Here is a 56709-nt window from a genome sequence, read left to right on the forward strand (position 1 = left end):
ATCAAATTGTCGGCCTTCACTATGGGTGCCATGTTTGCAGGCTTCGGCGGCGCGTTTTTCGCAGCACGCCAGGGCCTGGTCAATCCCGAATCCTTTACCTTCATTGAATCCGCACTGATTCTGGCCATCGTGGTATTGGGTGGCATGGGGTCTCAGCTTGGCGTGATCCTGGCTGCCATACTGCTTACTGTTGTACCCGAAATCGCCCGCGAGTTCGCCGAATACCGCATGCTGATTTTTGGCCTGGTGATGGTTGCGATGATGGTGTGGCGCCCCCAAGGCCTGTTACCAGTAAAACGCCCGCAAGTGGAACTAGAATCATGAGTGAATCTTTATTGCAGGTCAGCGGGCTGACCATGCGGTTTGGTGGCCTGCTGGCTGTCGACCAAATTGATTTTGACGTTCGCAAGAACGAAGTCTTTGCCATCATCGGCCCAAACGGCGCCGGCAAGACCACGGTTTTTAATTGTGTGGGCGGTTTCTACAAACCCACCACCGGACGCATTACCATGGACAGCAAGCCCATCACCGGCCTGCCCAGCCATAAGGTGGCGCGTCACGGCCTGGTGCGCACATTCCAAAATGTGCGTCTATTTAAAAACCTGACAGTCCTCGAAAATCTTTTGGTGGCCCAGCACACGCTGATGCAAACCGGTTTACTGCAAGGTTTGTTCAAGCTGCCATCCTTTCGCCACTCAGAGTCTGAGGCCAAGCAGCGGGCGGTTCAGTGGCTGGATTTCATGAATATTCGCGAGTATGCCAACCGCGAAGCAGGCAACCTGGCCTACGGCCACCAGCGCCGCCTCGAGATTGCCCGCTGCATGATCACGCAACCGCGATTGCTGATGCTCGACGAGCCCGCAGCCGGCCTGAATCCTCAAGAAAAACACGATCTCTCCCTCCTGATCGACCAGTTGCGCCGCGAATACGGTGTCGCTGTGTTGCTCATCGAGCATGACATGAGCCTGATCATGGGCGTCTCAGATCGCATTCTGGTCATGGAGCACGGCAAACCCATCATTACCGGCCTGCCCGAGGAGGTCCGCACGGATCCCCGTGTCATCAAAGCTTATTTGGGGGAATAACCGTGCTCAAACTAGAAAACGTCAGTACGTTTTACGGCGCCATTCAGGCACTCAACGAAGTCTCTGTTGAAGTCAACCAGGGTGAGATCGTTACCCTGATTGGTGCCAATGGCGCCGGTAAAACCACCTTGCTCATGACGGTCTGCGGTAATCCCCGTGCACGCTCTGGGCGCATCACCTTCGAGGGCGAGGACATCACCGAACAGCCCACTCATACAGTGATGCAACGAGGAATCGCCATTTCACCAGAGGGTCGTCGGGTATTTCCCGACCTCACCGTGGCCGAGAATCTGAACATGGGCGCATTTTTTCTCAATAAGTCCCAAACCGAAGAAAGCATGGAGCACGTCTTCGATCTGTTTCCACGCCTTAAAGAACGGGCCAACCAACGGGCAGGCACGATGTCCGGAGGCGAGCAGCAAATGCTGGCCATCGGCAGGGCGCTGATGACACGTCCCAAGCTCTTGTTGCTTGACGAACCCACACTGGGCTTAGCTCCGCTGATCATTGCGCAGATCTTCGACATCATCCGCACCATCCGGGAAGAGGGTGTCACGGTGTTTTTGGTTGAGCAAAATGCCAATAAGGCACTGCAGGTGGCCGACCGCGGTTACGTACTGGAAACCGGTAAAGTGGTGCTGGCTGATACCGGCGCAAATCTGCTCAGCAATGACGAAGTACGCAAGGCCTATCTGGGCGCGTAATCGGCCAGTAAGCCAATAGAACAAGGCCAGTGCCGGCGCTGTAAGGAGATCACAGCAAACCGGCACTGGCCTTGTTTTTACAGCAGCCTTACCACCAATGATTATTGCAGGCTGCCTTAGATAAGGCCTTGTGCCTTCAGAGCTGCTTGCACGCCGGGATCTGCCTGCATGCGTTGCTGAAACTTGCGAAGATTTTCCATGTCGGGCAAAGCAAGTTGCTTGGCATCAGCCCACATCAGCAAGACAAACAGATAGGGATCCGCCACAGAGCGCTGCTCACCCAACCATTCGCGGCCCTTCAGGCGCTGATTGGCGAGGGCAAACATACCCTTGAGCTTTTCGACGGCCTTGCTGGCAAGCACCTTGCCAATGGCCTCGTCGCCACCGCTAAAGTACGGTGCCCCAAAGACCAGGGCAAACGTGCGGTGCATGTCCGAATTGCAAAAGCTGAGCCAACGTCGTGCTTCAGCACGTGTACGCGGGGTGTCGCCCAGCAAATTGGCCTCAGGATTCAGTTCAGCCAGGTAATCGAGAATCGCCGCACTTTGAGTCAGTACGAAGTCGCCATCCACCAGAGTAGGCACTGCGCCAGCCGGATTGAGCTTGAGGTATGCGGGCTCTTTGGTTTGCTCACGGGTCAGGCGCTCGGTTTCGTAGGGTTTGCCAATCCACTCGAGTGCGATATGGGTAGCCAGCGGGCAGGCCCCAGGAAAGTAATAAAGCTTCATGAAGTTTCTTCCATCAGTGTGAAATCCACCTGCTGTTATACCACCGCAAAAGAGACAGGGCTGTCCGTGGCCATACACGCTCAGGGTCGACTTCCCGCCACAACGGCACTAAACCCTGACGGGCTTGGCTTAGAGTAGACTAGAGACTCATTGACGCTTTGACTGAGAAGAAAGGCCCGTCCATGGACCCACTGCACATCGTATTTCTGGATAGAGGCACTGTCCCGGCATCCATTGATATCCCTGCACCAGCTGTGCCCCACGAATGGGTTTCTTATACAAAGACATCCCCCGACGAAGTCGTCGAGCGTATTCGTACTGCAGATATCGTTGTCACCAACAAAGTGGTGCTCAATGCCAGCATACTGCAGCAGGCCCCGCAACTTAAAATGATTGCCCTTACGGCCACCGGCACCGACAACATCGACCTCGATGCCTGCAATCACCGGAGCATCATTGTCTCCAACGTGCGCGAGTACGCCGTGCACTCCGTGCCCGAGCACGTCTTTGCACTGATGCTGGCCCTCAGGCGCAATCTGTTGGCATACCATCAATCGGTGGGGCGGGGACGCTGGCAGGAAAGCAACCAGTTTTGCTATTTTGATTATCCGATCCAGGATCTTGCCGGTGCAACACTGGGCATCATTGGCCGAGGAGCCCTCGGAGAAGCCGTGGCTGAAATCGCCCGCGCCTTTGATATGAGAGTGCAATTTGCAGCCCGCCGGGATACCGATGCCCCTGCTGAAGACTACACATCATTCAGCCATGTTTTGCGCACCAGTGATGTCATCAGCCTGCATTGTCCGCTCAATGCCCAAACACGCAACATGATCTCGGCAGACGAGTTCTCGCTGATGGAGCGCAAGCCCCTGCTCATCAACACAGCCCGAGGCGGATTGGTGGACGAGGTCGCCCTGGGACGCGCGCTCGAAACCGGACAGATCAGCGGCGCAGGGTTTGATGTTGCCACGCAGGAACCCCCGGCACCCGATCACCCTTTATTAAAACTGCTGCGATTTCCAAATTTCATCCTGACTCCGCACGTGGCCTGGGCCAGCCAGGAAGCCATCCACGGGATGGCCAAACAGGTTTGCAACAACATCGAGGCCTTTTGCAATGGTTCGCCCCGCAATGTGGTAGCTGGATTCAGTGGCTAAGAAAACCGTGGCAACACCATGTGCATCATGCAGGCCCCAAATTAATCCCCATGTCTAAGCCCTTGAAAATCGCCATCAATGGCTATGGCCGTATTGGCCGTTGCGTTTTACGCGCCCTGATCGAATCCGGACATTACGGCGCTGTGCAGGTGGTGGCCATCAACGAGCCCGCTGATCTGCAGTCGATGGCTTATCTGACGCAGTTTGATTCCACCCATGGCGTTTTCCCAGGCGAAGTCAGCGTCACTTCATCGGGATTGCGAGTTGCCGGCCAGGACATTGCCGTTTTTCATGCCAACACGCCGGCAGACGTCCCTTGGGCCTCGCTGGGCCTGGATCTGGTACTTGAATGCTCGGGTGCCTATGGCAGCCGGGACGCGCTCAATGCCTTTCTTGACGCGGGATGCCCCCGCTTGCTGGTGTCCAACCCAGGTCACAGCGCAGGAGACGTCGATTGCACGATTGTGCATGGCACCAATGATCTCGAACTACGGGCCTCACACCGGATCGTATCTGCAGCATCCTGCACCACCAACAGCGTTGTTCCCATTCTTGATCTGCTGGATCGCCATCTAGGGGTGGAAAGCGCATTTCTGACCACCTTGCATTCGGTGATGAACGACCAGCCCATGATCGACGGCTATCACCATTCTGATTTGAGGCGTACCCGATCGGCCATACAATCGATTGTGCCGGTAACTACCGGCCTAGCCCAAGGTGTAGAACGCCTTTTGCCCCAACTTGCCGGACGCATCCAAGCCAAGGCCGTCAGGATGCCCATTCTTAACGTATCCGCAATCGACCTCACTGCCAATCTGGCACACGCCACAACGGTGGAAAATCTCAATGCGCTGATACAGGACGCCGTGTTGGCACATCCCAGGCTGCTAGCCTGGACCCAACAACCTCATGCGTCCATCGACTTCAATCACAATCCCCACTCTGCAATCGTGGATCTCGGACAAACCCGCGTCAACAACGGGCAGTTTGTCAATCTGCTGATTTGGTTTGACAACGAGTGGGGGTTTGCCAACCGGATGATCGATCTGGCTCTTGCGTGGGCCAGATTGTTTCGCGGCACCAGCATAAGCTAGCGTCGGCGCATTCCGTTTTTACCTTCACTTCAATCGAAACGATACAGGAGCTTGATATCATGGCTGATAGCCGTACTGAAACCGATTCCATGGGACCCATCGAGGTACCCAGCGCCCATTACTGGGGAGCCCAGACCCAGCGGTCAATTCAAAACTTTCCGATTGGCGTGGCTCGTTTTCGTTGGCAGCCTCCGGTGATTCACGCCTTGGGCGTTTTGAAAAAAGCCGCTGCGCAGGCTAACACCGAGCTCGGCGAGCTTCCGGCAGATATCGGCAAACTGGTTGAACAGGCCGCCACCGAAGTCATCGACGGGAAACTCAATGCCGAGTTTCCGCTGGTGGTGTTCCAGACAGGTTCGGGCACTCAATCCAACATGAACGCCAATGAAGTCATCTCCAACCGGGCGATCGAGCTGGCAGGGGGGGCCATGGGATCCAAATCACCCGTGCACCCCAATGATCACGTCAATCGCGGGCAATCCTCCAACGATACGTTTCCGACAGCCATGCACATCGCCGTGGCAACCGAGCTGGCACGGCATCTGTTTCCATCGGTAGGCAAGTTGCGCGCCACTCTGGATGCCAAAGCCCAGGCCTTCGAGAAAATCGTCAAAACGGGCCGCACCCACTTGCAGGATGCCACCCCCATTACCCTGGGCCAGGAAATCAGTGCCTGGGTGGCACAAATTGATTTTGCCCTGGACGCAGTGCAAGCCGCATTGCCTGGTGTCTACGACCTGGCCATCGGGGGTACAGCGGTTGGTACCGGCCTAAACGCCCATCCGCGTTTTGGCGAACTGGCGGCCGCCCGCATCGCAGACATCACCGGTTTACCGTTTCGCAGCGCAGAAAACAAATTTTTTGCTTTATCGGCTCATGATGCACTGGTCAATATGTCGGCTGCCCTGCGCACGCTGGCTGGCGCACTGATGAAAATCGCCAATGATGTGCGCTGGCTGGCCAGTGGCCCACGTTGCGGCATCGGAGAGCTCACCATTCCCGAAAACGAGCCAGGCTCGTCCATCATGCCGGGCAAGGTAAACCCCACACAATGCGAAGCCATGACCATGGTCTGCGTTCAGGTGTTTGGTAACGACGCGGCTGTGGCCTTTGCGGGTTCACAAGGCAACTTCCAGCTTAATGTCTACAAACCTGTCATGGTTCACAACGTGCTCGAAAGCATCGGTCTGCTGGCGGATGCCTGCCTGTCATTCGACGAGCACTGCGCCCTGGGGATCGAACCCAACGCCGAGCGTATTCAGCAAAACCTGGAAAAAAACCTGATGTTGGTGACGGCCCTAAATCGCCACATCGGCTACGACAAAGCCGCCGCCATCGCCAAAAAGGCCCATAAAGAACACAGTACCCTGCGGCAGGCCGCTTTGGCGCTGGGTTTCCTGACAGATGCGCAGTACGATGAATGGATCATCCCTCTGGATATGACGCATCCCAGTAAAGGCTAAGCCATGACAAACCGAGTCCAGATCAAACGTGCCTACGACGCCCCCGCAAATAGCGACGGCTATCGTGTCCTGGTCGATCGACTCTGGCCTCGGGGCATCTCCAAACAAACCTTGCACCACGACCAATGGTGCAAGGATCTCGCTCCCAGCACTGATTTACGGAAGTGGTTCGATCACAAACCCGAACGCTGGGAGAAATTTCATGAAGATTACCTGGCCGAGCTGGCGACCGAACAGGCGACCAAACAAATCGACGAGATTCTGGCAGCCACCAAAAGCGGCAAGATCACCTTGCTCTATGGTGCCAAGGATACCGAACACAATCAGGCTGTCGTGCTTGCCGAGCTCATGAACCGCCGCGATCAGCACGCGCGCTGACGGAGATCTGCAGATGCTGCTGCTTTATTTTGGCACTCAATCCGTGTGGGCGCTGATTCTGCTTGGACTGGTGATCGTACTGGCGGCCGTCATCGGCATCCAGGCCCATCGCAGCCGGGCGTTGGGTGGCAACGAAGAACTGCTCGGGATGCTGGGCGAGGTCACCGATCAACCCGACGCGCGCGGAACCAGTCGTGTTCTGGTGCGCGGTGAAATCTGGCAGGCCCGATCAGACACGGCCATCAGCCCCGGCCAAACCATCCGGGTCAAGCGTGTGCGCGGGCTGGTGCTGACTGTCGAGCCCCTGCCTTCCGGTGACAAAATTTCTGGAGAATCCTCATGATGTTTCTCGACCTGGGCTCGGGAGTGAGCCTGCTGGTACTACTCTTTTTATTACTGGTGCTCTTCAAGCTGTTCCACATTCTGCGCGAATACGAACGTGCGGTGATCTTTACGCTGGGGCGCTTTACAGGCTCAAAGGGGCCTGGCCTGATCATCGTGATTCCGTTCCTGCAGCAATTGGTCAGGGTGGATATGCGGGTGATCACCATGGATATTCCACCCCAGGACGTGATCTCCCGGGATAACGTCTCGGTACAGGTCAATGCGGTGGTGTATTTCCGGGTGGTTGACCCCGGAAAAGCCATTATCCAGGTAGAGCATTTTCTGGAAGCCACCAGCCAGCTGGCGCAAACCACGCTACGGGCCGTGCTGGGCAAGCACGAACTCGATGAAATGCTCTCTGAACGCGAAAAGCTGAATACGGACGTCCAGACCATCCTGGATGCGCAAACAGACGGTTGGGGGATCAAGGTCACCAACGTTGAAATCAAGCACATCGATCTCAACGAGACCATGGTGCGTGCGATGGCCAGGCAAGCCGAGGCCGAACGCGATCGTCGCGCTAAGGTTATCCATGCCGAAGGCGAGCGCCAGGCCGCGCAGGCGCTGGCAGACGCTGCCAATATGTTGGCGCAAGAGCCCTCTGCCATGCAACTGCGATATCTTGAAACCCTCACTCAGATCGCCGGAGACAAATCATCGACACTGGTGTTTCCGGTGCCCATTGACTTGCTGGCCGGCTTTATGGGGCCATCGAATCCGCTTCGGACAGCAGTTGCCCAATCACCGCGCCCACCCGTAGGTCATCCAACTGGCCAAAGTGATGCAGCCGAACCCGGCCCTGAGCATCCAGAATAATCAGGGTAGGGGTACCTTGCATGCGCCAGGCTTGCATGGTGCAAGGAATAGGATTGCCACGAGGATCTGGGCGGTCGATACCCACAGGAAAATGAATCCGGTATTCGTGCAGGAACGCCCGCAAGGCCACTTCCTGCATGGCCTCGTGATGCTCAAAAACCGTGTGCAATCCTATCACCTGCAGGCGCCCCACCGGAAACATCTGATGAATGGCGCGTGCCTGGGGAATACCATGCGAAACGCATCCTGGGCATAGCATCTGAAACGCGTGCACCACCACAACCGTACCGCGCAGATCAGCCAGCGACAACGGGGCATCGACATTAAGCCAGCGCTCAACATCCCATTCGATGGCGTTTTCGCCCTGTACCATGATGAACACCTCCGGTTGGTTCAACTATCATCATAGGACGCCTGTCCTGCGCAGGGAAGGCCTACAATACGCACCAGTATTTGCCTGGCCCACAATGCTTCATGGTGTAATGTTGGGCTGATCACCATCCAACTTCATTGACAACTGGAGACTCACTCATGAAACTGTCTGCACTGGCCCTATGTGTTCCTTTGCTGGCTCTGGGTACTGCTGCCCACGCTGCCCCCGATTTTGCACAAGTCAAAGACATTCTCACCAAAAACGCCTGCCTGGCCTGTCATGCTGTAGACAAAAAAGTGGTCGGCCCGGCCTACGCAGAAGTTGCGGCCAAGCACAAAGGTCAGGCAGATGCAGCCGCTGTGCTCACCAAGCACATCAAAGAAGGCAGCACCGGCAATTACGGTCCTATCCCGATGCCTCCCAACGCAGGGATCTCCGACGCCGATATCAAAACAGTGGTCGAATGGCTGGTGGCCGGTGCCCCCCAGTAAGCATTCTGTACTGAGAACCCTGCAGGCAGCCCAAGGCTGAGGCAGGGTTTTTTGCTTTCTTTGCCATCCCGACAGGCTGATGGGCTGGCACGCATCGCTGCGCAGCACCAGCCATTTCACCAAGCAGGGATATGGGCGAACATTATTACGACGTACTGATTATCGGCAGCGGGCTCTCAGGCCTTACTGTTGCCTTGCACCTGGCAGCAGACAAAAAAGTGGCACTGGTCTCCAAGAAAGCACTGCTGGATGGCTCCAGCAATTGGGCCCAAGGAGGAATCGCAGCGGTTCTGGATTCCCAGGACAGCCACGAACGTCACGTAGAAGACACGCAAATTGCCGGGGCCGGCCTGTGCGACGCCGAAGCCACCCGCCACATCGTGCAGCAAGGCCCCTCAGCCATCAACTGGCTGATTCAGCTGGGCGTACCTTTTACCCCAGACCAAAGTGCCGAGCTGGGCTTTCACCTTACACGCGAGGGTGGTCACAGCCAGCGAAGAATCATCCACGCTGCAGACGAAACCGGCCATCTGGTACAGCTGACGTTAGAACAGCAGGTACGGGCGCACCACAATATCACCTTGCTCGAGCATCACTCGGGGGTCGAACTCATCACCAGCCGCATTCTTGATGCCACTGGTGCTGCGACACCCTCGCCACACACGCCGGCCCGATGCCTGGGCGCCTATGTTTACGACGAGCAGGCCGACCAGGTGCGCACCATACTGGCGGGCCAAGTGGTGCTGGCCACCGGTGGCGCCGGCAAAGTCTATCTGCACACCAGCAACCCGGACACCTCTACGGGCGACGGTATCGCCATGGCCTGGCGAGCAGGGTGCCGTGTGGCCAATATGGAGTTCATGCAGTTTCACCCCACGTGCATGTACCACCCACAAGCAAAGTCTTTTTTGATTTCCGAAGCCGTGCGAGGCGAGGGCGGTGTACTGCGCCTGCCAGCCTCGGCCGGTGCCCAGGCGGGCGAGCGCTTCATGCAATGGCACGACGAGCGCCTGGAGCTGGCACCACGGGACGTCGTGGCCCGCGCCATTGATTTCGAAATCAAAAAGCGAGGACTCACGCACGTTGATCTGGACATCAGCCATCGCCCTCCCGAATTCATTCGCGAGCATTTTCCCACCATCCACGCACGCTGCCTTGAATTTGGCATTGACATGACAAGCATGCCGATTCCGGTGGTGCCGGCGATGCACTTTACCTGCGGTGGCGTGGTGATTGACCTAAACGGCCGCACTGATATCCCTGGCCTGTACGCGGTGGGTGAAACTGCCTATACAGGCTTGCACGGTGCCAACCGGCTGGCCAGCAACTCTTTGCTGGAGTGTCTGGTGATTGGCCGCAATGCAGCCCACGCTATCGACGCCCAGCCCCGTGAGGCACCCACAGAAGCCAAAGTGCCTGATTGGGATGACAGCCGGGCACGCGATGGTGTCGAAGCCGTACTGGTAACTCATGCCTGGGACGAAGTCCGGCGCCTGATGTCCAACTACGTCGGCATTGTGCGGACTCAAAAGCGCCTGAATCGCGCCCAGCAACGGATCCACCTGCTTGAGCAGGAAATCGAAGCCTACTATCAAGAATACCGGGTAACCAGCGATCTGCTTGAGTGTCGCAACCTGATCCAGGTGGCCGCACTGGTGGTGGTGGCAGCCTTGTCACGCAAAGAAAGCCGCGGCCTGCATTATTGTCAGGATTTTCCCTGGACACTGCCTAAAGCCCTGCCCACGGTGATGACCCCTGAAGAAGGGTTTCGCTAGCCAAAAGCACCTATGCCCGGCGCATTTGGGCTTAGGGCCGGGCATGGTAAATATCACCAATAACGCAATTACATGATTCGCAAAGAGTAATCGACCGCCTTGATGTCTTTGGTGAGGCTGCCCACCGAGATACGATCGACACCCGTTTGAGCAATCGCACGCACGGTGCCGTGAGTAATGCCTCCAGAGGCCTCCAGCACGGCCCGGTCTTGATTCAGCCGCACGGCTTCGCGCAGATCCTCGAGCGGGAAATTATCCAGAAGCACTGATTTCGCCCCTGCCGCCAGCGCCTGCTGAAACTCGTCCAGAGACTCGACCTCGATTTGCACAGGCACACTGCCCGGCAAATTGTCCGCCGCCTGAAGGACGTGGGCAATCCCGCCAGCAGCCGCAATGTGGTTTTCTTTGATGAGAACGCCGTCATACAAGGCCAGGCGCTGGTTTTTTCCACCACCCACCCGCACTGCATATTTTTGCCCCAGGCGCAGCCCTGGCAAGGTTTTGCGGGTGTCCAGCACAGCGGCTCGCGTGCCAGTGACAAGCTCTGCATATCGACGGGTAGCAGTCGCTACGCCCGAAAACAGCTGCAAGAAATTAAGGGCTGTGCGCTCGGCTGTGAGCAAGCCACGGGCAGGACCATGCAAGCGGCACACCACAGCCCCCGGCTCCATCCAATCGCCTTCTGCATAGCACCAATCCAGCACGATACGCGAATCGACCCGGCGCATGACTTCTTCAAACCAGGGAGCACCACACAATACGGCCGCTTCACGCACAATCACCCGCGCGGTCTTAACCAGATCCTCAGGGATCAGCAGGCCGGTGATATCTCCTGTGCCGACGTCCTCGGCCAGAGCCTGATCGATGTGTGCATCGAAAGCCGCCTGCAGAGCGGGCGGGAAGGGGGCATGGGGGTTATGCAATGTCGACATCATGCGATCTTGTGAACTCATGCCGGCCCAACGTTTGAGAACAGGGCCTGCTCCTGTGCAAGATCAGCGCCCGGCCGCACATTACGGCGTTTGGCCGCAGCAAAATCCAGCATGCGATCAATACACACTTTGGCCTTGCGCCCCAAGGCAGGATCCAGTTTGACCTCATTGTGGTCAAACTCAAGTGCATCGGCCACACCTTTAAGGGAATTCATGGCCATCCAGGGACAGTGAGCACAGCTTTTACAGGTGGCAGATTCCCCAGCTGTGGGCGCTGCAATAAAGGTTTTATCCGGTGCCGCCAGCCGCATTTTGTGCAACAGGCCTTGGTCGGTAGCCACGATAAACGTGGTAACCGGGGATTCAGTAACCGCCTTGAGCAACCGGGAGGTAGAGCCCACCACGTCGGCCTGGGCCACCACAGAGGCCGGGGATTCCGGGTGTACCAGGATCTGCGCATCTGGATAATCCTTGCGCATGAGGTCGAGCTCGACCCCTTTGAACTCATCGTGCACGGTGCAGGACCCCTGCCACAACACCATATCGGCGCCCGTCTCTCGCTGAATATAAGAGCCCAGGTGACGATCGGGTGCCCAAAGGATCTTCTTGCCCTGACGATGGAGATCGGCAACGATATCCAGCCCGATGGAAGACGTCACCATCCAGTCGGCTTGCGCCTTTACAGCGGCACTGGTGTTGGCATACACCACAACGACGCGATCGGGATATTGTGCTCGAAACTGCGCAAACGCCAACGGATCACAGCCAAGATCAAGAGAGCAGGTGGCATCGAGATCGGGCATCAGGATGCGTTTTTCGGGGCTGAGAATCTTGGCCGTTTCTCCCATGAAACGCACACCGGAAACAACTAGCGTCTGGGCCGGATGATCGCGCCCAAAACGGGCCATTTCAAGGGAATCCGACACACAGCCGCCGGTTTCTTCGGCGATATCCTGGATATCGGCGTCGACATAATAATGGGCAACCAATGCCGCGTTGCGTGCTTTAAGCAAATGGCGAATGCGGTTTTTCTGAAATTCGCGTTCTTCGGACGACAGCGGCGGGTTGACCCGCGCCCAAGCCTCGGCAACATTGAGTGTGCCATTAGCCATGTCCGGACGATCGAACGCTACGATTCGAGTACCAGAGAGCATGATATGAAGGGGTGAGATAAAACACAACAGACTGAAGAATCATACGACAAAGGCGTACAGACTGTCGGGATGACCGCTTCTACAAGCAGGATTCTGTCCTTTTCTTCTTATTTATCTTACTTTACATAATACACATTATGCGTATTAAAGTGATGAGATATATCCCGAATGGGCCCAAATTAGGACTCAAGGTAAGATGCTGGTTTACGGTAACCCAGGCTGCCTGCTTTTGCCATGCGCATCAATCCTTCTACCCTGATAGGCATCGTCACCAGCATTTTGTTGCTGGCACTCGTTCTGGCGTTTTCAGCCGACGATCCGCGTCTGTTTATTGATTGGCCCGGGCTTGGCATTGTTCTGCTGGGCACTGCCGCTGCAACCTTCATTGCGTACCCTTTGCGCGAGGTCTTGCGCATTTTCGGATTAATGGGCAGCGTGGTGCGCCACGAAAAACTTCACGCCGAGCGCGACCTCGAAGATCTTGTCGAGATCTCCAGAATCTGGATGCAAAGCGATATCCGGGCTGTAGAGAACGCTCTGGAAAAAGTTTCCAATCCATTTCTGCGCAGCGGCGTGCAACTGGTCATCGATAACGTCCCCGAACAAGACATCATCGATTTGCTGCAATGGCGCATGGCCCGCATGAAAGCCAAAGAACAGGCAGAAGCCCAGCTGTTCAGGATCATGTCGGGTTTTGCACCTGCTTTTGGGATGGTCGGCACCTTGGTGGGCTTGGTCAACTTGCTGTTTTTGCTGGGTGGCGGCGATATCAGTGCCATTGGACGGCAGATGGCGCTGGCCCTGATGACAACCTTCTACGGTGTGCTCCTGGCCAATCTGGTGTTCAAGCCAATTGCCGTCAAGCTCGAGCGGCGCACCGAGCAGCGCCTGGTTTTAATGAACACCATCACGCAAGGCATCTCGATGATGAGTCAAAAGCGCAGCCCGGCGATGATGCGCGAAACACTCAAAGCCTTCGTCGCTGACGTGCAGGACGAAATCAAAGACAGTGCTCCCCGCACACGCACCCAATCCTCATGAAATCCGGTCCCGTCGAACTCCAACCCGCCCGCGAGTTCATGCAGCGGATGCAGGTGCTCGAAGCCGAGCTGCAACGTGCACGGAAGGTGGCCCATCGCCACAGAACCAGCCCAGACGCCACAGCACGCTGGGGCCTGGAACCCAGGCCCGCGCCAGAACACGAGGAAGGCTGGTTTCTAACCTACCTGGATATGATGACCTTGCTTCTGGTCGTCATGATCGTCATGCTGGCCTTCTCCGGCAGGCTAGTTGGCGGGCTGTCAGCCCCCGACGCGCCCGGCCGGTCTGCATCGCCCCCCTCGACCTCAGCCGCACCTGCCACGGGTAACTACGCCTCCCACGCACCGGCAGCATTGCCTGATTCTCAGGCCGACACGGCCTCTGCAGATATACCAGCACCCGACACCACGCTACCCTACCCGGCTGCACCAGACACCGCGTTCGAGCAATCAGCATACCCAGACCACGCAACCGCAGTGATCGCTTCCGCTTACCCGACACCGGCCGATCTCGCACCGCCGCCCAAACCCCAACCCCCGGCAACTCCGACGCCAAGTCCTGAACCTGCAGCAGTCAGTGCAGTTTCACCCGACAGCCCGGCACCCAACCAACCAGCAACCATACAAGCACCCACAACATCTGTGGCTGGCAGCACTGCCGCCCAGACACCCACAGCGCCAAAACCCGCCGTTGCACAAGCTACAGACACCCCCAGCCATGCACCACAGCTGCCAGCAGATCAGTCAGCCGCTCCGGCAACTGCTGTGCAGTCAGCCGCTCCCCAAGTGCCTGATAACAACACCAGCACCACAGCGACATCTATCCACACACCAGCCAGTCCACCCCCAGACAAACCAGCCGGTCCATCAGAAGGCCAGGCACTGGCTGCCGCCCTGCCCCTGGACGAACTCGGCAGCGAAGTCGAGGTTGTGGTCAACCAGCGCTCCGTCAGCCTGCGTATCAATAACGAAATTCTCTTTGGTACCGGACAGGCTGACCTCAGTGCCCACGGGTCGGATGTCCTCAAGCGCATGGCTGAAGTTCTGGCCAAAGGCGGCTACAACATCGTCGTAGAGGGCCACACAGATTCGATTCCGGTGCGTGGCAACGGGCGATATCCGTCAAACTGGGAGCTCTCGACTGCACGCGCAGGCAGCGTGGTGCGGTATCTGTTGGCCAACGGCGTGGATAAAGCACACCTGAAAGCAGTGGGCTATGCCGACACGCGCCCCATCGCCAGCAACAAGGATACCGAGGGACGCGCAAAAAACCGTCGGGTTGAGCTTGTCATCGAAAAACCAGCCACCGAGGACAAGCTGCTTGAGCGCGAGCAGCCTTAACGCTTAGCCGCCGCAGGCTTGGCACACGCCAAACCGCATCCCACAGACGACAGGCAGACGACGAGCGCACAGGGATCAGATCTGCTCGAAGCGCTCGTAGAGCCTCTCGGTTTGAACCTCTTCGTGATGCACCTGACGTACCCGTGCGTCCGGCGGCCCCTGCAGCAGCCAGGACAGCATCTGGTCGACCGTCTGGTGCGGCCCTTGCAGCAATGCTTCGACACGGCCGTCCGCCAGATTACGCACCCAGCCACCCAGCTTCAATGCGTGGGCCTGCCGAACCGTAGCCGCCCGAAAACCGACCCCTTGAACCTTGCCTTCGATCAGGACGGACAGGGTCTCGGTGGAATGGCGCGTATGCAGAGACTTCATGGTGGTGTCAATGGTATCGTTGTAAATTGCAGCCGCCACACAGTGGCGCCTGTGGCTTGCCTAGGCGATATTTTGACACAAGGAGATTTCATGGCTGGTTCTTCCCCTCGCGTTGCTCTGGTTACTGGCGCATCCGCTGGTTTTGGTGCAGCTATCGCACGACGACTGCTGTCTGAAGGCTATACCGTCATCGGCGCTGCACGGCGTCTGGATCGCCTGCAAGACATCCACGCCGAGCTCGGAGAACGCTTCAGCCCAGTGGTCATGGACGTCACCGATCCGGCATCCGTCGAGCAAGGCTACACCTGGATATGCGAGCGGTTTGCCGGCTTGGATGTTCTGGTAAACAACGCTGGCTTGGCCCTGGGAGTGGCGCCGGCCCACGAAGCCAAAATGGCCGACTGGGAACGCATGATCGCCACCAATGTTCTGGGTCTGACACGCCTGGTGCACTGTGTTTTGCCGGATATGGTGAAGCGCAATCAGGGACACATCATCAATATTGGTTCTACCGCCGGTAACCACCCCTACCCTGGCGGCAACGTTTACGGCGCCACCAAGGCATTTGTACGCCAGTTAAGCCTGAATCTCAGGGCCGACCTCTGGGGTACCCGTGTCCGGGTCACCAACATCGAGCCCGGCCTGTGCGGTGGCACCGAATTCTCTTTAGTGCGGCTGGGCGATCAGACACGTGCCGAGGCGGTGTACGAAGGTGCAAATCCCCTGACCGCTGATGATATTGCCGACGCTGTGGCCTGGGTGGCAACCCGCCCCGCACGAGTCAATATCAACACACTCGAGCTCATGCCTGTGTCGCAGGCCTTCGCCGGGATGAGGATACACCGCGAATCCTGATTTTTAAGGCGGCGTCGGCATCCGCCAACACCGCCGGTAATACCCCCCAGGCCCGCTAATTCTTTAGCAGCATCAGCGTCAATGAGCGTGGCTGGATGATGGTGGAGCCTGTAAAAGGCCTATCATACGAGGCAATCAGATACAGCGTGGCACCAAACCCCAAAGAAAACAGAATCAGTGCTAGCACCATCGCGCGCCGTTGCGGCGCGTGAAGCTCGCAGATCACGCAAGCAGCTACAAACAACAACACCAGCACCGCAATCCACTTGGTGGCCACCACTTTCCCACTGGCAACCAGCAAGCGCTGATTGCGGGCTTTTTCGATCTCTTGTGTGTAATGACGTAAATCCATAGCAGCCAGGCGCCAGCCAGTGCGCTCAGGGCCTGCGTCTGCGGCCGCCACATCCACCTGAACCGAGGTTTGTTCCAGGGCGTCAAGCAAGCTCTCCGCCTTGGCGCTGGACTGCCCGTTGCCCATCAAGGGCCACTCTTGCTCGACCACCTCACGGATATAATCGCTGACTAGGCCTGTCGCCTGATCGAGGAGCCCGGGCGGAAGATGTTGTGCCACCCGCAAAGTATCCGACACTGCAATGGCTTCTTGCTCGACAGCGATCCGGCCACGGTTTTCCTGTTGCCAGACATCTGATGCCACAAAGGCAATCACCAGCCCCGCCGGCAGCAAAATACCCGATAACATGGTGTTGACCATGGCGGTGCCACGACGATTGGGCCAAGCCAGGCGAAACAGCCAGATAGCCCCCCAGGACAGGACGGTAATCAGGCCCACGACCATCACACAGAAAATAAACAAAAGACTATCAGGCAACTGATACATGAAGTCGAACATGCGGTCTCCTAAAGCCGGCTGTGGTAGATTCTGAAGCATATTGCTACGGCGCTCAAGATATACCGGCATATTCTGTTTTAGCCTGGCACCGGCGCAGTCACCTTCACGTTTAATCAAGGGATACTGGTACATGCATACCCTTCAGCGCACCCGCTCATCACGATCCTGGCACCTGGGTCTTGTCTTGCCCCTGGTTCTTGCACTGTCTGCGTGCGCCAGCGGGCCACAGGATGGCGCACCATTGATTCCGGCAGAAACGGCCGAAACCACTGCCGCAGACGGACTGTTTGCACAGCCCGTGAAATGGTCGGCCAAGCGGCCTGGCTGCACCGGAGAATGTCCAAAGCTGGTACTCGACTCGCTCGCGTTTCCTGGCCATCCACAGCTCACCACACTGGTGGACCACGCTTTAGCGGCCATGACCTGGCTGGACACCCAGCGTCAGGCACCCTACAGCACCGTGCAGGCGTATCAAGAATATTTCTGGAAAACAGCAGGCCCCCGTGACGAAACCGACCTGATTGCCAAGCTTCGCTATCGCAATACGCGGTTAACCGTGGTTGAGCTCATTGCCGGCCAATATCGCACAGGCATGGCGCACGGCATGACCGGCACCCAGCTGATTAATTGGGACAACCAAAGCAATCAGGTACTGACAATCGACCAACTGCTTGCCCCCGGCGCCCGGCCGGCGTTTGATACCGCATTAAAGCAAGCCCACAGCCGCTGGCTGCAGGCCCACCAGGATGCCGTACAAGACATGGACAGCTTTGCGCGGATGTGGCCGTTTGTGAGCAGCGACAATGTCGGCCTGACTGACCAGGGCCTGCTGGTGAAATATCAGCCCTACGAGATTGCTCCTTATGCCTGGGGCCAGCCGGAGATCATGATCTCCTACCCGCAGTTGCGGGGCATCCTGAAATCCCGCTACCTGCCGCCAGGCAGCTAAGCAAGGCTAACGCGCTGTGTTGCTATCCTCGAATCTTCCCAGATCGAAGTAGCGCGAAAAAGAATTCGCATCATCGCTGGAAGTATCGGGTGCCTGCATCTGGCCCTGCCCGGACGCTGTTTTCGGTGCCATCGTATCGCTGTTTGTTCCTGCACCCTGGCCCTGGCGCGCACGGGCCTGCTGCACCCTGTGTGCAGCCTTTTTCAGGCTTTCTGCCAATGCAGTGTTATTGCGCTTCAATGCCCAATCCACGGCGGTTTCACGGGCCGAATTAAACATGGTGGGATCAGCTCCATGCGACAACAGCAATCGGGCCATATCTACCTTGCCTGACAGCGCGGCCATCATCAGCGGCGTGGTGCCATCAGGGCCTGGTGCATTAACGATCGCGCCGCGCTGAATCAGCATTTCTGCTGTCTCTACCTGGCCCTTCGACGCCGCATAATGCAACGGTGTCCAACCAAGGCGATTAACCTGCGCACCCGCCTGAATCAATGCAAGCGCACGTTGGGTTTTACCCAATATGCACAGGTACATCAGCGCGGTTTCATTGTGCGCATTAGCCAGATCAACCTGCACGCCAGGCGCAGACTTGAGCAGATCGAACACTTTCCAGGATTGCTCTCGCGCTGCCTGGGTAAGGGCTGGGTTTCCCAGAGCATTGAAGGCGTTGACATCGACACCACGCAACAGCTTGGTTTGCACCTCAGACACATCATCGCGGCGGATGGCAGACCACCAATCAGCATCAGTTGCCTGCGCGGCCTGTGCAGTGGCCGCCCAGGCAACACTGCATAACAGAAGCGCCATCAGCCAATGCATGACAACACGTTTGCCAGATTGAATCTCTCGGCAGAGCAACATTTCTTTGGATGTCATCGGACGGTTCTCTTGCTGGATTGAACACAGGCCCACGGATACCACCCCAGTGGGAAACCGGCGGTATGCTTAGTTGTGTGCGTCGATCTTGTTAAACAGTGTGAAGAAATTGCGTGTGCTGGCATCGGCTATGGCAGACACCGGGGCACCCCGAAGCTCGGCGATTTTTTCTGCGACATGAATCACCCTGGAGGGATCATTCATCTTGCCACGATATGGCACGGGCGCCAAATAGGGAGAGTCAGTTTCGATAAGCATGCGATCCAGGGGCACTTTTTGTGCAACCTCTTGCAGAGCGACCGCATTTTTAAACGTGACAATACCCGAAAAAGAAATATAAAAACCAAGATCCATCGCTGCCCGGGCAACCTCCCAGGACTCGGTAAAGCAATGCATCACACCGTTATCTGCCTGCTCTTCACGCATCAGGCGCAACGTATCCTCTGCCGCCGATCGGGTGTGGATGATCAGGGGCAAGTCTGTTTTTCGTGCCACCCGGATATGCGTACGAAAACGGTCTCGTTGCCAATCCAGGGGCTCTGGCAGCCGGTAGTAATCCAGGCCGGTTTCGCCAATCGCCACCACCTTTGGATGCCGGGCACGCTGCAGCAGGTCTTCTTCGGTGGGTTCAACACCGTCTTCATCATCGGTATCATTGTCGGGATGTACACCCACCGAGGCATGCAGGTGCGCCTGGCTCTCGACCAAAGCCATCAGCCCGGGCCAATCGCGCAAATTGACGCTGACAACCAGCGCGTGCCCAACCTGGGCAGATTTCATGCGTGCCAGGATATCGGGTAACTGGGCCTGAAGATCCGGGAAATTGAGATGGCAATGAGAATCCACGTACATAAGGCAGCCTGAAACAAGAAAATTTATTGGGCCCTGACAGTGTAAGGCCTCACTGCCTGCAGCAGACGTTCGGCCGCATAATCACCCAGCAGCTTGACGTTTAAGGGATGGGAAACCAGCCTCCGCTGTGTTTGCAGCCACTGTCCGGTACGCGCCAGCGCCAGCGGATCCAGCTTGACAGCCAGCACCTGGATCTGTTTGCTTTGCCCTGGGTAGTACCGAACCCCCAAGCCATGCGCCGACAGCCCCAAATCCACCCAAAGGCGTTGAAAGGCATCTACCCAGACAGCAGCATCTTCTGCAATCAGGGCGTCGGCCAATTGGCTGCGCGCACCATGATGCGCAGCCAGATCCAAAAACAGACGAATGAAATCCGGCACCGCAGCGTGTCCACCTTGTGCCAACTGGTGCGCCAACAAAGGAGCGCCCCCTGCCGCGGCCAGGTACGCCGATGCATCCGCCACGCCATGCGCCTGCAGCCACTGAAGTGACTCTGAAGTACCTGGCACTGGCAGGGGCAAGCGCCGGCAACGGGACACCAACGTGGGCAAGAGCCGATCGGGCGCCTCTGCCACCAGCAAAAAAACTGTATGCGCGGGAGGTTCTTCGAGGATCTTGAGCAAGGCGTTGGCTGCAATGGTATTCATCGCTTCGGCCGGGTACAGCAAGGCAACACGCCAGCCTCCCCGGTGCGTGGCCATGTTGAACCAAGGCAACAGTCCCCTGATTTGCTCGATACGGATGTCCTTGGAGGGCTGCTTCTTGCTGGCCGCTGCCTCAGTATCTTCCGGCGATGCCCCTTCTTGGGCAGCCACCGCATCGGGCCGTATCCGACGAAAATCGGGGTGGTTGCCCGCCTGTAGCCAGTGGCATGCCTGACATTGGCCGCACGCTACTCCAGAGGCAGAATCCTCACACAGCAAGCTGGCTGCACCGGCCAGGGCAAATTCCAGCTGACCGATCCCCGACAGCCCATGGATAAGCCAGGCATGGGCAAACCGCTGCTGCTGGGACAACCACTGGCTCGCCAGGGTCTGCTGCCAAGGCAAAAACGCTGTCATGCTCATGGGCGACCTGCCGACGTGCCATCCCGCCCCTGCCGCCGGGACACCAGCACCTGCAAGGCTGCCGTCAGCTGCCGCCGTACGTCTTCGATTGAGCCACAGGCATCAATCACGACGAAGCGCCCAGGCTCTGCCTGTGCACGCTCGTGATAGGCCTGACGGGTGCGTTCGAAGAACGCTTGGTCTTCCTGTTCGAAGCGATCTGCGTGGGCTCGCCCGCTTTGCAACCGCTTTTGTGCGATTTCCAGCGGCACATCAAACAAAAATGTGCAATCAGGCCCCAGCCCTTGCTGCACCCAGTGCTCCAGCTGAGCAATCGCCGGTGCTCCCAGTCGGCGCCCTCCGCCCTGGTAGGCAAAAGACGCATCCGTGTAGCGATCGCAAAGCACCCACTGCCCTCGGGCAAGCGCAGGCTGTATGACCGTGCGCCAATGTTCGTTGCGAGCCGCAAACATGATCAGGGTTTCAGTACGCAAGTCCATGGGCTGGTGCAGCACAAGCTCGCGCAGGTGCTCGCCCACTGGTGTACCACCTGGTTCACGGGTTTCGATCAGCGAGATCTCTTGCGCCTTGAGCCAAGCGGCAATCCAGGCTACATGGGTACTTTTACCCGCTCCGTCGACCCCCTCGAGGGTAATGAAACAGCCTTGCTGCGCCATTGTGTCACTGCCGTTTGAGAATGTATTTGCCCACTGCACGGTTGTGCGCCGACAAGTTTTTGGAGAATTCGCTTGTCCCGTCGCCGCGAGACACAAAATACAGATAATCGTGCCGGTCTGGGTGCAAAGTAGCCAGCAGCGCCGCCTTACCGGGATTTGCAATAGGCGTCGGGGGCAAGCCTGCCCGAGTATACGTGTTCCAGGGCGTATCCTGCTCAAGGTCTTTCTTGCGCAAGCGCCCCTGGTAGTCCTTGCCCATACCGTAGATCACTGTCGGGTCGGTTTGCAAGGGCATCCCCAGCCGCAGCCGGTTGATAAACACGCCGGCAATTTTTGCGCGGTCGGCTCCGTGCCCGGTTTCTTTCTCGACAATAGAAGCGAGAATCAGTGCCTGGTAGGGGTTTTCAAGCGGCAGCCCGTGATCCCGTTCGGCCCATAGGCGATCCAGCAGCTGTGCCTCCGCCTTGGCCGCACGGCGCAGGATATCAAGATCAGAGGTGCCAGGCGTAAATACGTACGTATCCGGGTAAAACAGGCCCTCGAGAGAGTTTCGATCAATTTGCAAATGCTGGGCGATTGCCAGATCATCCAAACCCCGGGTGTCATGTTTCACCTCTGGATCGGTATCCAGTGCTGCACGCATCTGCGTAAAGGTCCAGCCCTCCGGAAACGTCAGCCGCACCTGAGTCATATCGCCGTTGGCCATCCGCTCCAGCAAGCGCCAGGGGGTATCACCCGCCTGCGCCTCGTAGGCACCGGCCTTGAGCAACTTGTCACGGCCACTCAGCCGGGCCAGCAAAACAAAGGCATCCGTATTGAGTTCAATACCCGCCGCCTGCATGGCCTTGGCAATCTGGCGTGGCGTGCTGCCAGGCTCGATCACATAATCAATGACAGGCGTTTGCATGGGCACCGGCCGTTTCCAGCCCCACCAGGCCGCCCCACCGATACCGGCACCGGCGATAGCCAGGCAAATGATGAGCGCCCAGATGAAGAATCGCAGCGTTTTTTTCATGGACGCCAGTTTACCCGAGGCGCACCACAACTCCATACACACCCGGGCACAGTCTGACTGAAAGCCCCTGTCTCCCGGACAGAAACTGGTGTGGCCGCCTGTTCAGAAGAGGTCACCCTCACCAGGGTCTTTGTTTGGTGAATCCCTCCCCGACCGCTATCATGTGAATCTTCACGCATCCGGCCTTTGGGCGTTCAGCATGACAGCATCAATTATCCAGGGGAAGTGGCGGCTACCCGACCTCGCCATCATTCAGGCACAGGGCACCGACGCTTTCCATTTCCTGCACAGCCAACTCAGCAACGCGGTCGAAGGTCTGGGCACGGATCAGGCCAGGCCTGCCGCCTATTGCACTGCACAGGGGCGCCTGCTTGCCAACGGCGTGTTTTGGCAGCATTCAGACACAACCATCCAATGGATGGTTTCCCAGGATCTGGCAGAAGCATTGGTTCGCCGGCTTGGTATGTTTGTTTTGCGCGCAAAAGTGACGCTTACCCTTGAACCACGCTGGCATGTATGGGGAGCTACCGGCCCACAATGGGTGCCGGCTGCCTTGCATCAGCAGCCAGTGTGGTCGCGGCTGGACACCGAAGATGACACCTGGATCGTCGCACCACATTCTCAGCCGCACACGCCTGCAGCCTGGTGTATCCGGGCAGCTGCCGATCTCACGCATGCTGCAAAAGCAATCCCCAGCGATGTCGACCAGGCAAGCAAGGGTGCTGCCATATGGCAGGCGGCACGCCTGGATAGCGGCTGGCCCTGGATCCGCTCAAGCAGCCAGGATATGTTCTTGCCCAGTGCGCTGAACATGGACACCAACGGCAGCATCGATTTCAAAAAAGGCTGCTACCCCGGACAGGAAGTTGTGGCACGCAGCCATTACCGTGGCGCTACCAAGCGCCGGATGGCCTTGGGCAGCGCTGCGTGGCCTGATACCCAGAAAGCCCCCGTAGCAGGTAGCGATCTGTTTGCGGCCAGCCAGGCCCCGGGCCGCCCGGTGGGGCGCATCATCGAAGCCATCGCCACCCCGGGGCACCTGCATGTTGCCGCCGAAATCACGCTAACAGACTGGCCACAAATCACATACGCCGTCGGCAGCCCCGATGGCGTATGTCTGGATTTGACGCTGCCCAAGCCCTGAGTGCACGGCAGACGCCTGCCTGGGGCTAGGCTTGCAAGCTCAGCTTTTTTTAGCCCGGTGATACATCGTCTGGATGCTGGAGAAATCCAGACGTCCATTACCTTGTGCGCTGTGCAAGGCATACAGGTTCCGGGCGAGTTCACCCAAAGGCGTCGTGGCCCGGGCCTGCATGGAAGCCTCGGCCGCCAGCCCAAGGTCTTTAAGCATCAGATCCACACCAAACCCACCTGCATACTGGTGTGAGGCGGGTGCTTGCTCCATCACGCCCGGCCACGGGTTATAGAGCTCGGTAGCCCAGTTGCGCCCTGAACTCTTGGCGATGATCTCGGACAGCGTGTTGGGATCAAGCCCATTGGCGACGCCAAGTGCCAGTGTTTCGGCAGTACCTGCCATCAGGATTCCCAGCAGCATGTTGTTGCAGATTTTGGCGACCTGCCCTGCTCCGGCTTCGCCTGCATGGAAGATGTTTTTTCCCATAGCCTGCAAATAAGGCATCGCTGCCTCGAGATCGGCCGCAGCACCACCCACAATGAAGGTAAGCGTACCTGCCACTGCACCACCCGTGCCGCCCGACACCGGCGCGTCGATCATGGGGATACCCAGTTGAGCAGCAGCCCGCGACACTTTACGTGCGGATTCTGGCGCAATCGTGCTGCACTCAAGCACCAAAGTGCCCTTGGCAATGGTTTTCAGCAGTCCGGTGTCACCCAGATACAGGCCTTCGACGTGACGGCTGGCCGGCAGCATCGTAATCACCACATCCACGCCGGCCACCGCTTGGGCCGCCGACTCTACAGCAGTTGCTCCGGCCTTGACTGCCGCCTCCAGCGCCTCGGGAACCAGGTCAAATACTTTTAAGCGATGGCCAGCCTTGATAAGGTTTTGCGCCATCGGGCCACCCATATGCCCCAAACCGATGAAACCGATTGTCTTGCCCATCATGTGTCTCCTTTTATTGGATTGGTATCAGATGATTTGCACTGGTTACCGCAAACGGATGCGCCGCCATTGCAGAAAAGATTAGCCTCGCAGATCTGCCAGGGGATGCACCTGCCCGCCAGGCCACGGCTGCGCAAAAAAGCGGCGTACCCACTCGGGAGAAGCTTGCTCGAGGGTGGAAGGCCGCCAGCGGGGCGACTTGTCTTTGTCGATCAGCAAGGCCCGTATCCCTTCGCGGAAATCAGGCTCTGCACAGCAATGCAGCGACGCAATGTATTCCATTCGGAATACGTCTGCCAAGGACTGATGGCGCGCGCGCTGCAACAACGTGTGGCTTAGCCGGGCAGACCCAGGTGAGCCCGTCAGAAAAGTGTTGGCAGCCCGCACAAGCCATGGATCGGTGTGAACCCGAAACCGTGCAAGCTGCTCGCCGATCTGGTTGAGATCCGAGCGATTGCATGCCTCACGTATCACGGTGGCGTGCTGCTGCAGGGGCCCGGATTCGGGTGCCTGCAGTTGAAGGCGATCAAATACGGCATCCACCTGAGACATGTGATCGGACACTTTGCTTGCCCATTCTGTTGCGGCCAGAGCCTCGAGCAAGGCCTCAAGGCCATCGGCAGGACAGTAATGATCGGCCAGACCAAAGTGCAGACAATCAGCTGGCCCCAACTGGGCACCGGTAAGGGCTAGAAACTCGCCAATGCCACGCGGCAGGCGGCTTAACATCCAGGTGCCAGCAACATCCGGGTATAGGCCAATGGTGATTTCTGGCATGGCAAAGCGAGTACTGGCGGTGACAACCCGGTGGCTGGCCCCCAACATCAACCCGACGCCGCCGCCCATGACGATACCCCCACCCCAACAGATAATCGGCTTGCCATAGCGGTGAATGCGGTAATCGAGGCGATATTCTGTTTCGAAAAAACTGCGGGCGTCGATATTGGCCCAGACCTCACCTGCAGGGGTATCCAGCATGCTGCGATAAAGGCCGTGGAGATCGCCCCCCGCACAAAAAGCTTTTTCGCCTGCACCACGCACTATCACGGCAGCGATCACATCATTATCCTGCCAGGCTGCCAGGCGCTCGTCGAGCAAGCGGCACATTCCGAGAGACAGACCATTAAGCGTTTTCGGGCTGTTCAAGGTAGCCACACCAATACGCCGGCCGCCGCCCGAGGGCAGTTCCTCAAACAAAACCGGCTCAGGCGGTGTCTCGGATACGTGGCTGGAAACAGAGTCAGTCATCGAAGATCAGCCTCCTGGGCAAGAATGTGTCGCGCCACAATGACGCGCATGATTTCATTGGTTCCCTCAAGAATCTGGTGCACGCGGGTATCCCGCACCAGGCGCTCGAGTGGATAATCCTTGAGATAGCCATAGCCGCCGTGGATCTGTTGTGCGTCCAGGCAGGACTGAAAGCAGAGGTCGGTGGCAAAGCGCTTGGCCATGGCGCAATAAGCACTTGCCTGGGGATCAGACTCATCCAGCCGGCTGGCAGCCAGGCGCACCATCTGGCGCGACGCCACAATGTTGGTAAGGAGATCGGCCAACTTGAACTGCAAGCCCTGAAAATCCGCCAGGGGCCGGCCAAACTGGTGACGCTCAGACATATAACGCCGCGCCGCCTCGTAGGCGCCTTGTGCAGCCCCTACCGAGCAGGTAGCAATATTGATGCGCCCGCCATCCAGGCCTTTCATGGCGAACCGAAAACCGTCGCCTTCGTCGCCCAATCGGTTGATGACCGGTACGCGGACATTTTCAAAGGTAATGGGGCGTGTGGATTGACTGTTCCAACCCATCTTTTTTTCTTTGCGGCCATAAGTAATGCCATCGCTGTCTGCGGGCACCACCAAAGCGGAGATCCCGTGAGCGCCCGGACCGCCCGTGCGCACCATCACCACCAGGACATCGGTATCACCAGCGCCCGAAATAAACGCCTTGGCACCATTCACAATGTACTGATCACCTTCGCGGCGGGCACTGGTGGACAGTGATGCGGCATCCGATCCGGAGCCGGGTTCGGTAAGGCAATAAGATGCAAGTTTCTCGCCACTTGCCAGCAAGGGCCCCCAATGATCACGCACCTCTGCCTGCGCCCAACTGCCAATCATCCAGGTAGCCATATTATGGATGGTGATGAATGCAGTGGTGGATGGGTCGACGGCCGCCATTTCTTCGAACACCAGCGTGGCGTCCAAACGGGGCAGACCAAGCCCTCCGATGGATTCGGGTGCATACATGGCACAGAAACCCAGCTGGCCGGCCTTGGCAAAGGCTTCTCGCGGAAAAATATGTTCTTCATCCCATCGGGCAGCGTGGGGGGCGAGCTCGCCTTGGGCAAATTCACGCGCGGCCTGCACAAAAGCCTGTTGTTCTTCGCTGAGGCGAAAATCCATTTGCTTGTCTCCGGATAGGTGTCGTCACAAGGGTAAAGACGCGGATTGCGCTTTTCCGACATGGCTGGCCTGATCAAGCCCTGCCACTGTGTCGCAGGGCTACTTTAGCACCTGACGCATCCATTGTCGGAACAAACCCACCTTAAAACACACCTGAAGGCACCGCTGTCAGGGGGGCGACAATCTGCCCTTGCGCGTGTCACGCCGATGCTCGGCGCGGCGCCGACGGGAGGCCAGTGGATCAAACACCAGCGGGCGGTACAGCTCAACACGGTCCTGATCATTCAACACACGACTCAGCGTGCATCTTTCGCCATACACGCCGACGTCTGGCAAATGGTCGGTGAATTCGGGAAACACCTGAGAAAATCTACTGGCAGCAATGGCCTGCCCCACCGTACTGCCTTCAGGGAGATCCAGCGTTTGGCGCCACAAGGATGTGGGCGCCGCAAAGGCAATACTGATGCGCATTTAGGCTCCGTACACCGCATGAGCCCGCTGAGTGAACGAATCGATAAAACTGCTGGCAATACGATTGAACACCGGCCCGATCACAGCCGACAGGGCCCTGCTGGAAAACGCGTAATCCATGGTGTAGAGCACCTTGCACCCATCTTCGCCCAAGGGCAAAAACTGCCAATGCCCGGTAAGATTTGAAAATGGACCATCCACCAGGTGAAACACGATTTTATCCGGGTACTCGTGATCGTTGCGGGTAGTAAAGCTTTGATGAATACCGGCAAAATGAATATGCACGGTTGCTTGCATGCCCTGATCATTCTGCCACTGGACATCCGCACCACCACACCAGGGCATGAATTCCGGATAACGTGCAACATCTGCCACCAGATCAAACATCTGGGCGTTAGAGAACGGAACAAGAACAGAACGCTGAATCGAAGGCATTGAGAAGTCGTTTGGGCAGATTGTTACGCTAGAATGGAAGGATTTTATCAGTGTGTACCCGGGCCTTAAAAATATGAGCATTGTAGATAACCGCAAAGCCACCCACGACTACTTCATCGAAGAGCGCTTTGAGGCCGGGCTGGTGCTGGAGGGTTGGGAAGTCAAGGCAATCCGTGCCGGCCACGTGCAGCTAAAAGAAAGCTATGTGATCGTGCGCGACGGCGCCATCTGGATCATCGGGATGCATATCAGCCCCTTGCCCACCGCCTCGACACACATCCACCCCAATGCCACGCGCACCCGGAAACTGCTGCTTCACAGCCATGAAATCAGCAAGTTGATTGGCAAGGTTGAACAGCGCGGCTACGCCTTGATACCACTGAACCTGCATTACAAAGGGGGGCGGATCAAGCTGGACTTTGGGCTTGGGCGTGGCAAAAAACTGCACGACAAACGTGACACCCAACGCGATAAAGACTGGGCGCGCGAAAAAGAACGCCTGATGAAGCACGACACCCGCCAACCCCGCACCTGAGGCAAGTGGCAGAGGCAACAGCATGGCATCCATGCAGCACGGCAGCCTCTATTGCCAAGCGACTAGACACCGATCTGCAGGCCTTCGAGCCTGAGCAGCTTCATCTTGCGATCAAGCCCGCCACCATAGCCGTTAAGCGTGCCATCACGGGCCAAAATACGGTGGCACGGAATAATGATGCTGATGGGATTGCTGCCTACTGCTGCGCCGGCAGCGCGCCCGTGGCCGGCCGTCATCCCGGCTTTTTCTGCAAGTTGTCCGTAAGACAGGGTGGCACCAAACGGCACCTCTAGCAGAGCCAGCCAGATTTTCTTCTGAAATGGCGTGCCTTGAGGATCAAGCGACAGCTTGAACCGTTGTCGCCGGCCTTGCCAGTATTCTTGCAGCTGAGTGCCTGCAGCTTCGCAGACAGCCTGAACATTTGCCGGTACCTGAGGTTGCAGCCACTGAACTGCTGGAACCGGTGCCTCATCTTGTTCAAGTGCTGGAATGGGTTGCTGGACGTCGTGGCGGCCCTGCAAACCCGGCAAGACTGCATTTACCAAGGATTGCGGGGAGCCTACCCGCAAACTGCGGCTTGGGTGACCCTCGCACACGCCAGCTGAAGGCTGGGTAACGATCGCAGTGGCTGCCGGGACGCCCGGCACTTGCGGGCAATCGCGCTGATCAGTGAAATGCAGACCACAAAGCCCCGACCTGCTGGCAGACAGCAGAATCGGGCCCAGTGGAGAGGCCACAAGCGCATGAAAGGCTGTGTGTGCCATTGATTACACCTCTTTGTGTCAGGCAGCTACCCGCGTATCAGCCAGCTTCTGCCAAGTGTCGACCACCGTATCGGGGTTCAGTGACATCGACAAAATGCCTTCGTCACGCAGCCACTGCGCGAGATCGGGGTGGTCGCTGGGGCCTTGGCCGCAAATACCCACATACTTGCCAGCTTTCAGGCAGGCCTGAATGGCACGGCGCAGCATGAACTGCACGGCAGGGTCACGCTCGTCGAAGTCGGCGGCCAAAAGCTCCATCCCGGAATCACGATCCAGGCCCAGTGTCAGTTGCGTCATGTCGTTGGAGCCAATCGAGAAGCCATCAAAAAACTGCAGGAACTCATCAGCCAGGATGGCATTGGACGGCACTTCGCACATCATGATCAGGCGCAAGCCGTTTTCGCCCCGCTTCAGGCCATGGCTGGCCAGGAGATCGACAACACGCCCGGCCTGAGCCAGCGTGCGGACAAACGGCACCATGATCTCGACATTGGTGAGGCCCATCTCGTCGCGCACCTTTTTAAGCGCTTCGCATTCCATTCGGAAGCACTCGGCGAAGTCTTCGGCGATATAGCGCGATGCGCCACGAAATCCGAGCATCGGGTTTTCTTCTTCGGGCTCGTAGCGCGAGCCGCCTACCAGCTTCCGGTACTCGTTGGATTTGAAATCGGACAGACGGACGATGACAGGCTTGGGATAGAACGCCGCACCGATGGTGGCAATGCCTTCGGCCAGCTTCTCGACAAAGAAGGCACGCGGGCTGGCATAACCACGGGCAGCTGACTCGACGGCCTTTTTGAGGTCGCTATCCACGTTGGGATAATCGAGAATTGCCTTGGGGTGTACGTTGATATTGTTGTTGATGATGAACTCAAGGCGAGCCAGCCCCACCCCGCTATTGGGGATCTGGGAGAAATCAAATGCCAGCTGGGGATTGCCGACGTTCATCATGACTTTCAGGCCAATATCGGGCATTTCGCCCCAGCGAACTTCCTCGATCTCGGTTTCGATCAGGCCATCATAAATATGGCCTTCGTCGCCTTCGGCGCAGGACACCGTGACCTCGCGGCCATTGGCCAACACATCGGTGGCATCTGCACAGCCCACCACAGCAGGAATGCCGAGCTCGCGTGCAATGATGGCTGCATGGCACGTGCGGCCCCCGCGGTTGGTGACAATCGCCGAAGCCAGCTTCATGACGGGTTCCCAGTTGGGGTCGGTCATGTCGGTAACGAGGATATCGCCTGCGCGAACCTTGTCCATTTCGGAGGCATCCGCCACCACACGAACGGTACCGGAACCGATCTTCTGCCCGATGGCACGCCCCCGGACCAGAACATCACCCGTGGCTTTCAGGCGATAGCGCTCTTGGACGTCGTGGTGACCTTGCTGGGACTTCACGGTTTCCGGGCGAGCTTGCAGGATATACAACTTGCCGTCTACACCATCACGGCCCCACTCGATATCCATGGGCCGCTGATAGTGGTCTTCGATGATCGTTGCGTAGCGTGCGAGTTCGATGATTTCTTCATCGTTCAGCGAATAGCGGTTGCGCTCGGAGGCGGGCACCTCGATGGTGCGCACCGCGTGCCCGGAGGTCCGTTGCTCGTCGAACTCCATCTTGATCAGTTTTGAGCCAATGCGCCGACCGATGATCGGATAGTGACCGGCAGCCAATGTGGGCTTGAACACGTAGAACTCATCGGGATTGACGGCCCCTTGAACCACGGTTTCACCCAAGCCATACGACGAGGTGATGAACACCACATCTTTAAATCCGGATTCGGTATCAAGGGTGAACATCACTCCGGCACTGCCCTTATCGGACCGCACCATGCGCTGGATACCCGCTGACAGAGCAACGTCGGCATGTGCATAGCCTTTATGTACGCGGTACGAAATAGCGCGGTCGTTATACAGCGAAGCGAACACGTGGCGGATTTTCTCGAGTACGTCGGTGATGCCGACCACATTGAGATAGGTTTCTTGCTGACCGGCAAACGAAGCATCGGGCAAGTCTTCGGCAGTGGCCGATGAACGCACGGCAAACGAGCCTTTGCCATCCGCATCCAACTGGGCAAACGCTTCCTGGATGGCCTGCTCGAAGGCAGCCGGAAACGGCGTGTCGATAATCCACTGGCGAATCTCTGCGCCAGCAGTGGCGAGCTCGCGCACATCGTCGGCATTCAGCGTATCCAGCCGCGTCTTGATGCGGGCATCCAGGCCTGTTGCCTGCAGAAAATCACGGAAGGCATCCGCAGTGGTTGCAAAACCACCCGGCACGCGCACACCGGCGCTGGCCAGCTGGCTGATCATTTCACCCAGCGAAGCGTTTTTGCCCCCAACGGAGTCAACATCCGACATGCGGAGCTGCTCGAACGATACAACATACGACATGATGTCACCTTTGAGATAGAGAAAGCGTGTTTGCCCGACACACGTGATCTGCAGCAAAATGGCTGCACACAACGCGCTGTTGCGCCTGGTTGGCTGCATAGGCAGCAGCCCAAGCGCAGCAGGCGAGCGACATGTGTCTGGCAAACCAGCCTTGCCTCACCAACGGGTGACTGGTAACCTTCGCGGATTGTACCGTTTCTGACGCCAGCTGGCTCAAAATCCATGACGAACCCCGCTCCCGAACGTCCTGTCTTCATCGTTTCAGACAGCACCGGCATCACTGCCGAAACCTTCAGCCACGCAGTGCTGTCGCAATTTGAAGAAATCGCGTTCCAAGCGGTTCGACTGCCGTTTATTGACTCGGTCGAAAAAGCCGATGCTGCAGCACGCCGCATCTCCCAGTGCGCCACCCAGGACGGCCAGCCTCCTTTGGTATTCAGCACCCTGGTAGATCCGGATATCGCCGATCGTATCCGGCAAGTGCCCTGCATTTTTCTAGATCTGTTCGGTGCCTTTGTCGAGCATCTCGAAGGTGTACTGGGCGTCAAATCCAACCGCTCAGTGGGCCGTTCGCATACCAACGGCTTATCCAAGCAGTACAACAGCCGCATCGAAGCCATCAATTTCAGCCTGGCACACGACGACGGGCAATACGTTCAGGGGCTCGAGCAAGCCGACGTCATCTTGGTGGGTGTCTCGCGCTGCGGAAAAACCCCCACCAGCCTGTACCTGGCCATGCAGTACGCAGTCAAGGCAGCCAATTACCCCTTGATCCCAGAAGACTTCGACCGCGGTGCCCTACCGGCTACATTGCTGCCCTTTCGGCGCAAGTTGTTTGGATTATCCATCCAGCCAGAGCGCCTGTCAGAGGTGCGCAACGAGCGTCGCCCCCACAGCACCTATGCGTCGCTCAAGCAATGCCGCCAGGAAATTGCCGACGCCGAGCGCCTGATGCGCATCGAAAACATCCCCTGGTTATCCACCACCACCCGCTCCATCGAAGAAATTTCCACCAAGATACTCGACGAAGTGGGCCTGGACCGCACCACATATTAAGCAGGCCACTCGTCAGCAGGCCATCAGACAACAGGGCTGGCGCCCTGCTACTGGCTTTGCTGCCTGCGTTGCTCAAACAGGCACACTGCGGCAGCGGCGGCAACGTTAAGTGATTCAATCCCCTCAGCCTGAGGAATATGTATCCGCAAGGCTGCCTGCGTCAGCAAATCGGGCGCAACACCCCTGCCCTCATTGCCAAACAGCCACGCACATGGCTGGCGTAGATCCTGCTGATACAAAGAGCTGGCCGTTTCGAGCGTGGTGGCTGCCAGCGGGATATCCATCCGCGTCAACAAAGCCGAAAGATCCACATGCTCGTGCACCCGGATGGCAAAGTGAGCGCCCTGGCCGCTGCGCAATACTTTGGGTGACCAAGCACTGGCACAACCGGAAGACAAAAAGGCATCTGCCAACCCGGCGGCGGCTGCCGTCCGCAGCAAGGTACCGAGATTACCCGGATCCTGCACCCTGTCCAGGCACAGGCAGCCTTGCGTGACACGCGCCGGCAGGCTGACCAAAGGGGTTTCTACCAAAAAAAATATAGCAGGCCCGTGTTGTACCTGTGAGAGCAACTGAGCCAGATGGTCTTCGAGGACGATTCTGCGAGTCCCCTCGCACTGTTGCCACAGGGGCTTGACCCAGCCCGGTGCGCGCGCCTGAATATCCTCGCTGACAATCAGTGCCTCGGGCACACCAAACTGTGTCAACCAGGCCCGGCACAGATGCTCGCCTTCAAGCAATATGCGGGTTTCACGCTGACCCGGGCGCCCTTGCGCAAGCCGAAGCCAGAAGCGGAAATCCGGATTATCTCTGGACGCAAGATGGCGGACAGAAATGGGGTTCATGTGGCCACCGGCATCAGGCTGCGGCGCACTGGCGCAAAGCTGCGCCGATGCTCTGGACACGGGCCGTATCGCACCAGTTGCGCCAAATGAAACGCAGTGCCATAGCCCTTGTGCCGATCAAAACCGTATTCCGGAAACTGTTGGTGCAGTTCCAGACAGTAGGCGTCCCGTGCGGTTTTAGCCAAGATGGAGGCTGCTGAAATCTCGGCAATCAGTGCATCCCCCTGAACAATCGCCTGGGCCTGGCATGGCAAGCCAGCCGGCAAGCGGTTGCCATCCACCAAAATGCGCTGTGGCATCACAGTCAGCAGTTGGCAGGCCGTTCGCATGGCCTGCAAGGTGGCCTGCAAGATATTGATCTTATCAATCTCCTGGGCGCTGGCACTACTGATTGCCCAGGCCACCGCCTGTGCCTTGATCTGCACCGCCAGCAGCTCTCTTTGTCTGGCGGATAATTTCTTTGAATCCGCCAGGCCGGCCACAGGCCGGGCCGGATCCAGAATGACGGCAGCGGCAAACACCGGACCGGCCAAGGGGCCACGACCGGCTTCATCCACCCCTGCTGTCAGAGGTGCGGCGCACACCAACAAATCAAGCTGCTCAGCCACGGCCACACACCCCCAAAATGGCCTGCGCCGCCAGAAGTGGCGTGTCGCGGCTTAATGCATGGTGCAACGCAGTGAAACGCTGCGCCACCTGTTGCCTACGTGCGACGTCCGTCAGTGCGGTCCAGGTGTGCTCGGCCAACGCTTCAGGCGTAGCCGCTTCTTGTAAAAGCTCTGGCACGACAAATTCGCGTTCGAGGATATTGGGTAAGCCAACCCACGGCAGGCTGGGGGCCGTCTGACCGGACTTCCAGGCCATGATTCGGCGCATCCAGGGACTGATCACATAGGAGATCACCAAGGGCCGTTTGAACAAGGCCGCTTCGAGCGTGGCTGTCCCGCTGGCGACCAGAACAGCATCCGCCGCTTCCATCGCATGCCAGGCAACGGGCCAATCGAGGGAATCCAATCCATCTGCCCGCGCGCCTCCCAGCGTCGGTGGTGTGTCGAGAACACGGCAATGATTCAGTGGGAACTGCTGAAAAATACGCTGAAATTGCGCCTTGCGCTGCGCATTGACGACAGGCACGATCACCTGCAAATCGGGGTCTTGCTTTTGCAGCAAGGCTGCTGCCTGCAAAAACCGTGGGGCGAGCCATTTGATTTCAGACTCACGACTACCCGGCATCAAGGCCAGCACACGGGCCTGGGGAGCAATACCCAATGCCTGGCGGGCTGCCGCGCGATCGGGCTGCGAGGGAATCAGTTGAGCCAGAGGATGTCCCACATACGTTACCGGCACCCCTTGCTCTTGGTAAAGATCCACCTCAAAGGGAAACAGCACTAACATATGGGACACTGCCCGGCGAATCTGATGAATGCGCTCAAAGCGCCAGGCCCAGATCGAGGGCCCCACAAAATGCACGGTAGGAATGCCCGCCTGATGCAGTTGCTCTTCGAGGCGTAGATTAAAGTCGGGTGCATCCACACCCACAAACACGTCTGGTCGCTGTGCCAGCACCTGGCGACGTGTGTCCCGCCACGTGTGGATCAACCGCGGGGCCTGACGGATTGCATCGACGTACCCGAACACGGACAAGGCATCCATGGGATGCCAAGCCTTGAGCCCTGCCTTAAGCATGGCGGGCCCGCCAATACCTGCTGCCTGCAAGTGCGGCTGCCTGACCTGCAAGCCCTGCATCATCCGTGCGGCCAGGAGGTCACCCGAGGGCTCTCCGGCTACCACAGCAAGCTGCATGGCCGAGGTGGTCATGACTGCACTCCGCAGGCGTCTTTTGCCCTGCAGGCTTTGCACAGGACACCGCCGGCCGAGCGTGTCATGGGCGCGCGATGCCCCGGCCTGCGTCGCGAAGGAAATCAATCAAAACCTGCACAGCAGGCGCCTCGTGCGGATGATCCTGTTGCAACACCAATAGAGCATCAACCGCTTGAGGAAGCTTGAGCTGGCGGCGGTACAAAATCTTGTAGGCTTCTTTGAGCACCAAGACATCATCAGCAGTAAAGCCGCGCCGTCCGAGGCCTTCGGCGTTGATCCCGACCGGACGGAAGGAGTCGCCAGCGCCGATCATGTACGGTGGCACATCCTGACGCACTGAGCTGGTGCCACCAACCATGGCATGCGCCCCGATACGTACAAACTGGTGCACGGCCGAAAGGCCGCCGATGATCGCCCAATCTCCGATGTGGATATGGCCACCCAGCTGAACGCTATTGGCAATAATGATGTGGTTGGCCAATTGGCAGTCGTGTGCAATATGCACATACGCCATGATCCAGTTGTCGTCGCCCAAACGCGTAGTGCCAATATCCTGCACCGTGCCGGTATTGACGGTGACGAACTCGCGAAACGTATTGCCCGCACCGATCTCAAGGCCGGTGGGCTCGTCCGCGTATTTTTTATCCTGCGGGATGCCGCCAATCGAGCAATAACGATAAAAGTGGTTGTCCGGGCCAATGCTGGTGTGGCCATCGATGACACAATGCGGCCCGATCCGGGTACGCGCCCCTACTTTGACGTGCTCTCCCACAATGCTATAGGGCCCCACCTGGACGGACTCATCCAGCTGAGCCCCTGGCGCAATGATGGCTGTGGGATGAATCATTGCCTCTGGCATCATTCTTCCAGGATGCGCACAGCGCACATGATCTTGGCCTCAGCAGCAATTTGATCACCCACCTTGGCAACTGCCGTATATTTACAGATAGAGCGGCTAAGCTTGTCTGCCGAGACTTCCATGCGCAGTTGGTCGCCGGGAACAACCGGCCGGCGGAAACGCGCGCCATCAACGCCCACCAGATAGTAGGCAACCTTGGTGCTGACCAGATTTGGAGCCCCGGCGTCGGCAAACGAAAACAGTGCAGCGGCCTGCGCCAGCGCCTCGATGATGAGCACGCCGGGCATGACGGGGTGATGTGCAAAATGCCCCTGAAAAAACGGCTCGTTGTAAGTGACATTCTTGATGGCCACGATGCTTTTGCCCGGATCCATTTCGAGGACGCGGTCTACAAGCAACATAGGCTGCCGATGAGGCAGCCTTTCCATGATGTCTTTAATATCGAGTTCCATTATTGTGTGTCCTGCTTGTTGTTCATCGGCGGCTCGCTCAGGCGTGCCGCCTGCTTTTCTGCTACCCGGATACGCTTGCGCAATTGTGCCAGCTGCCCAATCACGGCAGCATTGTGTTGCCACGTACGGTGTTCGGCAACCGGAAAAACGCCTGTATAGCGCCCAGGTGTCAGGATATCTGAGGTAACTGCGGTACCTCCGGAAATATGCACATCATCGGCTAGCGTCAGGTGCCCGCCAAACATGGCCGCCCCTCCGATGACACAGCGCTGGCCCATGGTGGTAGAGCCGGCTACCCCCACGCACGCGGCCATTGCCGTGTGATCACCGATACGGCAATTATGGCCGATCATGATCTGATTATCGAGTTTCACGCCATTGCCCAGCACCGTGTCTTCGACAGCACCGCGATCAACCGTAGTGTTGGCGCCGATTTCAACGTCGTCTCCGATGCTGACGCCACCTAGCTGGGCAATCTTGGCCCAGGCTCCAGGCGTTCGAGGATCCGGGGCAAATCCAAAACCGTCTGCACCCAGGACAGCCCCCGAATGGAGGATTGCCCGGGCACCCACCTTGACCCCATGATAGAGCGTGACGTGGGCATGAAAATAACAATCCGGTCCAATCTGACAGTCAGGGCCAATGCTGCAACCGGCTCCGATGCGGGTACCTGCCTGAATCCGGGTGCCGGATTCGATGACCGTCAATGGCCCTACGTGCACGCCGTCCTCGAGAATGGCGTCAGGGGACACCACCGCCGAAGGGTGGATGCCCTGGGGCAGACCGGCAATGCGGTGCTGATCAAACCACTGAGCAAGCAAGGCATACATCAGATAGGGCTGGGTGCACAGCACAGGCACCCAGGCCGGGGCCTGCGGATGTTGTTGCTGGTAGGTTTCCCAATCCTCGGCCCGCAAAATCACGGCTGCCGCCCGGCTATCGGTTAACTGTCCTTGCAAACGCGGATTGGACAGAAAACTGATCTCAGTTGGCCCGGCCGTGTTTAGAGAGCCGATACCACCAATGAGGCGGGACGCATCTGGAGACGATCCCGCAAGGGTACAGCCCAGACCAACCGAATCAGCATCCTGCAGCAGCTTGGACAAGGCCGGGGCCCGCTGCGGCGCAAGCAACACCGGCATAGGGGATTAACCGCCCAGAACCTTGATGACCTGATCGGTGATGTCCACCTTGGGACTGACCGTAACGGCATCCTGGATGATTAGGTCGTAATTTTGATCTTCCGCGATTTTTTTGATGGCTGCATCGGCTTTTTCGACGATGGCGGAAAATTCTTCGTTGCGGCGACGGTTGAAGTCTTCCTGGAACTCACGACGCTTGCGTTGGAGGTCTGAATCCAGATCCTGCAAGTGCCGTTGGCGTTTGACACGATCAGACTCTGACAGCACAGGTGCGTCTTTGTCGAGTTTCTGAGCCTGGGCACGAAGATCATCTGCAAGTTTCTGGAGAGCTTGATCGCGCTTTTTGAACTCGGCTTCGATTTTGGCTTGAGCTGCCTTGGCCGGCTTGGAATCACGCAAAATGCGCTCGGTGCTGACAAAACCGATTTTAGTGCCCTGTGCATACGCAGGAGACACAAACACAGCCCCCAGGGCAATTACGGCTGCTGCCGCAAAGGCCAGCTGCCTGGAGACGGCGCGCCGCGCCGAAATTGAAACGTTCAAGCCTGAAAGAATCATGATCAAAAAACCACCTGCCAAAAAGGCTGCGATAAAAAAAGACAATTGTGCCATTAAATGGCCAGAATCAGAAACCCGTACCGATCTGGAATTGGAAGACTTGTTTTTGGTCGCCTTCTTTGGCGTTAAGGGCCCGGCCAAACGATAACTGCAGCGGTCCTAAAGGCGACTCCCAGGACAGGCCCAGACCAGCCGAGTATTTCCAGCCGCAGGGGTCTGCCACTTGCCCATAACGGCCCTGAGCGCAATCCGAGCCATCGGTTGTGGTGATCTGGCCGACATCAGAGAACACGAACCAGCGCAACGTGCGATCGCGAGAAGCGCCGGGGAAAGGCAGATACAACTGCACATTACCGACGATACGGCGCGAACCGCCCAGATAGGTATCCGTGAGGGCATCGCGTGGCCCCAGAGAAGCACCCTCGTAGCCACGCACAGACCCTATCCCGCCGGCATACATGTTTTTAATGACCGGGAAGGCTTTACCGCTGCCATACGTTTTCGCCCAATCAACCTGGCCATTAAGGGCCAGGGTAAAGGCGCGTCCGAGAGGCAGGTAGTATTGCTGCTGCCCCGACAACTTGTAATAGCGCAGATCCATGGTGGAGAAATCGGTGGACAGGCGGGTGTAGCTGCCCTTATGGGGAGCCAGTGCGCTGTCCCGGGTATCCTTGGCCCATCCCAGGCTGAAGATACCGGCATTGGTGGTTTCACCGTACTCGCTGACAAAATTCTGGTAAGCCAACGGTGCGGGATTGGTCACCCCGCAGCCATCCGGAGTGCTTGGCCCGATGCAACCGCGAACATCCTTGAGCGAGTTGCGCTCGAAGGTAAAGCCGGCAAAGACGCGATCAACCTCGGAGATAGGTACCCCAAAGTTAAGACCCAAGCCCATGGATTCGACCGAGTACCAGCCCAGGGATCCGCTATCCGAAACGTCGTATGGTGTCGTACGGCGATAGTACAAAGACGTTGTCTTGCTGATGCCGTCTTGCGTCCAGTATGGGTTGGTATGAGAAATCACCGCTGCGCGGTTGGTCTTGCTGGTGTTGACATTGAGTGACAAAGAATTGCCGCTGCCAAACACATTGTCCTGGCTAATACCAGCTGACAGCAACAGTTTATCGGTAGAGCCGTAACCCACCCCCAGATTAATCATCCCAGTGGGTTTTTCTTTGACATTGACATCGACATCAACTTGATCAGGCGAGCCTGGTACCGGGTCGGTTTTGACATCGACCTCGCTGAAGTACCCCAGGCGATCCACCCGGTCTTTGGAAGTCTTGATGCTGGAGGAGTCGTACCAGGCGGCCTCTTGCTGACGCATTTCGCGACGCACGACTTCATCTCGGGTACGGGTGTTACCGCCCACGTTGATGCGGCGCACGTACACCCGGCGACCCGGATCCACATAAAAGGTAAGCTTGGCAACGTGTGTGTCACGATCCAGCACAGGGCTTGGGTTTACGTTGGCAAAGGCATAGCCCAAAGAACCCAGATAATCAGTGATGGATTTGGCCACTGCATTTGTTTTTTCGGCTGAAAAGGTTTCACCCTGTTTCACCGTGACCAGCGGCTGAAGCTTGTCTTCCAGGCCCAGCAGATCACCGGCGAGGTCGACCTCGCCCAAGGTGTAGCGCTCGCCCTCGTGAAGCGTCATTGTGATGAAGATATTCTTGCGGTCCGGCGAAATCGTTACCTGCGGGGGCTCCATCGAGAACTCGAGGTAGCCACGATCCAGATAATAAGAGCGGATGCGCTCGACATCACCCTCAAGTTTCTCGCGGGAGTACTTGTTGGTACCGGTATACCAGGTCATGAAGCCCCCCGTGGTGAGCTCCATTTCGTCTTCGAGGGTGCCGGCCGAAAACGTATCGTTACCAATAAATTCAATTTTCTCGATGGTGGCCACACCACCTTCGAAGATGTCGAAGCTGACCCCGACACGATTACGCGGCAATGGCGTAATCACGGGATTGATCTGCACTCCGTACTTGCCCTTGGACAAATACTGCTGTTTAAGCTCGAATACGGCACGATCCAGCATGGCCTGATCAAACACCCGCCCTTGGCCAAAACCCACTTGCGACAAGGATTTGTTCAGCGCCTTGGCGTCGAACTCGCGCATGCCATTGAAACTGACGGATGCAATCGTGGGCCGCTCTTTGACAGACACAACCAGTACATCGCCACGGGAATCGATTTTCACATCGCTGAAAAACCCCGTGCCATACAGTTTTTGAATGGCAGTGGCAGCTTCTTCTTCAGTGAAGGTCTGGCCGACTTTAACGGGCAGATAGGTGAAAATAGTGCCCGGGTCGACGCGCTCGATGCCCTGCACCTGAATGTCACGCACAACAAACGGCGTAAACGCATCCGCCACAGCAGGTGCCAGCAACAAGGCAAGCATCATGGGAATGGCACGCTTGATCAAACGAGTGTTCCGGAGAGACAACATCCTGGCAATCCTTTTTCGGCCGTGACGTGGACAGGGGCAAGTGATGCAGGATTGTAAGTCACAATCTGATCAACTGAAAAGCCGCGAAAAATCATTAAATAAGGCAAGAAACGTAAGACCCAGTACGAGGCTCAAACCCACACGCATACTCATCTCGCGAACGCGGTCGGACACCGGCCGGCCACCACGCAACGCCTCGATCAGATAAAACAACAAATGCCCGCCATCAAGCATTGGAATCGGTAGCAGATTGAGAATCCCGATACTGATGCTAATCAATGCCAGAAATCGCAAATAAGCATCCAACCCGACCCGTGCGCTCTGGCCTGCGTACTCGGCAATCGTGACAGGCCCGCTGATATTACGCCAGGAGGCCGCCCCAACCACCATGCGGCCCATCATCCGAAGCGTAAATATACTGGTATCCCAGGTTCGCTGCGCACCAGACAAAAGGCTGTCCAGCGGCCCCAGACGCACCAGAACGGTATCCCGGTGTCCCATGAGCATGGCCCCGATACGCCCGACCGGCTGGCCGCCATCCATCACCTGTGCCGGTGTCACGCTGACATCCAGTACGTCGGCGCCTCGTTGCACCTGGAGCTTGATAGGCGTTTGTGCGTGCGTTTGCACCAACTGTACAAACGCCTGGGCAGAGGGTTGTGTCACGGTACCCGCAACCAAAATAATGTCTCCGGGCAAAAGGCCTGCCTGCCGGGCACTACCGTCTGGCGTCAGTGACCCAATCTGCAACTGGGGTGGCTGCAGCACCAAACCCACCTGTTGCAAGGGATCTTCTGTATCAGGTCGAAAATCATGGGCCTGGATCTCAAGGGAAACCTGACGGCTCTGGCCGTTATCTCCTTGCACTGAAAGGCTGGCATGCCCACCAGAGGTAAGCGGCTGAAGCAATTGCCAGCGCGCCTGTACCCACGAGGCCACCGGCTGGCCATCGACCGCCCGGATGGTATCCCCGGACTGTATTCCGGCCACAGCGGCCGGTGACCCTGAGGGCGGCGCCGACAGCCGGGCAATGGGTTCTTGTGTGCCTATCAAGCCCAATACGGCATAAATCAATACCGCCAAGAGAAAATTGGCCAATGGGCCCGCAGCCACAACCGCTACCCGGCGAATCCAGGGTTGTTGATTGAAAGCGGTCCGGCGGGTAGCCGCATCGGCGCCATCAGGCGCATCATCCAGCATCTTGACATAGCCACCCAGTGGAATCGCAGACAAGGCCCACTCGGTGCCATGGCGATCAAGGCGACGCAACAAAACGGGGCCAAAGCCCACCGAAAACCGCAAAATGCGTACGCCGCAGCGGCGAGCCACCCAATAATGACCCAGCTCGTGAAAGGTGACCAGCAGGCCCAGGGCAAAAACAAAAGCAAACAACGTCAGCACTATGCAGCGTCCAAAAAACAGATATCAGCAACTTGCCCGACAAAAATCGGTTGCCAACCGTCTTGTGTGAGCATCCAGATGAAGAACGTCGTCCAGTGAGCCCAACGCTTTTTGCTGGCTGCCGGCAGCAGCATCCAGACAATACTCTATGATCGCAGGGATCTGCGTATACCGAATCTGCCCGCGCAAAAAGCCATCAACAGCGATCTCATTGGCTGCATTGAGCGTAATGCAGGCTTCCTGCCCCTGCCTCAAGGCAGCCAGAGACAAGCGCAAACACGGAAACCGGATCAGATCCGGTGTTTCAAAATCGAGATGTCCCAGGCGTGCCAGCTCGAGCAGCCCCACGCCACTTTCGATACGCTCGGGGAACCCCAGGCCAAAGGCAATTGGGGTGCGCATATCGGGTTGTCCCAACTGGGCCAAAATGGACCCGTCGATGTATTCGACCATCGAGTGCACCACGCTTTGCGGGTGTACCACCACCTGGATGCGATCCATCGGCATAGCAAACAACCAATGTGCCTCGATGACCTCAAGGCCTTTATTCAGCATGGTGGCCGAGTCTACCGAGATCTTGCGTCCCATCCGCCAATTAGGATGTGCACATGCCTGCTCTGGCGTGACGTGTTCGAGCTGCTCGATGGCGGTACAGCGAAAAGGCCCACCCGATGCAGTCAGAAGCAGGCGGCGCACACCCTCGGCAGGCCGGAAAGGCGCCCTGACACGATCAGCAGTTTGAGGCAGGCACTGAAAAATCGCGTTGTGCTCGCTGTCGATGGGAAGCAGTTCTGCACCTGCTGTCCGGACGGCCTGCATGAAAAGAGAACCTGCAGCCACCAGTGCCTCTTTGTTGGCCAGCAATACCCGCTTACCAGCCCGGGCCGCAGCAAGCGCCCCAGGCAAACCCGCTGCCCCGACAATTGCTGCCATCACGGTAGTAACTTCGGTGTCTGCGGCAGTATCAGCCAGTGCTTGCGCCCCAACACGGATTTCAGGACATGTCCGCCCTGCCGGCCAGATGTCGATAAAACGTTGGCGCGCATGCGCATCAGGCACGATTACCACCCGGGGCGCATGTTGCAGGGCCTGCGCAGCCAGCTCATTGATCCGGCTGTGGGCGCTTAGGGCGTAGACAGACAAGCGATCCGGGTGTCGGGCGATGACATCCAGCGTATTCACCCCGATGGAGCCTGTTGACCCCAACACACACACACGTTGCACGACAGGCATGAGCTTATCCAATCAACAATAAGAGAATGGCTGCCGGCGCCACAGGCAAGACCGCGTCAATCCGGTCGTACACCCCGCCATGCCCCGGCAACAGCTGGCTGGAATCCTTGACCCCGGCACGCCGTTTGAGCAAAGACTCGAACAGATCACCGAGGATTGACCAGGCAGACAGCAGGATACCCGCCAGCACCAGGCCCGCGAACCCCCACTGCGCCAACACCAGCGCACCGTAGCTGCCAGGCCACCAAATGGCGGTCGCTACCAGCCAGATCGTTGCCACCAGAATCCCGCCAAAAGCACCCTCGCGCGTTTTGCCTGGGCTGACGTCAGGTGCCAGCTTGTGGCGCCCGAACTGGCGACCTGCAAAGTAGGCCGCGATGTCGGCACACCAGATCAGCGCCCACAAGCTGATGAGCGCAGAGGCACCGTGCTGCAAAAAAATCCATGCCAGAGCGAACCACATCGCGAGCAGTGTCAAGGCACCTGCAGCGATCAGGCCTGCCGCGGGACAGCGCTTTGGCACTTGTGCTCGAATTACCATCAGAGGTGCAGGAACCAGCCAAAAGAGCACAGCCAAAGGTAAAATAATCGACTGAAAGACCCACTGTGTTTGCGGATGCGCATCCACCAAGAGGCGTGACAACACCCCCAGGACACAGACAAACACCACAACAGCGCCGTTACGCGCCAGCGTATGTGACCACACCAGGCGCCACCACTCCCAGACTGCGCACGCTGACATGATTGTGAGCAGCGCCAGCATCGGCCAAGGTGTTGAGGCACTGACCGCCGCAACGACAATCAGTAAAAGCACAATCGCCGTGAGGATTCTTTGACGTAGCATGGGTACCCTCAGTGTGCTTCGTGCAACTGCTCGCTGGTTCGGCCGAAGCGCCGCTCTCGCTGGCGATACCAGATAAAAGCCTGCTCGATCTCGTTGGCACCAAAATCAGGCCAATAGCAGTTTGTGAAATAGAGTTCAGTGTACGCCAGCTGCCAGATCAGAAAATTGGAAATGCGTTGCTCGCCGCCCGTACGGATAAAAAGATCTGGCTCAGGGGCATACGCCATGGCCAGCCGCTCGCTGATGGCTGCTTCGTCGAGCAGCTCAGGATGTTGTTGAAGTTCTGGATGAGCCTCCAGCAAGGCGCGCGTTGCCTGAAGAATATCCCAACGTCCACCATAATTGGCGGCGATGGTGAGGGTCAAAGCAGATTGCTCCGCCGTTTTTGCTTCAGCCTCGCGGATCAGTCCTTGTAATTTTGCATCAAAAGCACTGAGGTCTCCGACGATGCGCAAGCGCACGCCCTGTGCGATCAGCTTGTCGACTTCTTTTTCGAGGGTGCGGACAAACAAGCGCATCAACAGCGTGACTTCTTGTGCCGGACGCCGCCAGTTTTCGGAGCTGAATGCAAATAAGGTGAGGTACTCGACCCCACGCCGGCCGCAGGCTTCGACAGCGCGCCTTACTGCCTGAACACCACGGACATGCCCTGCCGTGCGGGGCAAACAGCGCTGGGTTGCCCAGCGCCCGTTACCGTCCATAATGATGGCGACATGACGGGGCGTCTCTCCGGTGACAGGGATCGAGCAAGTCGAGCTGAGTGGGTTCATGCCGCGAAAACAGAGATGACCGACAATCAGACGGTCATGATCTCGGCTTCCTTTTGGGAGACGAGCTTGTCAATATCAGCTACATAGCGGTCGGTGAGCTTCTGAATGTCATCCTGACCACGACGTTCGTCGTCCTCGGAGATTTCTTTATCTTTGACCAGCTTTTTAAATGTATCGTTGGCATCCCGGCGCAAGTTGCGAATCGCAACTTTGGTGTCCTCGCCTTCGCCGCGAACCACCTTGGTGAGATCCCGGCGGCGTTCTTCGGTGAGTGCGGGCATGGGCACCCGGATATTGTCGCCCATCGCAATGGGATTGAGGCCAAGATCAGACTCGCGAATCGCCTTATCGACCGTGGCAGCCATGGTTTTCTCCCATACCTGCACACTCAGCGTACGTGCATCAATGACGGTGACATTAGCCACCTGACTGATAGGCACCGGAGAGCCGTAGTACTCGACCTGGACGTGATCCAGGATACCCGCGTGTGCACGGCCTGTACGAATCTTGCCCAGGCTGGCTTTCAGGGTTTCGATGGACTTGCCCATGCGTTCTTCAGTAGAACGACGTATATCGGAAAGGCTCATGAGGATTCCTATACCTGCACCAGAGTGCCTTCATCTTCGCCGCATACGACGCGACGCAAGGCTCCTGGTTTGTTGATCGAAAATACCTTGATAGGTAATTTTTGGTCGCGACACAAGGCAAATGCGGTGGCATCCATGACTTCGAGTCGGCGCACAATGGCTTCATCGAAACTGATGCGCGAGTACCGGGTGGCGCTGGGGTCTTTATTGGGATCGGCACTATAGATGCCATCCACCTTGGTGGCCTTGAGCACCATTTCGGCGCCGATTTCGGCACCGCGCAAGGCAGCTGCTGTATCTGTGGTAAAGAACGGGTTACCCGTCCCTGCGGCAAAAATCACCACCTTGCCTTCTTCGAGGTAACGCAGGGCCTTGGGCCGGATATAGCGCTCGACCACTTGATCAATATTGAGCGCCGACTGCACTCTGGCATCTACACCATGGTTTTTGAGCGCATCCTGCAAAGCCAGGGCGTTCATGACGGTGGCCAGCATCCCCATGTAGTCGGCGGTTGCGCGATCCATACCCTGGGCACCCGGGGCTACACCACGGAAAATATTACCGCCGCCGATCACCACCGCTAGTTGCACACCCAAAGACACAATACCGTGGATTTCCTCGGTCATGCGAAGGATGGTTGCGCGGTTGATACCAAAGGGATCACCCCCCATCAGCGCCTCACCCGAGAGTTTCAGAAGGATGCGCTTGTAGGCTGGATTTGACATGCACCAGGTTCCTGGAAGGACGAAACAGAAGGAAGGGTTTTAAGCGGACGTGCAACGGCACCGCGCACAAGGCGCGATGCCATCGTACCTGAATCAGAGAAAATCAGGAACCGCTGGCGGCAGCGGCAACTTCAGCAGCGAAGTCTTCTGATTTCTTTTCTATCCCTTCACCCACAACAAACAAGGCGTAGCGATTGATTCGGGCGCTTTTTTCCTTGAGCATCTGCTCGACGGACTGCTTGTCATTTTTGACAAAGGGCTGAGACAGCAGCGTGACCTCTTTGAGGAATTTCTGCACAGAGCCTTCAACCATTTTAGTGACGATCTCGGCAGGCTTGCCAGACTCGGCTGCCTTTTGCTCTGCGACTGAGCGTTCGGCGGCAATCAGGGCGGGATCTACCCCACCCGCGTCCAGCGCACGCGGCTTGGTGGCCGCAATGTGCATAGCCAGATCCTTGCCGACTTCGTCTGAGCCAGCGAAATCCACCAGCACACCAATCCGCCCACCATGCACGTAGCTATTGAGCCCATCGACTGTCTCGAAGCGCTGGAAGCGACGCACGGACATGTTTTCACCAATCTTGCCAACCAGTGCAGCCCGGGTGGTTTCGACCGTGCCTTCACCCAGGGCACATTGGCCCAAGGCAGCTACATCAGCCGGGTTTTGTTCGGTGACCAGGCGGGCGAGATCGTTGACGAATGCGACGAAATCGTTGTTCTTGGCAACGAAGTCGGTTTCGCAGTTGACTTCAACCAGCGCGCCGGTTTTGCCATCTACTGCAATATGCAGGCCGATCAGGCCCTCTGCAGTAATGCGGCTGGCTGCTTTGGATGCCTTGCTGCCCAGTTTCACGCGCAGCAATTCTTCGGCGCGAGCCAGATCGCCATCGGCTTCGGTGAGCGCTTTCTTGCACTCCATCATGGGCGCGTCGGTTTTCTCGCGCAGTTCTTTAACCATGGCGGCAGTAATTTGAGCCATTCGATTCTCCTGTTCGATCAATGCGGATACCGGCCTGTGCCGGTATCGGGCGGATCGGGGTGGCGTCAGGCCACCCCGGCCGGTAAAGCAAGCGGTTGCGAGGAATTATTCCTCGTGGTGTTCTTGCTCGACCTCGATGAATTCTTCGCCTTCGGCCAGTTCCTCGACCAGGCCGTTGACGCTTTGTTCGCGACCAGCCAACACCGTATCCGCCATGCCACGGGCATACAGCGCGATGGCCTTGGAGGAGTCGTCGTTACCGGGAATGACGTAATCGATGCCTTCCGGGGAGTGATTGGTATCTACTACGCCGACAACAGGAATACCCAGGGTGCGGGCTTCGGCAACGGCAATCTTGTGATAGCCGACGTCGATCACAAACAGCGCTTCAGGCAAGGTGTTCATGTCTTTGATACCGCCGATCGACTTGTTCAGCTTGGCCAGCTCGCGTTCGAACATCAGGGCTTCTTTTTTGCTCATGTGTTCGGTGGCGCCTTCTGCCTGCAGTACTTCCATGTCTTTCAGGCGCTTGATGGACGTTTTGACCGTCTTGAAGTTGGTCATCATGCCACCCAGCCAGCGGCTATCAACATAAGGCATGCCGCAACGCTGGGCTTCAGCGGCGAGGATCTCGCGAGCGGAGCGCTTGGTACCAACAAACAGCACATTGCCGCCACGGGCAGCGACCTGACGCACAAACTGAGTGGCTTCGAGGTACTTCTCGACGGTGCGCTCGAGGTTGACGATGTGGATCTTGTTGCGCTGGCCGAAAATGTATTCGGCCATTTTGGGATTCCAGTAACGGGTCTGGTGGCCAAAGTGCACACCAGCTTCCAGCATTTCACGCATGAGGCTCATAGAGTTCTCCAAAGGGTTCTGTCTTGTACAGAGCCAGTATCCGGGGCTAAGATGTTGTTTATGCCCCAAGACACCCATGGTTGGCTCTGCACGCTATTTTCGCGTTACAAGCTGTGCATACAAGGCCATACATACAGACCATGAATTACCGCGCCACCACCAGCGCCTGCCAAGGCGGCGCCAATAACGCACGGTTAAACACACATAGCTGCCGGCAAACACAACCTTGGTTGCAACATTTCAGTTGTAAGCCTGCTTTCAAGCCCGCTTGTAAGTCTGCTTGTAAGCCCGCCTGTAAGCCTGCTCCCAAGCTTACCCACAGACAAATGGCTGCTAAGTAACGCGAAGCCTATAATTCTACTATTCTTCCTTTGTTTTCAGCAAGTACACCACATGATCCCACTTATCACAGACCCCCAAGAACTCGATCAGATGCGCGCAGCCTGCAAGGATGCAGCCAGCATTCTTGATTACCTGGAACCTCATGTTCGGCCAGGCGTCACCACCGGCGAGCTGGAACGTCTGTGCATGGCATACCTGACCGACGTACTGCATGTAAAGTCTGCCACCGTGGGCTATGCGCCACCGGGCTATCCCCCCTACCCCGCGTCCATCTGCATCTCGGTCAATCATGTCATTTGTCACGGCATCCCGGGCGACAAGGTACTCAAAAACGGCGATATCCTTAACATGGACATCACTATCATCAAGGACGGCTGGTTTGGCGACACCAGCCGTATGTATTACGTAGGCGAACCCTCTATCTTGGCCAAACGCCTGACTGAAACCACTTTCGAGTGCATGTGGCTGGGCATCGAGCAAGTGCACCCTGGTGCCACGCTGGGCGACATTGGCCACGCCATCCAGAAACACGCCGAAGCCGCCGGGTTTTCGGTGGTACGCGAATACTGCGGCCACGGTGTCGGGCAGCGCTTTCACCAGGATCCGCAAGTACTCCACTATGGCAAACCAGGCACCGGCACGCGCCTTGAACCCGGCATGATCTTCACCATCGAGCCCATGATCAACGCCGGCCGTCGTGAAATCCGCACGCTGGCTGACCAATGGACTGTGGTTACTCGTGACCACAGCCTATCCGCACAATGGGAACACAGTCTCCTGGTAACCGACACTGGCTACGAAGTGCTGACCGTTTCGCCGGGGATGCCTCAGCCGCCGGCATTCGTCAAGGCGGCTACCGCGTCTGCATGATTACGCAAGCGCCCGGTGCGCTGCAGGCACTACGCACCGAGCTGCACGAGCGCCGCTCACAGGCCATCGCGGTCTATCGTCAGCATTTGCGCCCTGACACCCTGCTCACGACGCTCAGGCGCATCGCAGATGATCTGGTGCGGCAACTGCTCAAGACCCACCCAGCCCCGGCTGGGGCTTGTGTGGCCGCAGTGGGGGGATACGGTCGTGGCGAGCTTTATCCAGGTTCCGACCTCGATATCCTGATTCTGCTTGATCATTTGCCCGATGCAGGCGATTGCGAACGGGTTGAAGCCCTGATAGCGGCCTTGTGGGATATTGGCCTGGAGCCCGGCCACAGCGTCAGGACACTGTCGCAATGCCGCGATGAAGCCGCGGCCGACATCACAGTCCAGACGGCTTTACTCGAGGCAAGGTGGCTTGCCGGCAGCCGGAAACTATTTCATCGATTTCGGGATCAGATGCAATCTGATCTGAATCCGCGCAATTTCTATCTGGCCAAGCGGACAGAGATGCAGCAGCGCCATGCTCGCCACCAGGAAACGCCCTATGCACTCGAACCCAACTGCAAAGAGTCTCCCGGTGGATTAAGAGATCTGCAAGTGCTGCTGTGGTTAGCCCGCGCATCCGGCTTGGGAGACCACTGGAAAGCGGTTGCACAGACAGATCTCCTGACCGCCTCGGAGTTCCGCTCACTGCACCGGGCCGAGCTGGCTTTCAAGCGCTTGCGTATCGAGCTTCATCTATTGACGGGACGTCGGGAAGACCGAGTACTGTTTGACTTGCAGCCCCGACTGGCTCAAATCTATGACTTTAAAGACCAGGCTCACCGGCGTGCCAGTGAACTGTTGATGCAACGGTACTACTGGGCTGCACGCGTCGTCAGCCAGGTAAACAGGCTGTTGATGCAAAGCTTTGAAGAACATCTCTTCCCGCAGCCCTACGCCGTCAGCATCCCGCTGGACGACGATTTCTGTATTCACAGAACCCGGCTGGCACTTTGTCGCCCGGACGCCTTCGAACGCAACCCGGCACTGTTGCTACGCGTATTTTTGGTCATGCAGCAGCACCCCGAACTGCAAGGTATGGCAGCAGGCACCCTGCGTGCGATCTGGCATGCACGACACCAGATCGACGCGCAGTTTCGCAAAAACCCAGTCAACCGCAAGCAGTTTTTACAGATTCTTCAGCAGCCACGCGGGATCGTGCATGCCATGCGGGACATGACGATGTGGAACATCCTGCCGCGCTATCTGCCGGTATTCAGGCGCATTGTCGGTCAGATGCAGCACGATCTGTTTCACGCGTACACCGTAGATCAACATATCCTGATGGTGATCCGCAATCTGCGCCGATTTACCATGCCTGAACACGCCCAGGAGCACCCGCTGGCCAGTCAGCTGATTGCAGACCTGGACGAGCACTGGCTCTTGTACATTGCCGCTTTGTTTCATGACATCGCCAAGGGACGTGGTGGCGACCACTCGCAACTAGGCGCCACCGAAGTACGCCGCTTTGCACGCCAACACATGCTCGACCGCGAGCAAACCGCATTGCTCGAGTTTCTGGTGCGGGAACACCTGACACTGTCTCAGGTAGCACAAAAGCGCGATCTCAGCGACCCGCGCGTCATTCACGAATTCGCCACACGGGTGGGCACGCAACGCAGGCTGGCCGCGCTTTATTTGCTGACAGTAGCGGATATCCGCGGCACCAGTCCAAAGGTCTGGAATGCATGGAAAGGCAAGCTGCTGGATGATTTATATCACCAGACGCTGGCCGCCCTGGGAGGTGCCCGGCCCGACACAGGCACGATTCTAGCCTTGCGCAAGGATGCCGCCGCTACAGAAATCCGACGCATGGGGCTTAGGGATGAAAGCCGGGACGCGTTTTGGTCGCAGCTTGATGTGGCGTATTTTTTACGGCACGATTCAAACGAAATTGCCTGGCACACCCGGCATCTGTACCATTGTTTTCAGGGCCCCAAACCAGTTGTTCGTGCACGCGTCCTGGGCCAAAGCGAAGCCTTGCAAGTACTGGCCTATGCGCCAGACCGCGATGACCTCTTCATGGACATCTGCCGATATTTCGACCAGCACGGCTTGAGCATCCAGGACGCCCGGATTCACACCACCCGACAAGGGTGGGCGCTGGACAGCTTTATCGTGCTGCTGCCGGATGCAGACCGCGATTACCGCTCGCATGCCACTCTGGTAGAGCACGAGCTGCTGGCGGCCCTTGGCAACCCTCATGCCACCCAGACACCTGCATCCACCCTTCGGCGAGGGTCACGGCGCTCGAGGGTGTTTCCCATCCTGCCCACCATCAGCCTGCAGGCAGACGAGCAAGGCGGCAACTGGCGGTTGTCGATTACCGCCGCAGACCGTATCGGCTTGCTGTACGATCTTGCCAGCGTGTTTACCCACCACAATATCAACCTGAAGATGGCCAAGATCATGACGCTGGGCGACCGCGTTGAAGATATTTTCATCCTGCAAGGTGCTGTCCTGACGCAGCCGCGTGGGCAACGACAGTTCGAGCGTCATATTTTTGCAGTACTCTCCGTAGATGCTCAGGACGGTGCAGTATCGCGTCCCGCTTTCAATTCTGATGAACCACCCTTACCTGGCCATGAATCTTACCCAATCTGATCGAATTCTCAGAACCATCGCAGGGCTGTGCCTGAGCGCAGTGGGAATTGCCCTGGTTTCACAACATATGTTCGGGATGGCACCTTGTGCCTGGTGTGTCCTGCAGCGGCTGATTTTGCTGGCTATCGCAGCAGTGTGCGGCTTGGCCGGCACGGGATGGGGCAAGGTAATCGTGCTGCGCCTGGGTGCAGCAATTGCCACGATTTTGTCAATCTGCGGCGTAGTGGCCGCATGGTACCAATATAGCGTCGCATCCAACTCGTTTTCGTGCGCACAAACGTTTGCCGACCGCTTTATTGCAGGCTCTGGCCTGGATGCTGCTGTCCCCTGGTTATTTGGCATCTACGCCAGTTGTGCCGACGCCCGGGTCGAGCTCTTGGGGATCGAATACTCTATATGGGGGCTGATCCTGTTTATTGTGTGTGCCGCGCTGGCCTTGTCGGTACTCGCCTCCAGGCGGCCCCAACAAGGCTAACCACCGTTATCGGATCAGGCGTCTTCGGGCGCCGCTGCCATTGCTCCCGACCGAATCGGCTGACCACGGCTCAAACGCAAGCGCTCGAGATATGCATCATCGATGTCACCTGTCACGTAGCGGCCGTTAAAGCACGAGGATTCAAACTCCTTGAGTGCCGGATTAAGATCGCGCAGCGATTGCTCGAGATCGGCAAGTTCCTGGTACACCAAACCATCTGCACCAATTTCCTGGGAAATCTGCAAGGTATCCCTGCCTGTGGCAATGAGTTCGGCCTGCGTGGGCATGTCGATGCCATAAACATTGGGAAACCTTACCGCGGGGGCTGCCGACGCAAAATACACCTTGTTGGCGCCGGCAGTCCGGGCCATCTCCACAATTTCGCGGCTGGTCGTGCCCCGCACGATGGAGTCATCCACCAGCAACACATTTTTGCCCCGAAATTCAAGATCGATTGCACTGAGTTTCTGCCGCACTGATTTTTTACGCACCGCCTGTCCTGGCATGATGAAAGTACGCCCTATATAGCGGTTTTTGATAAAGCCCTCGCGATAATTGAGACCCAGATGGGACGCCAACTGCATCGCAGACGGACGGGAGGAATCCGGAATAGGCATCACAACGTCAATATCGCCCAGACGCAACGATTTGGCTACGTTGTCAGCCAGATATTCGCCCATCTGCAGGCGCGCATCGTAAATTGAAATCCCATCCATGACGGAATCAGGGCGCGCAAAATACACGTATTCAAACACGCACGGCGTTTGTATCTGACCTGGCTCGGCGCACTGCTGTTGGCTGACCTCACCCTCTTCGGTAATGACAATGGCCTCGCCCGGCTTAATATCGCGAACCAGCGTAAAGCCCGTGCCTGTGAGTGCGACAGACTCTGATGCCAGCATCCACTCTGTCCCGGTCTCGGTATCATGACGGCCCAGACACAAGGGGCGAATACCGTGAGGATCCCGAAACGCCACAAGACCAAAGCTACTGATCCGGGCGATAACCGCATACGCCCCCTTGGCCCGCCGATGGACGGCCTGAACCGCCTGAAACACGGCATTGGCATCCAGCGTGCCCCCATTGGAAGCTTGTTGGAGTTCGTGGGCCAGCACATTAAGCAGCACTTCGGAATCAGAATTGGTATTGATATGCCGCCGATCATGCTTGAACAGCGCCTCGCGCAGCTCGCGCCAATTAGTGAGATTGCCGTTATGGACAAACGTGATCCCAAAGGGCGCATTGACGTAAAACGGCTGCGCTTCATCGACACTGGCACTGGAGCCGGCTGTGGGATAGCGCACTTGCCCAAGGCCGCTATTACCTGGCAGAGCCCGCATATTACGCGTGCGAAACACATCACGCACCAGACCATGGGCCTTGTGCATACTGAAAAATTGCTCGTGGGCCGTAGCAATACCTGCCGCATCCTGTCCGCGATGCTGCAACAGCAGCAAGCTGTCATAAATCAGTTGATTGACAGGGCCCTGCCCCATCACACCGACGATTCCACACATGATTAGGTTTTCCGAAACTAGTAAGGAAGCAACTGCGCGATATCAACGGGCAGTGCAGATTTGATTTGTTGAAAGCCTTTGACCAGGGCGTCTGAGGTGCGCGCCTGCTGCCACCATGCTTCTTGGGGCAATTTGGTATAGCCGGCCAGCCCTACCAGAGCCAATACAAGAATTACTCCACGGGCCGCACCAAATACAGCGCCCAACCCATGATCTGCCGGCGTCAGGCCCGTGCGGTCTACCAGGGCACCCAGCGCCATGTTAAGCAGCCCTATCGCCAATAAAATCACGATAAAAACGGCCCCATAGGCCGCCAATGTTCGCAACAAACCGTTTTCGATCAGAGTATCCAGCCACTGCGACGCCATTGGCCCCCACCAAATAGCCGCCACAAACGCCGCCAGATAGGCAATCAGCGATAGAACCTCCCGGAGGAAGCCCCGCAACAGACCGATCAGGCAGGACACCACCACGACCGTCAGGACGATGTAATCGAAGCTGGTCACTTGTCGGAAATCAGGCCATTTTGATAACCCAGCGCACGCAGCCGGGTTTGTGCAGCCTGGGCTGCCTCGTGTGAGCTAAAGGGCCCGACCCGCAGCCGATAGACTGTGCGGCCCCCTGATTGACCTTGCTCGACGTAGGCATCGGTAACCCCGGACTGACGCAAGCTGTCACGGCGTTGCAGGGCATCTTGCTGCGCAGTGTAAGCCGCCACCTGGAGGTAATAGCTGCCTTGGCCGGATGCCGGCACAGGCGCCTTGTTGGAAAGTTTGACGGGTGTTTTGCCCGACAGCAGCGCCAGGGCCACCGAACCGTCATCCGTACGTTCGACCGACTTTGGTTTTGGCTCGGGCTTGGCCGGCTTGATCGCGGGCTCGGGGATTGGGGCCGCTGCGGAAGGCTCTGGGGCCGGTACAGGAGCGGAGGCCGTGTCTGCCTGACTGCTGCCGGCTTGGGCAGCCCCTGAGGTTTCGTCTGGCGACGGCGCACTGCCAGACGCCTGGGCAAGGGATGCCGAGCTGCCACTTGCGGCAGGCGTGCTGGTGGTATCGGGTTGAGCCGGTGCAGTGGAAGTGTCTGGTGACACCTGACCGGATGCGGATGCGCCACCCGACTGAGCGGCGAGCGTTGGCCCCGGGCCTGGCAACCCTGACGGCGTCGCAGGCACCACGATGGGCGCATGAGTGTCGTCGGTGGCAGGCTCATCGAATAACCACGGAACAACAACGAAGGCGGCGAGCACCAGTGCCAACGCACCAATCAGGCGCCGACGGGCCTTGCCTCGAAGTTCTTTAAGCTGGGCCTCGCTGGTGCCGCCGGAACGCGTGGTACTGCGTTTACCGGGCGTGGTCCCTTGACGAAAAAACATCAGTCAGCTCACCCATCGAAAAGGCAGGCTGACCCGCCTGCCTGGTCAAGAAAGAACGTCCCGGCCTTCTTGGCGCAGGACCTGAAGCACGGGCCCCACTGTTGCAAAAGACCCGAACACAAGAATTCTATCATTGTCGGTTGCCAAACGACGGGCTTCTGCAAAGGCTTGTTCCGGACTGTCAAAGGTTGAAACCTGAACATCTTGCTTGGCCACAGCTGGCCGGGGGGCCGCTTTTACCCCGGGTTTGTGGTCTCCGCGCTTGATTTCTGCGGTTTGCACAACGAAAGGATCGACCGGCGCCACGTCACCGGTAATCCGGTGAACGATGTCGGCAAGCGCCTTGGCCGAGGTACCACGGGGGCCTCCAGTGGTGGCGCACAGCCAGCGATCCACCCGGCGGGTGAGCTTGGCCAGAGTGTGCTCGATGTCCTTGTCGTGCAGCATGCCCACCACCGCATACGTGTGTGGATAATGCCCCATGCTGTCGAGGTTTTGCCCCACTGCAGCCGCAGCGTGCGGATTGTGGCCAACATCCAGGATGGTGGCGGGCAGGCCAGGCAAAATCTGCATGCGTCCAGGCAGACCGACATGCAAAAGCCCCTGACGCACATTTTGCTGTGTTACCACAAGGCGGTCGCGCAGATTTTCAAGCGCAGCCAGCGCAGCGGAGGCATTGAGCAATTGATTGGCGCCACGCAGGGCGGGATAGCCCAGCGCATTACGGCGCTGCAAACGCCCACCGTAGGCCCATTGCTGCCGGTCTCCGGAATAGTTGAAGTCGATCCCAAAGCGCCAGAGATCCGCACCAATTTCTGCGGCATAGTCTATGACGGTTTGTGGAGGGACGGGATCAGCACAGATCGCGGGCTTGCCCGGCCGAAAGATATGCGCCTTTTCCCAGCCGATCGCTTCACGAGTGTTACCCAGATAGGCCATGTGATCGAGATCGACGCTGGTGAGCACGGCGCAGTCGGTATCGATGATATTGACGGCATCAAGGCGCCCACCCAAGCCGACCTCAAGCAACACCACATCCAGGGCAGCAGCTTGAAACAGCAGCAAAGCCGCCAGGGTGGTCATTTCAAAGTAAGTCAGGGACACATCGCCACGGGCCGCTTCAATGCGCTCCAGTTGCGCAACAATATCGCCATCGGCGGCTTCCTGGCCGTTGATCCGGATGCGCTCGTTGAAGCGCAGCAAATGAGGCGAGGTGTACTGCCCAACGTGATAACCCGCATCCAACAAGATGGACTCGAGCATCGCGCAGGTAGAACCTTTGCCGTTAGTACCCGCCACAGTGATTTTCACGCAGTCCAGCGACAGCCGCATGCGCTGGGCCACCGCACGGATACGATCAAGACCCAAATCAATGGCTTTGGGATGCAGGGTTTCGAGGT

General features: G+C 57.7%; 58 protein-coding genes and 1 pseudogene (2 of these 59 cut by a window edge). 21 read left to right on the forward strand and 38 right to left on the reverse strand.

The window, feature by feature from the left end; all coding sequences use genetic code 11:
• The 3 genes in view from livM to WA928_RS04140 are tightly spaced (at most 2 nt apart) and all read left to right on the forward strand, a layout consistent with a single transcriptional unit that may run on beyond the window.
• Positions 1–324, forward strand: partial view of a high-affinity branched-chain amino acid ABC transporter permease LivM gene (livM, locus tag WA928_RS04130; protein ID WP_424301103.1) — the 3' end only. Its footprint begins 906 nt before the window's first position; 324 of the gene's 1230 nt are visible here — the last part of the coding sequence; its start codon lies beyond the left edge, outside the window; the stop codon is at positions 322–324.
• Complete coding sequence (livG, locus tag WA928_RS04135; RefSeq protein WP_350384049.1) at positions 321–1085, forward strand: high-affinity branched-chain amino acid ABC transporter ATP-binding protein LivG; 765 nt, start codon at positions 321–323, stop codon at positions 1083–1085. Before livM ends, livG begins: the two co-directional genes overlap by 4 nt.
• 2 nt (positions 1086–1087) lie before the next feature.
• On the forward strand, positions 1088–1789 hold the full coding sequence (locus WA928_RS04140) for an ABC transporter ATP-binding protein (protein ID WP_350384047.1): 702 nt from the start codon (positions 1088–1090) through the stop codon (positions 1787–1789).
• Positions 1790–1905: 116 nt separating this feature from the next.
• On the opposite strand, the gene WA928_RS04145 is transcribed toward WA928_RS04140, so the two are convergent.
• Positions 1906–2517, reverse strand: coding sequence for a glutathione S-transferase family protein (locus WA928_RS04145; protein WP_417276856.1), 612 nt, complete (start codon positions 2515–2517; stop codon positions 1906–1908).
• Positions 2518–2699: 182 nt separating this feature from the next.
• On the opposite strand from WA928_RS04145, the gene WA928_RS04150 reads away from it, so the two are divergent.
• The 6 genes from WA928_RS04150 to WA928_RS04175 are packed head-to-tail and all read left to right on the forward strand — an operon-like array spanning position 2700 to position 7809.
• Entirely contained in the window at positions 2700–3674 is a 975-nt protein-coding gene (locus tag WA928_RS04150) for a D-2-hydroxyacid dehydrogenase (RefSeq protein WP_424299956.1), read from the forward strand.
• Between the two features lie 50 nt (positions 3675–3724).
• Positions 3725–4768 carry a type I glyceraldehyde-3-phosphate dehydrogenase gene (locus WA928_RS04155; RefSeq protein ID WP_424299959.1) on the forward strand — a complete coding sequence of 348 codons (1044 nt, stop codon included), beginning with the start codon at positions 3725–3727 and terminating at the stop codon, positions 4766–4768.
• A gap of 59 nt (positions 4769–4827) precedes the next feature.
• Positions 4828–6231: a class II fumarate hydratase gene (gene fumC / locus WA928_RS04160; RefSeq protein WP_350384039.1), complete on the forward strand. Its 1404-nt coding sequence runs from the start codon at positions 4828–4830 to the stop codon at positions 6229–6231.
• Positions 6232–6234: 3 nt separating this feature from the next.
• Complete coding sequence (locus WA928_RS04165) at positions 6235–6609, forward strand: DUF488 domain-containing protein (RefSeq protein WP_424299962.1); 375 nt, start codon at positions 6235–6237, stop codon at positions 6607–6609.
• A 13-nt stretch (positions 6610–6622) separates the two neighbouring features.
• Positions 6623–6952 carry an NfeD family protein gene (locus tag WA928_RS04170; protein WP_350384036.1) on the forward strand — a complete coding sequence of 110 codons (330 nt, stop codon included), beginning with the start codon at positions 6623–6625 and terminating at the stop codon, positions 6950–6952.
• Positions 6949–7809, forward strand: a complete 861-nt coding sequence (locus tag WA928_RS04175) for a slipin family protein (protein ID WP_424299966.1) — start codon at positions 6949–6951, stop codon at positions 7807–7809. Before WA928_RS04170 ends, WA928_RS04175 begins: the two co-directional genes overlap by 4 nt.
• Here the strand turns inward: WA928_RS04175 and WA928_RS04180 are convergent.
• The gene (locus tag WA928_RS04180; protein ID WP_350384034.1) at positions 7694–8182 is read right to left on the reverse strand and encodes a redoxin domain-containing protein; all 489 of its coding nucleotides are present in this window, start codon (positions 8180–8182) and stop codon (positions 7694–7696) included. The two genes, WA928_RS04175 and WA928_RS04180, sit on opposite strands and share 116 nt — an antisense overlap.
• A gap of 164 nt (positions 8183–8346) precedes the next feature.
• On the opposite strand from WA928_RS04180, the gene WA928_RS04185 reads away from it, so the two are divergent.
• Entirely contained in the window at positions 8347–8673 is a 327-nt protein-coding gene (locus WA928_RS04185) for a c-type cytochrome (RefSeq protein ID WP_424301107.1), read from the forward strand.
• Positions 8674–8804: 131 nt separating this feature from the next.
• The gene (gene nadB / locus WA928_RS04190) at positions 8805–10448 is read left to right on the forward strand and encodes an L-aspartate oxidase (protein WP_424299969.1); all 1644 of its coding nucleotides are present in this window, start codon (positions 8805–8807) and stop codon (positions 10446–10448) included.
• 68 nt (positions 10449–10516) lie between these two features.
• Here the strand turns inward: nadB and nadC are convergent, their stop codons facing one another.
• Positions 10517–11401: a carboxylating nicotinate-nucleotide diphosphorylase gene (gene nadC / locus WA928_RS04195; protein WP_424299972.1), complete on the reverse strand. Its 885-nt coding sequence runs from the start codon at positions 11399–11401 to the stop codon at positions 10517–10519.
• Positions 11398–12534 carry a quinolinate synthase NadA gene (gene nadA / locus WA928_RS04200; protein ID WP_350384028.1) on the reverse strand — a complete coding sequence of 379 codons (1137 nt, stop codon included), beginning with the start codon at positions 12532–12534 and terminating at the stop codon, positions 11398–11400. Before nadA ends, nadC begins: the two co-directional genes overlap by 4 nt.
• Positions 12535–12768: 234 nt before the next feature.
• Here nadA and WA928_RS04205 point away from each other — a divergent pair, with 234 nt between their 5' ends.
• Together WA928_RS04205 and WA928_RS04210 are read left to right on the forward strand one after the other, a co-directional pair.
• A complete protein-coding gene (locus WA928_RS04205) occupies positions 12769–13575 on the forward strand; it encodes a motility protein A (protein WP_424299975.1) in 807 nt (268 codons plus the stop codon).
• Positions 13572–14915: an OmpA family protein gene (locus tag WA928_RS04210; RefSeq protein ID WP_424299978.1), complete on the forward strand. Its 1344-nt coding sequence runs from the start codon at positions 13572–13574 to the stop codon at positions 14913–14915. The genes WA928_RS04205 and WA928_RS04210 overlap by 4 nt, the downstream gene beginning before the upstream one ends.
• Positions 14916–14990: 75 nt before the next feature.
• Here the strand turns inward: WA928_RS04210 and WA928_RS04215 are convergent, their stop codons facing one another.
• A complete protein-coding gene (locus tag WA928_RS04215) occupies positions 14991–15287 on the reverse strand; it encodes an acylphosphatase (protein ID WP_424299981.1) in 297 nt (98 codons plus the stop codon).
• A 90-nt stretch (positions 15288–15377) separates the two neighbouring features.
• On the opposite strand from WA928_RS04215, the gene WA928_RS04220 reads away from it, so the two are divergent.
• A complete protein-coding gene (locus WA928_RS04220; RefSeq protein WP_424299984.1) occupies positions 15378–16142 on the forward strand; it encodes an SDR family NAD(P)-dependent oxidoreductase in 765 nt (254 codons plus the stop codon).
• A gap of 55 nt (positions 16143–16197) precedes the next feature.
• On the opposite strand, the gene WA928_RS04225 is transcribed toward WA928_RS04220, so the two are convergent.
• Entirely contained in the window at positions 16198–16992 is a 795-nt protein-coding gene (locus WA928_RS04225) for a hypothetical protein (RefSeq protein WP_424299987.1), read from the reverse strand.
• A gap of 130 nt (positions 16993–17122) precedes the next feature.
• Here WA928_RS04225 and WA928_RS04230 point away from each other — a divergent pair, with 130 nt between their 5' ends.
• Positions 17123–17941: an RsiV family protein gene (locus WA928_RS04230; RefSeq protein WP_424299990.1), complete on the forward strand. Its 819-nt coding sequence runs from the start codon at positions 17123–17125 to the stop codon at positions 17939–17941.
• Positions 17942–17947: 6 nt separating this feature from the next.
• On the opposite strand, the gene WA928_RS04235 is transcribed toward WA928_RS04230, so the two are convergent.
• The 5 genes from WA928_RS04235 to mltG form a co-directional block, all read right to left on the reverse strand.
• Positions 17948–18820, reverse strand: a complete 873-nt coding sequence (locus WA928_RS04235; RefSeq protein ID WP_424299993.1) for an ankyrin repeat domain-containing protein — start codon at positions 18818–18820, stop codon at positions 17948–17950.
• 69 nt (positions 18821–18889) lie between these two features.
• Entirely contained in the window at positions 18890–19672 is a 783-nt protein-coding gene (locus WA928_RS04240) for a TatD family hydrolase (protein WP_424299996.1), read from the reverse strand.
• A gap of 23 nt (positions 19673–19695) precedes the next feature.
• Entirely contained in the window at positions 19696–20739 is a 1044-nt protein-coding gene (gene holB, locus WA928_RS04245; RefSeq protein WP_424299999.1) for a DNA polymerase III subunit delta', read from the reverse strand.
• The gene (gene tmk / locus WA928_RS04250) at positions 20736–21395 is read right to left on the reverse strand and encodes a dTMP kinase (RefSeq protein ID WP_424300002.1); all 660 of its coding nucleotides are present in this window, start codon (positions 21393–21395) and stop codon (positions 20736–20738) included. The genes holB and tmk overlap by 4 nt, the downstream gene beginning before the upstream one ends.
• A 4-nt stretch (positions 21396–21399) precedes the next feature.
• Positions 21400–22410, reverse strand: a complete 1011-nt coding sequence (gene mltG, locus WA928_RS04255) for an endolytic transglycosylase MltG (protein ID WP_424300005.1) — start codon at positions 22408–22410, stop codon at positions 21400–21402.
• A gap of 199 nt (positions 22411–22609) precedes the next feature.
• On the opposite strand from mltG, the gene WA928_RS04260 reads away from it, so the two are divergent.
• A complete protein-coding gene (locus tag WA928_RS04260) occupies positions 22610–23554 on the forward strand; it encodes a YgfZ/GcvT domain-containing protein (protein ID WP_424300008.1) in 945 nt (314 codons plus the stop codon).
• Positions 23555–23593: 39 nt separating this feature from the next.
• Here WA928_RS04260 and mmsB read toward each other — a convergent pair whose 3' ends face one another.
• The 5 genes from mmsB to WA928_RS04285 all read right to left on the reverse strand — a co-directional run bounded on the left by mmsB (position 23594) and on the right by WA928_RS04285 (position 27798).
• Positions 23594–24493: a 3-hydroxyisobutyrate dehydrogenase gene (mmsB, locus tag WA928_RS04265; RefSeq protein WP_424301110.1), complete on the reverse strand. Its 900-nt coding sequence runs from the start codon at positions 24491–24493 to the stop codon at positions 23594–23596.
• Between the two features lie 81 nt (positions 24494–24574).
• Positions 24575–25741: an enoyl-CoA hydratase/isomerase family protein gene (locus WA928_RS04270; protein WP_424300011.1), complete on the reverse strand. Its 1167-nt coding sequence runs from the start codon at positions 25739–25741 to the stop codon at positions 24575–24577.
• On the reverse strand, positions 25738–26892 hold the full coding sequence (locus WA928_RS04275) for an acyl-CoA dehydrogenase family protein (protein ID WP_424300014.1): 1155 nt from the start codon (positions 26890–26892) through the stop codon (positions 25738–25740). The genes WA928_RS04270 and WA928_RS04275 overlap by 4 nt, the downstream gene beginning before the upstream one ends.
• 168 nt (positions 26893–27060) lie before the next feature.
• The gene (locus WA928_RS04280; protein ID WP_424300017.1) at positions 27061–27363 is read right to left on the reverse strand and encodes an RnfH family protein; all 303 of its coding nucleotides are present in this window, start codon (positions 27361–27363) and stop codon (positions 27061–27063) included.
• Entirely contained in the window at positions 27364–27798 is a 435-nt protein-coding gene (locus WA928_RS04285; RefSeq protein ID WP_424300020.1) for a type II toxin-antitoxin system RatA family toxin, read from the reverse strand.
• Positions 27799–27871: 73 nt separating this feature from the next.
• Between WA928_RS04285 and smpB the strand changes: the two genes are divergently transcribed.
• Positions 27872–28333: an SsrA-binding protein SmpB gene (gene smpB, locus WA928_RS04290; RefSeq protein ID WP_417250928.1), complete on the forward strand. Its 462-nt coding sequence runs from the start codon at positions 27872–27874 to the stop codon at positions 28331–28333.
• Between the two features lie 62 nt (positions 28334–28395).
• Here the strand turns inward: smpB and WA928_RS04295 are convergent, their stop codons facing one another.
• Together WA928_RS04295 and ppsA are read right to left on the reverse strand one after the other, a co-directional pair.
• Positions 28396–29097 carry a methylated-DNA--[protein]-cysteine S-methyltransferase gene (locus tag WA928_RS04295; protein ID WP_424300024.1) on the reverse strand — a complete coding sequence of 234 codons (702 nt, stop codon included), beginning with the start codon at positions 29095–29097 and terminating at the stop codon, positions 28396–28398.
• Positions 29098–29115: 18 nt separating this feature from the next.
• Positions 29116–31494, reverse strand: a complete 2379-nt coding sequence (gene ppsA, locus WA928_RS04300; protein WP_424300027.1) for a phosphoenolpyruvate synthase — start codon at positions 31492–31494, stop codon at positions 29116–29118.
• 222 nt (positions 31495–31716) lie between these two features.
• Here ppsA and ppsR point away from each other — a divergent pair, with 222 nt between their 5' ends.
• Positions 31717–32550, forward strand: a complete 834-nt coding sequence (gene ppsR / locus WA928_RS04305; protein WP_350382343.1) for a posphoenolpyruvate synthetase regulatory kinase/phosphorylase PpsR — start codon at positions 31717–31719, stop codon at positions 32548–32550.
• A 47-nt stretch (positions 32551–32597) separates the two neighbouring features.
• Here ppsR and WA928_RS04310 read toward each other — a convergent pair whose 3' ends face one another.
• From WA928_RS04310 to rpsB, 16 genes are all read right to left on the reverse strand, one after another.
• On the reverse strand, positions 32598–33395 hold the full coding sequence (locus tag WA928_RS04310; protein WP_424300031.1) for a TrmH family RNA methyltransferase: 798 nt from the start codon (positions 33393–33395) through the stop codon (positions 32598–32600).
• On the reverse strand, positions 33392–34003 hold the full coding sequence (rnhB, locus tag WA928_RS04315; RefSeq protein WP_424300034.1) for a ribonuclease HII: 612 nt from the start codon (positions 34001–34003) through the stop codon (positions 33392–33394). Before rnhB ends, WA928_RS04310 begins: the two co-directional genes overlap by 4 nt.
• On the reverse strand, positions 33996–35213 hold the full coding sequence (gene lpxB, locus WA928_RS04320) for a lipid-A-disaccharide synthase (protein WP_424300037.1): 1218 nt from the start codon (positions 35211–35213) through the stop codon (positions 33996–33998). The genes rnhB and lpxB overlap by 8 nt, the downstream gene beginning before the upstream one ends.
• A 64-nt stretch (positions 35214–35277) precedes the next feature.
• Positions 35278–36063, reverse strand: a complete 786-nt coding sequence (gene lpxA / locus WA928_RS04325) for an acyl-ACP--UDP-N-acetylglucosamine O-acyltransferase (RefSeq protein WP_424300040.1) — start codon at positions 36061–36063, stop codon at positions 35278–35280.
• A gap of 11 nt (positions 36064–36074) precedes the next feature.
• Positions 36075–36527, reverse strand: a complete 453-nt coding sequence (gene fabZ / locus WA928_RS04330; protein WP_350382351.1) for a 3-hydroxyacyl-ACP dehydratase FabZ — start codon at positions 36525–36527, stop codon at positions 36075–36077.
• Positions 36527–37669 (reverse strand): UDP-3-O-(3-hydroxymyristoyl)glucosamine N-acyltransferase, encoded by a 1143-nt coding sequence (lpxD, locus tag WA928_RS04335; RefSeq protein ID WP_424300043.1) that lies wholly within the window; start codon positions 37667–37669, stop codon positions 36527–36529. Before lpxD ends, fabZ begins: the two co-directional genes overlap by 1 nt.
• A gap of 6 nt (positions 37670–37675) precedes the next feature.
• A complete protein-coding gene (locus tag WA928_RS04340) occupies positions 37676–38227 on the reverse strand; it encodes an OmpH family outer membrane protein (RefSeq protein ID WP_424300046.1) in 552 nt (183 codons plus the stop codon).
• Positions 38228–38294: 67 nt separating this feature from the next.
• On the reverse strand, positions 38295–40685 hold the full coding sequence (bamA, locus tag WA928_RS04345; RefSeq protein WP_424300049.1) for an outer membrane protein assembly factor BamA: 2391 nt from the start codon (positions 40683–40685) through the stop codon (positions 38295–38297).
• 69 nt (positions 40686–40754) lie between these two features.
• A complete protein-coding gene (gene rseP, locus WA928_RS04350) occupies positions 40755–42089 on the reverse strand; it encodes an RIP metalloprotease RseP (RefSeq protein WP_424301113.1) in 1335 nt (444 codons plus the stop codon).
• 21 nt (positions 42090–42110) lie between these two features.
• Positions 42111–43319: a 1-deoxy-D-xylulose-5-phosphate reductoisomerase gene (locus WA928_RS04355; RefSeq protein ID WP_424300052.1), complete on the reverse strand. Its 1209-nt coding sequence runs from the start codon at positions 43317–43319 to the stop codon at positions 42111–42113.
• 4 nt (positions 43320–43323) lie between these two features.
• Entirely contained in the window at positions 43324–44163 is an 840-nt protein-coding gene (locus WA928_RS04360) for a phosphatidate cytidylyltransferase (RefSeq protein WP_424300055.1), read from the reverse strand.
• Between the two features lie 8 nt (positions 44164–44171).
• Positions 44172–44933, reverse strand: a complete 762-nt coding sequence (gene uppS / locus WA928_RS04365) for a polyprenyl diphosphate synthase (protein WP_424300058.1) — start codon at positions 44931–44933, stop codon at positions 44172–44174.
• 26 nt (positions 44934–44959) lie between these two features.
• Complete coding sequence (frr, locus tag WA928_RS04370; protein WP_424300061.1) at positions 44960–45520, reverse strand: ribosome recycling factor; 561 nt, start codon at positions 45518–45520, stop codon at positions 44960–44962.
• Positions 45521–45528: 8 nt separating this feature from the next.
• Positions 45529–46245 carry a UMP kinase gene (gene pyrH / locus WA928_RS04375; protein WP_417250938.1) on the reverse strand — a complete coding sequence of 239 codons (717 nt, stop codon included), beginning with the start codon at positions 46243–46245 and terminating at the stop codon, positions 45529–45531.
• Between the two features lie 103 nt (positions 46246–46348).
• A complete protein-coding gene (gene tsf / locus WA928_RS04380; RefSeq protein WP_424300064.1) occupies positions 46349–47224 on the reverse strand; it encodes a translation elongation factor Ts in 876 nt (291 codons plus the stop codon).
• A 105-nt stretch (positions 47225–47329) separates the two neighbouring features.
• Entirely contained in the window at positions 47330–48082 is a 753-nt protein-coding gene (gene rpsB / locus WA928_RS04385) for a 30S ribosomal protein S2 (protein ID WP_424300067.1), read from the reverse strand.
• A 396-nt stretch (positions 48083–48478) separates the two neighbouring features.
• On the opposite strand from rpsB, the gene map reads away from it, so the two are divergent.
• The 3 genes and pseudogenes from map to WA928_RS04400 all read left to right on the forward strand — a co-directional run bounded on the left by map (position 48479) and on the right by WA928_RS04400 (position 52420).
• Entirely contained in the window at positions 48479–49294 is an 816-nt protein-coding gene (gene map / locus WA928_RS04390) for a type I methionyl aminopeptidase (protein WP_424301116.1), read from the forward strand.
• A pseudogene (locus tag WA928_RS04395) lies at positions 49291–51864 on the forward strand ([protein-PII] uridylyltransferase); the annotation flags it as partial. The gene map and the pseudogene WA928_RS04395, both read left to right, overlap by 4 nt.
• Positions 51865–51904: 40 nt before the next feature.
• Entirely contained in the window at positions 51905–52420 is a 516-nt protein-coding gene (locus tag WA928_RS04400) for a disulfide bond formation protein B (protein WP_424300070.1), read from the forward strand.
• A 14-nt stretch (positions 52421–52434) separates the two neighbouring features.
• On the opposite strand, the gene purF is transcribed toward WA928_RS04400, so the two are convergent.
• The 4 genes in view from purF to folC are tightly spaced (at most 45 nt apart) and all read right to left on the reverse strand, a layout consistent with a single transcriptional unit that may run on beyond the window.
• Entirely contained in the window at positions 52435–53937 is a 1503-nt protein-coding gene (purF, locus tag WA928_RS04405) for an amidophosphoribosyltransferase (RefSeq protein ID WP_424300073.1), read from the reverse strand.
• A gap of 17 nt (positions 53938–53954) precedes the next feature.
• Positions 53955–54443 carry a CvpA family protein gene (locus WA928_RS04410; protein ID WP_424300076.1) on the reverse strand — a complete coding sequence of 163 codons (489 nt, stop codon included), beginning with the start codon at positions 54441–54443 and terminating at the stop codon, positions 53955–53957.
• Complete coding sequence (locus WA928_RS04415; RefSeq protein WP_424300079.1) at positions 54440–55309, reverse strand: SPOR domain-containing protein; 870 nt, start codon at positions 55307–55309, stop codon at positions 54440–54442. The genes WA928_RS04410 and WA928_RS04415 overlap by 4 nt, the downstream gene beginning before the upstream one ends.
• Before the next feature lie 45 nt (positions 55310–55354).
• Positions 55355–56709, reverse strand: the 3' portion of a protein-coding gene (gene folC, locus WA928_RS04420; RefSeq protein ID WP_424300082.1) for a bifunctional tetrahydrofolate synthase/dihydrofolate synthase. It continues 52 nt past the right edge of the window; only the last 1355 of its 1407 coding nucleotides appear in the window; the start codon falls outside the window, past its right edge; it ends in the stop codon at positions 55355–55357.

This window comes from Castellaniella sp. (assembly GCF_049651205.1).
Taxonomy (GTDB): domain Bacteria; phylum Pseudomonadota; class Gammaproteobacteria; order Burkholderiales; family Burkholderiaceae_B; genus Castellaniella.

Excerpts from the sequence above, each read along its gene's own strand:
- fumC (WP_350384039.1), top strand. The coding sequence starts at position 4,828 with ATGGCTGATAGCCGTACTGAAACCGATTCCATGGGACCCATCGAGGTA.
- WA928_RS04210 (WP_424299978.1), top strand. The coding sequence starts at position 13,572 with ATGAAATCCGGTCCCGTCGAACTCCAACCCGCCCGCGAGTTCATGCAG.
- lpxD (WP_424300043.1), bottom strand. The coding sequence starts at position 37,669 with ATGCCGGTGTTGCTTGCGCCGCAGCGGGCCCCGGCCTTGTCCAAGCTG.
- WA928_RS04220 (WP_424299984.1), top strand. The coding sequence starts at position 15,378 with ATGGCTGGTTCTTCCCCTCGCGTTGCTCTGGTTACTGGCGCATCCGCT.
- ppsA (WP_424300027.1), bottom strand. The coding sequence starts at position 31,494 with ATGTCGTATGTTGTATCGTTCGAGCAGCTCCGCATGTCGGATGTTGAC.
- lpxB (WP_424300037.1), bottom strand. The coding sequence starts at position 35,213 with ATGACCACCTCGGCCATGCAGCTTGCTGTGGTAGCCGGAGAGCCCTCG.
- WA928_RS04285 (WP_424300020.1), bottom strand. The coding sequence starts at position 27,798 with ATGCCTTCGATTCAGCGTTCTGTTCTTGTTCCGTTCTCTAACGCCCAG.
- WA928_RS04270 (WP_424300011.1), bottom strand. The coding sequence starts at position 25,741 with ATGACTGACTCTGTTTCCAGCCACGTATCCGAGACACCGCCTGAGCCG.
- WA928_RS04165 (WP_424299962.1), top strand. The coding sequence starts at position 6,235 with ATGACAAACCGAGTCCAGATCAAACGTGCCTACGACGCCCCCGCAAAT.
- WA928_RS04360 (WP_424300055.1), bottom strand. The coding sequence starts at position 44,163 with ATGCTACGTCAAAGAATCCTCACGGCGATTGTGCTTTTACTGATTGTC.
- WA928_RS04230 (WP_424299990.1), top strand. The coding sequence starts at position 17,123 with ATGCATACCCTTCAGCGCACCCGCTCATCACGATCCTGGCACCTGGGT.
- WA928_RS04275 (WP_424300014.1), bottom strand. The coding sequence starts at position 26,892 with ATGGATTTTCGCCTCAGCGAAGAACAACAGGCTTTTGTGCAGGCCGCG.
- smpB (WP_417250928.1), top strand. The coding sequence starts at position 27,872 with ATGAGCATTGTAGATAACCGCAAAGCCACCCACGACTACTTCATCGAA.
- WA928_RS04355 (WP_424300052.1), bottom strand. The coding sequence starts at position 43,319 with ATGCCTGTCGTGCAACGTGTGTGTGTGTTGGGGTCAACAGGCTCCATC.
- WA928_RS04260 (WP_424300008.1), top strand. The coding sequence starts at position 22,610 with ATGACAGCATCAATTATCCAGGGGAAGTGGCGGCTACCCGACCTCGCC.
- WA928_RS04340 (WP_424300046.1), bottom strand. The coding sequence starts at position 38,227 with ATGATTCTTTCAGGCTTGAACGTTTCAATTTCGGCGCGGCGCGCCGTC.
- bamA (WP_424300049.1), bottom strand. The coding sequence starts at position 40,685 with ATGTTGTCTCTCCGGAACACTCGTTTGATCAAGCGTGCCATTCCCATG.
- rpsB (WP_424300067.1), bottom strand. The coding sequence starts at position 48,082 with ATGAGCCTCATGCGTGAAATGCTGGAAGCTGGTGTGCACTTTGGCCAC.
- WA928_RS04240 (WP_424299996.1), bottom strand. The coding sequence starts at position 19,672 with ATGTACGTGGATTCTCATTGCCATCTCAATTTCCCGGATCTTCAGGCC.
- holB (WP_424299999.1), bottom strand. The coding sequence starts at position 20,739 with ATGAGCATGACAGCGTTTTTGCCTTGGCAGCAGACCCTGGCGAGCCAG.
- lpxA (WP_424300040.1), bottom strand. The coding sequence starts at position 36,063 with ATGATTCATCCCACAGCCATCATTGCGCCAGGGGCTCAGCTGGATGAG.
- WA928_RS04155 (WP_424299959.1), top strand. The coding sequence starts at position 3,725 with ATGTCTAAGCCCTTGAAAATCGCCATCAATGGCTATGGCCGTATTGGC.
- WA928_RS04235 (WP_424299993.1), bottom strand. The coding sequence starts at position 18,820 with ATGACATCCAAAGAAATGTTGCTCTGCCGAGAGATTCAATCTGGCAAA.
- pyrH (WP_417250938.1), bottom strand. The coding sequence starts at position 46,245 with ATGTCAAATCCAGCCTACAAGCGCATCCTTCTGAAACTCTCGGGTGAG.
- frr (WP_424300061.1), bottom strand. The coding sequence starts at position 45,520 with ATGAGCCTTTCCGATATACGTCGTTCTACTGAAGAACGCATGGGCAAG.
- mmsB (WP_424301110.1), bottom strand. The coding sequence starts at position 24,493 with ATGGGCAAGACAATCGGTTTCATCGGTTTGGGGCATATGGGTGGCCCG.
- WA928_RS04205 (WP_424299975.1), top strand. The coding sequence starts at position 12,769 with ATGCGCATCAATCCTTCTACCCTGATAGGCATCGTCACCAGCATTTTG.
- nadC (WP_424299972.1), bottom strand. The coding sequence starts at position 11,401 with ATGAGTTCACAAGATCGCATGATGTCGACATTGCATAACCCCCATGCC.
- livG (WP_350384049.1), top strand. The coding sequence starts at position 321 with ATGAGTGAATCTTTATTGCAGGTCAGCGGGCTGACCATGCGGTTTGGT.
- nadB (WP_424299969.1), top strand. The coding sequence starts at position 8,805 with ATGGGCGAACATTATTACGACGTACTGATTATCGGCAGCGGGCTCTCA.
- WA928_RS04225 (WP_424299987.1), bottom strand. The coding sequence starts at position 16,992 with ATGTTCGACTTCATGTATCAGTTGCCTGATAGTCTTTTGTTTATTTTC.
- uppS (WP_424300058.1), bottom strand. The coding sequence starts at position 44,933 with ATGAACCCACTCAGCTCGACTTGCTCGATCCCTGTCACCGGAGAGACG.
- WA928_RS04215 (WP_424299981.1), bottom strand. The coding sequence starts at position 15,287 with ATGAAGTCTCTGCATACGCGCCATTCCACCGAGACCCTGTCCGTCCTG.
- WA928_RS04145 (WP_417276856.1), bottom strand. The coding sequence starts at position 2,517 with ATGAAGCTTTATTACTTTCCTGGGGCCTGCCCGCTGGCTACCCATATC.
- WA928_RS04170 (WP_350384036.1), top strand. The coding sequence starts at position 6,623 with ATGCTGCTGCTTTATTTTGGCACTCAATCCGTGTGGGCGCTGATTCTG.
- fabZ (WP_350382351.1), bottom strand. The coding sequence starts at position 36,527 with ATGGAACTCGATATTAAAGACATCATGGAAAGGCTGCCTCATCGGCAG.
- WA928_RS04415 (WP_424300079.1), bottom strand. The coding sequence starts at position 55,309 with ATGTTTTTTCGTCAAGGGACCACGCCCGGTAAACGCAGTACCACGCGT.
- WA928_RS04280 (WP_424300017.1), bottom strand. The coding sequence starts at position 27,363 with ATGCGCATCAGTATTGCCTTTGCGGCGCCCACATCCTTGTGGCGCCAA.
- WA928_RS04310 (WP_424300031.1), bottom strand. The coding sequence starts at position 33,395 with ATGAACCCCATTTCTGTCCGCCATCTTGCGTCCAGAGATAATCCGGAT.
- WA928_RS04150 (WP_424299956.1), top strand. The coding sequence starts at position 2,700 with ATGGACCCACTGCACATCGTATTTCTGGATAGAGGCACTGTCCCGGCA.
- tsf (WP_424300064.1), bottom strand. The coding sequence starts at position 47,224 with ATGGCTCAAATTACTGCCGCCATGGTTAAAGAACTGCGCGAGAAAACC.
- nadA (WP_350384028.1), bottom strand. The coding sequence starts at position 12,534 with ATGCTCTCTGGTACTCGAATCGTAGCGTTCGATCGTCCGGACATGGCT.
- WA928_RS04400 (WP_424300070.1), top strand. The coding sequence starts at position 51,905 with ATGAACCACCCTTACCTGGCCATGAATCTTACCCAATCTGATCGAATT.
- WA928_RS04295 (WP_424300024.1), bottom strand. The coding sequence starts at position 29,097 with ATGGCACACACAGCCTTTCATGCGCTTGTGGCCTCTCCACTGGGCCCG.
- ppsR (WP_350382343.1), top strand. The coding sequence starts at position 31,717 with ATGACGAACCCCGCTCCCGAACGTCCTGTCTTCATCGTTTCAGACAGC.
- WA928_RS04180 (WP_350384034.1), bottom strand. The coding sequence starts at position 8,182 with ATGGTACAGGGCGAAAACGCCATCGAATGGGATGTTGAGCGCTGGCTT.
- tmk (WP_424300002.1), bottom strand. The coding sequence starts at position 21,395 with ATGGCGCAGCAAGGCTGTTTCATTACCCTCGAGGGGGTCGACGGAGCG.
- mltG (WP_424300005.1), bottom strand. The coding sequence starts at position 22,410 with ATGAAAAAAACGCTGCGATTCTTCATCTGGGCGCTCATCATTTGCCTG.
- purF (WP_424300073.1), bottom strand. The coding sequence starts at position 53,937 with ATGTGTGGAATCGTCGGTGTGATGGGGCAGGGCCCTGTCAATCAACTG.
- WA928_RS04175 (WP_424299966.1), top strand. The coding sequence starts at position 6,949 with ATGATGTTTCTCGACCTGGGCTCGGGAGTGAGCCTGCTGGTACTACTC.